The 54,335-nt window shown below is 71.2% G+C and carries 54 protein-coding genes, 3 tRNA genes and 1 pseudogene (1 of these 58 running past the window's edge); 26 read left to right on the top strand and 32 right to left on the bottom strand.

Annotated elements, in window-relative coordinates:
- Positions 1-488, top strand: partial view of a Bug family tripartite tricarboxylate transporter substrate binding protein gene (locus E5N76_RS11735; RefSeq protein ID WP_149537490.1) — the end only. Its footprint begins 502 nt before the window's first position; the window shows 488 of its 990 coding nt (coding positions 503-990); the start codon falls outside the window, past its left edge; the stop codon is at positions 486-488.
- Positions 489-509: 21 nt separating this feature from the next.
- Positions 510-1,592, top strand: coding sequence for a TauD/TfdA family dioxygenase (locus E5N76_RS11730; RefSeq protein ID WP_149537489.1), 1,083 nt, complete (start codon positions 510-512; stop codon positions 1,590-1,592).
- 91 nt (positions 1,593-1,683) lie between these two features.
- Here E5N76_RS11730 and E5N76_RS11725 read toward each other — a convergent pair whose 3' ends face one another.
- The 6 genes from E5N76_RS11725 to E5N76_RS11700 form a co-directional block, all read right to left on the bottom strand.
- Complete coding sequence (locus E5N76_RS11725) at positions 1,684-3,378, bottom strand: dihydroxyacetone kinase family protein (RefSeq protein WP_149537488.1); 1,695 nt, start codon at positions 3,376-3,378, stop codon at positions 1,684-1,686.
- A gap of 397 nt (positions 3,379-3,775) precedes the next feature.
- Positions 3,776-4,477 (bottom strand): phosphoribosyltransferase, encoded by a 702-nt coding sequence (locus E5N76_RS11720; protein WP_235907669.1) that lies wholly within the window; start codon positions 4,475-4,477, stop codon positions 3,776-3,778.
- 62 nt (positions 4,478-4,539) lie between these two features.
- Positions 4,540-4,986 (bottom strand): CBS domain-containing protein, encoded by a 447-nt coding sequence (locus E5N76_RS11715; protein ID WP_149537486.1) that lies wholly within the window; start codon positions 4,984-4,986, stop codon positions 4,540-4,542.
- Between the two features lie 122 nt (positions 4,987-5,108).
- Complete coding sequence (locus tag E5N76_RS11710) at positions 5,109-5,582, bottom strand: DUF2267 domain-containing protein (RefSeq protein WP_149537485.1); 474 nt, start codon at positions 5,580-5,582, stop codon at positions 5,109-5,111.
- Between the two features lie 351 nt (positions 5,583-5,933).
- Complete coding sequence (locus E5N76_RS11705; protein ID WP_149537484.1) at positions 5,934-6,713, bottom strand: SDR family NAD(P)-dependent oxidoreductase; 780 nt, start codon at positions 6,711-6,713, stop codon at positions 5,934-5,936.
- Positions 6,714-7,014: 301 nt separating this feature from the next.
- Positions 7,015-7,281 (bottom strand): hypothetical protein, encoded by a 267-nt coding sequence (locus E5N76_RS11700; RefSeq protein ID WP_149537483.1) that lies wholly within the window; start codon positions 7,279-7,281, stop codon positions 7,015-7,017.
- A gap of 161 nt (positions 7,282-7,442) precedes the next feature.
- On the opposite strand from E5N76_RS11700, the gene E5N76_RS11695 reads away from it, so the two are divergent.
- Positions 7,443-8,282, top strand: a complete 840-nt coding sequence (locus E5N76_RS11695; RefSeq protein WP_149537482.1) for an LLM class F420-dependent oxidoreductase — start codon at positions 7,443-7,445, stop codon at positions 8,280-8,282.
- Positions 8,283-8,865: 583 nt separating this feature from the next.
- Here E5N76_RS11695 and E5N76_RS11690 read toward each other — a convergent pair.
- Complete coding sequence (locus E5N76_RS11690; RefSeq protein ID WP_149537481.1) at positions 8,866-9,069, bottom strand: hypothetical protein; 204 nt, start codon at positions 9,067-9,069, stop codon at positions 8,866-8,868.
- Between the two features lie 110 nt (positions 9,070-9,179).
- Here E5N76_RS11690 and E5N76_RS11685 point away from each other — a divergent pair, with 110 nt between their 5' ends.
- Both E5N76_RS11685 and pdeM read left to right on the top strand, forming a co-directional pair.
- Entirely contained in the window at positions 9,180-11,759 is a 2,580-nt protein-coding gene (locus tag E5N76_RS11685) for a ligase-associated DNA damage response DEXH box helicase (protein ID WP_149537480.1), read from the top strand.
- A 115-nt stretch (positions 11,760-11,874) separates the two neighbouring features.
- Positions 11,875-12,570, top strand: a complete 696-nt coding sequence (gene pdeM / locus E5N76_RS11680; protein ID WP_149537479.1) for a ligase-associated DNA damage response endonuclease PdeM — start codon at positions 11,875-11,877, stop codon at positions 12,568-12,570.
- A 413-nt stretch (positions 12,571-12,983) separates the two neighbouring features.
- Here the strand turns inward: pdeM and E5N76_RS11675 are convergent, their stop codons facing one another.
- The 4 genes and pseudogenes from E5N76_RS11675 to E5N76_RS11660 form a co-directional block, all read right to left on the bottom strand.
- Positions 12,984-13,898 (bottom strand): methyltransferase domain-containing protein, encoded by a 915-nt coding sequence (locus E5N76_RS11675; protein ID WP_149537478.1) that lies wholly within the window; start codon positions 13,896-13,898, stop codon positions 12,984-12,986.
- A gap of 48 nt (positions 13,899-13,946) precedes the next feature.
- A complete protein-coding gene (locus E5N76_RS29495; RefSeq protein ID WP_207791953.1) occupies positions 13,947-14,609 on the bottom strand; it encodes a hypothetical protein in 663 nt (220 codons plus the stop codon).
- On the bottom strand, positions 14,606-15,292 hold the full coding sequence (locus E5N76_RS11665; protein WP_149537477.1) for a YjbE family putative metal transport protein: 687 nt from the start codon (positions 15,290-15,292) through the stop codon (positions 14,606-14,608). Before E5N76_RS11665 ends, E5N76_RS29495 begins: the two co-directional genes overlap by 4 nt.
- 442 nt (positions 15,293-15,734) lie before the next feature.
- A pseudogene (locus tag E5N76_RS11660) lies at positions 15,735-16,337 on the bottom strand (TerC family protein); the annotation flags it as partial.
- A 295-nt stretch (positions 16,338-16,632) separates the two neighbouring features.
- On the opposite strand from E5N76_RS11660, the gene purB reads away from it, so the two are divergent.
- A complete protein-coding gene (purB, locus tag E5N76_RS11655; RefSeq protein ID WP_149537475.1) occupies positions 16,633-17,970 on the top strand; it encodes an adenylosuccinate lyase in 1,338 nt (445 codons plus the stop codon).
- Positions 17,971-18,102: 132 nt separating this feature from the next.
- Positions 18,103-18,357, top strand: a complete 255-nt coding sequence (locus tag E5N76_RS11650) for a hypothetical protein (protein WP_187830119.1) — start codon at positions 18,103-18,105, stop codon at positions 18,355-18,357.
- A gap of 178 nt (positions 18,358-18,535) precedes the next feature.
- On the opposite strand, the gene E5N76_RS11645 is transcribed toward E5N76_RS11650, so the two are convergent.
- A complete protein-coding gene (locus E5N76_RS11645; RefSeq protein WP_149537474.1) occupies positions 18,536-19,285 on the bottom strand; it encodes an SDR family NAD(P)-dependent oxidoreductase in 750 nt (249 codons plus the stop codon).
- Positions 19,286-19,554: 269 nt separating this feature from the next.
- On the opposite strand from E5N76_RS11645, the gene E5N76_RS11640 reads away from it, so the two are divergent.
- The 9 genes from E5N76_RS11640 to grxD all read left to right on the top strand — a co-directional run bounded on the left by E5N76_RS11640 (position 19,555) and on the right by grxD (position 25,655).
- Complete coding sequence (locus E5N76_RS11640; RefSeq protein WP_149537473.1) at positions 19,555-20,298, top strand: NRDE family protein; 744 nt, start codon at positions 19,555-19,557, stop codon at positions 20,296-20,298.
- A gap of 235 nt (positions 20,299-20,533) precedes the next feature.
- Positions 20,534-21,298, top strand: a complete 765-nt coding sequence (purC, locus tag E5N76_RS11635; RefSeq protein WP_149537472.1) for a phosphoribosylaminoimidazolesuccinocarboxamide synthase — start codon at positions 20,534-20,536, stop codon at positions 21,296-21,298.
- Positions 21,299-21,383: 85 nt separating this feature from the next.
- Entirely contained in the window at positions 21,384-21,623 is a 240-nt protein-coding gene (gene purS, locus E5N76_RS11630) for a phosphoribosylformylglycinamidine synthase subunit PurS (RefSeq protein WP_149537471.1), read from the top strand.
- Positions 21,624-21,652: 29 nt separating this feature from the next.
- A complete protein-coding gene (locus E5N76_RS11625) occupies positions 21,653-21,886 on the top strand; it encodes a hypothetical protein (RefSeq protein WP_149537470.1) in 234 nt (77 codons plus the stop codon).
- Positions 21,887-22,075, top strand: a complete 189-nt coding sequence (locus tag E5N76_RS11620) for a hypothetical protein (RefSeq protein WP_149537469.1) — start codon at positions 21,887-21,889, stop codon at positions 22,073-22,075.
- A 13-nt stretch (positions 22,076-22,088) separates the two neighbouring features.
- A complete protein-coding gene (purQ, locus tag E5N76_RS11615) occupies positions 22,089-22,787 on the top strand; it encodes a phosphoribosylformylglycinamidine synthase subunit PurQ (protein WP_149537468.1) in 699 nt (232 codons plus the stop codon).
- A 7-nt stretch (positions 22,788-22,794) separates the two neighbouring features.
- Positions 22,795-25,023: a phosphoribosylformylglycinamidine synthase subunit PurL gene (gene purL / locus E5N76_RS11610; protein WP_149537467.1), complete on the top strand. Its 2,229-nt coding sequence runs from the start codon at positions 22,795-22,797 to the stop codon at positions 25,021-25,023.
- A 17-nt stretch (positions 25,024-25,040) separates the two neighbouring features.
- Complete coding sequence (locus E5N76_RS11605) at positions 25,041-25,274, top strand: BolA family protein (protein ID WP_149537466.1); 234 nt, start codon at positions 25,041-25,043, stop codon at positions 25,272-25,274.
- Between the two features lie 42 nt (positions 25,275-25,316).
- A complete protein-coding gene (gene grxD, locus E5N76_RS11600; RefSeq protein WP_149537465.1) occupies positions 25,317-25,655 on the top strand; it encodes a Grx4 family monothiol glutaredoxin in 339 nt (112 codons plus the stop codon).
- Positions 25,656-25,835: 180 nt separating this feature from the next.
- On the opposite strand, the gene E5N76_RS11595 is transcribed toward grxD, so the two are convergent.
- The 4 genes from E5N76_RS11595 to E5N76_RS29490 all read right to left on the bottom strand — a co-directional run bounded on the left by E5N76_RS11595 (position 25,836) and on the right by E5N76_RS29490 (position 28,928).
- Entirely contained in the window at positions 25,836-26,801 is a 966-nt protein-coding gene (locus E5N76_RS11595; protein WP_149537464.1) for a Bug family tripartite tricarboxylate transporter substrate binding protein, read from the bottom strand.
- A gap of 39 nt (positions 26,802-26,840) precedes the next feature.
- A complete protein-coding gene (locus E5N76_RS11590; RefSeq protein ID WP_149537463.1) occupies positions 26,841-27,590 on the bottom strand; it encodes an SDR family NAD(P)-dependent oxidoreductase in 750 nt (249 codons plus the stop codon).
- A gap of 370 nt (positions 27,591-27,960) precedes the next feature.
- Positions 27,961-28,377 (bottom strand): RNA polymerase-binding protein DksA, encoded by a 417-nt coding sequence (dksA, locus tag E5N76_RS11585; RefSeq protein WP_149537462.1) that lies wholly within the window; start codon positions 28,375-28,377, stop codon positions 27,961-27,963.
- A gap of 131 nt (positions 28,378-28,508) precedes the next feature.
- Positions 28,509-28,928 (bottom strand): flagellar assembly protein FliX, encoded by a 420-nt coding sequence (locus E5N76_RS29490; protein WP_187830118.1) that lies wholly within the window; start codon positions 28,926-28,928, stop codon positions 28,509-28,511.
- A gap of 214 nt (positions 28,929-29,142) precedes the next feature.
- Here E5N76_RS29490 and E5N76_RS11575 point away from each other — a divergent pair, with 214 nt between their 5' ends.
- The 3 genes from E5N76_RS11575 to E5N76_RS11565 are packed head-to-tail and all read left to right on the top strand — an operon-like array spanning position 29,143 to position 30,937.
- Complete coding sequence (locus tag E5N76_RS11575) at positions 29,143-30,228, top strand: flagellar basal body P-ring protein FlgI (protein ID WP_149537460.1); 1,086 nt, start codon at positions 29,143-29,145, stop codon at positions 30,226-30,228.
- Complete coding sequence (locus tag E5N76_RS11570) at positions 30,228-30,515, top strand: rod-binding protein (protein ID WP_149537459.1); 288 nt, start codon at positions 30,228-30,230, stop codon at positions 30,513-30,515. Before E5N76_RS11575 ends, E5N76_RS11570 begins: the two co-directional genes overlap by 1 nt.
- Positions 30,512-30,937: a hypothetical protein gene (locus E5N76_RS11565; RefSeq protein WP_149537458.1), complete on the top strand. Its 426-nt coding sequence runs from the start codon at positions 30,512-30,514 to the stop codon at positions 30,935-30,937. The genes E5N76_RS11570 and E5N76_RS11565 overlap by 4 nt, the downstream gene beginning before the upstream one ends.
- 103 nt (positions 30,938-31,040) lie before the next feature.
- On the opposite strand, the gene E5N76_RS11560 is transcribed toward E5N76_RS11565, so the two are convergent.
- Both E5N76_RS11560 and E5N76_RS11555 read right to left on the bottom strand, forming a co-directional pair.
- Complete coding sequence (locus E5N76_RS11560) at positions 31,041-31,469, bottom strand: phasin family protein (RefSeq protein ID WP_149537457.1); 429 nt, start codon at positions 31,467-31,469, stop codon at positions 31,041-31,043.
- A 243-nt stretch (positions 31,470-31,712) separates the two neighbouring features.
- Positions 31,713-31,786: transfer RNA gene (locus tag E5N76_RS11555), tRNA-Gln, on the bottom strand.
- 221 nt (positions 31,787-32,007) lie between these two features.
- On the opposite strand from E5N76_RS11555, the gene E5N76_RS11550 reads away from it, so the two are divergent.
- The gene (locus E5N76_RS11550; RefSeq protein WP_408021706.1) at positions 32,008-33,072 is read left to right on the top strand and encodes a Ppx/GppA phosphatase family protein; all 1,065 of its coding nucleotides are present in this window, start codon (positions 32,008-32,010) and stop codon (positions 33,070-33,072) included.
- 15 nt (positions 33,073-33,087) lie between these two features.
- Positions 33,088-33,759 carry an RlmE family RNA methyltransferase gene (locus tag E5N76_RS11545; RefSeq protein WP_149537455.1) on the top strand — a complete coding sequence of 224 codons (672 nt, stop codon included), beginning with the start codon at positions 33,088-33,090 and terminating at the stop codon, positions 33,757-33,759.
- Positions 33,760-33,914: 155 nt separating this feature from the next.
- Here E5N76_RS11545 and E5N76_RS11540 read toward each other — a convergent pair whose 3' ends face one another.
- The 4 genes from E5N76_RS11540 to E5N76_RS11525 form a co-directional block, all read right to left on the bottom strand.
- Positions 33,915-36,617 carry a valine--tRNA ligase gene (locus E5N76_RS11540; protein ID WP_149537664.1) on the bottom strand — a complete coding sequence of 901 codons (2,703 nt, stop codon included), beginning with the start codon at positions 36,615-36,617 and terminating at the stop codon, positions 33,915-33,917.
- Between the two features lie 160 nt (positions 36,618-36,777).
- Entirely contained in the window at positions 36,778-37,302 is a 525-nt protein-coding gene (locus tag E5N76_RS11535) for a DUF2497 domain-containing protein (RefSeq protein WP_149537454.1), read from the bottom strand.
- Positions 37,303-37,409: 107 nt separating this feature from the next.
- A complete protein-coding gene (locus E5N76_RS11530; RefSeq protein WP_149537453.1) occupies positions 37,410-38,813 on the bottom strand; it encodes a TolC family outer membrane protein in 1,404 nt (467 codons plus the stop codon).
- A 62-nt stretch (positions 38,814-38,875) separates the two neighbouring features.
- Positions 38,876-39,532, bottom strand: a complete 657-nt coding sequence (locus tag E5N76_RS11525) for a protein-L-isoaspartate O-methyltransferase family protein (protein ID WP_149537452.1) — start codon at positions 39,530-39,532, stop codon at positions 38,876-38,878.
- Between the two features lie 265 nt (positions 39,533-39,797).
- On the opposite strand from E5N76_RS11525, the gene E5N76_RS11520 reads away from it, so the two are divergent.
- From E5N76_RS11520 to E5N76_RS29485, 3 genes are all read left to right on the top strand, one after another.
- Positions 39,798-39,871: transfer RNA gene (locus E5N76_RS11520), tRNA-Cys, on the top strand.
- Positions 39,872-39,946: 75 nt separating this feature from the next.
- A tRNA-Asn gene (locus E5N76_RS11515) sits at positions 39,947-40,021 on the top strand.
- Between the two features lie 449 nt (positions 40,022-40,470).
- The gene (locus E5N76_RS29485; RefSeq protein ID WP_187830117.1) at positions 40,471-40,863 is read left to right on the top strand and encodes a hypothetical protein; all 393 of its coding nucleotides are present in this window, start codon (positions 40,471-40,473) and stop codon (positions 40,861-40,863) included.
- Between the two features lie 334 nt (positions 40,864-41,197).
- Here E5N76_RS29485 and E5N76_RS11505 read toward each other — a convergent pair whose 3' ends face one another.
- The 5 genes from E5N76_RS11505 to E5N76_RS11485 form a co-directional block, all read right to left on the bottom strand.
- Positions 41,198-42,832, bottom strand: coding sequence for a GMC family oxidoreductase (locus E5N76_RS11505; protein WP_207791952.1), 1,635 nt, complete (start codon positions 42,830-42,832; stop codon positions 41,198-41,200).
- Between the two features lie 210 nt (positions 42,833-43,042).
- Entirely contained in the window at positions 43,043-44,032 is a 990-nt protein-coding gene (locus E5N76_RS11500) for a Bug family tripartite tricarboxylate transporter substrate binding protein (protein ID WP_187830116.1), read from the bottom strand.
- A 129-nt stretch (positions 44,033-44,161) separates the two neighbouring features.
- Positions 44,162-44,986 carry a TauD/TfdA dioxygenase family protein gene (locus tag E5N76_RS11495; protein WP_149537448.1) on the bottom strand — a complete coding sequence of 275 codons (825 nt, stop codon included), beginning with the start codon at positions 44,984-44,986 and terminating at the stop codon, positions 44,162-44,164.
- A 22-nt stretch (positions 44,987-45,008) separates the two neighbouring features.
- Entirely contained in the window at positions 45,009-45,782 is a 774-nt protein-coding gene (locus E5N76_RS31260; protein WP_149537447.1) for a GntR family transcriptional regulator, read from the bottom strand.
- Positions 45,740-46,726: a Bug family tripartite tricarboxylate transporter substrate binding protein gene (locus tag E5N76_RS11485; protein ID WP_187830115.1), complete on the bottom strand. Its 987-nt coding sequence runs from the start codon at positions 46,724-46,726 to the stop codon at positions 45,740-45,742. Before E5N76_RS11485 ends, E5N76_RS31260 begins: the two co-directional genes overlap by 43 nt.
- Positions 46,727-47,896: 1,170 nt before the next feature.
- Here E5N76_RS11485 and E5N76_RS11470 point away from each other — a divergent pair.
- Entirely contained in the window at positions 47,897-48,622 is a 726-nt protein-coding gene (locus tag E5N76_RS11470; RefSeq protein ID WP_149537445.1) for a hypothetical protein, read from the top strand.
- 56 nt (positions 48,623-48,678) lie between these two features.
- Positions 48,679-49,293: a PAQR family membrane homeostasis protein TrhA gene (gene trhA / locus E5N76_RS11465; RefSeq protein ID WP_187830114.1), complete on the top strand. Its 615-nt coding sequence runs from the start codon at positions 48,679-48,681 to the stop codon at positions 49,291-49,293.
- A gap of 66 nt (positions 49,294-49,359) precedes the next feature.
- On the opposite strand, the gene E5N76_RS11460 is transcribed toward trhA, so the two are convergent.
- From E5N76_RS11460 to E5N76_RS11440, 5 genes are all read right to left on the bottom strand, one after another.
- Complete coding sequence (locus tag E5N76_RS11460) at positions 49,360-49,548, bottom strand: hypothetical protein (protein WP_207791951.1); 189 nt, start codon at positions 49,546-49,548, stop codon at positions 49,360-49,362.
- Between the two features lie 497 nt (positions 49,549-50,045).
- Positions 50,046-50,285, bottom strand: coding sequence for a hypothetical protein (locus tag E5N76_RS11455; protein ID WP_149537442.1), 240 nt, complete (start codon positions 50,283-50,285; stop codon positions 50,046-50,048).
- Between the two features lie 366 nt (positions 50,286-50,651).
- On the bottom strand, positions 50,652-50,858 hold the full coding sequence (locus E5N76_RS11450) for a cold-shock protein (protein WP_149537441.1): 207 nt from the start codon (positions 50,856-50,858) through the stop codon (positions 50,652-50,654).
- A gap of 444 nt (positions 50,859-51,302) precedes the next feature.
- Positions 51,303-52,919, bottom strand: coding sequence for an alkaline phosphatase (locus tag E5N76_RS11445; RefSeq protein WP_187830113.1), 1,617 nt, complete (start codon positions 52,917-52,919; stop codon positions 51,303-51,305).
- Positions 52,920-53,204: 285 nt separating this feature from the next.
- Complete coding sequence (locus E5N76_RS11440) at positions 53,205-54,101, bottom strand: LysR family transcriptional regulator (RefSeq protein ID WP_149537439.1); 897 nt, start codon at positions 54,099-54,101, stop codon at positions 53,205-53,207.
- Positions 54,102-54,335 lie beyond the last annotated feature (234 nt).

Below are 54,335 nucleotides of genomic sequence, written 5' to 3'. Positions count from 1 at the left end.
ATGCCAGCGCCCTCATCATGTCCAGCATGCTGGGCCAGATGGCCGGCATCCGGATGACGCCCGTCCCCTATCGCGGCGGCGCCGAAGCCCTGGCCGATGTCGCGGCCGGTCGCATCGACTTCACCATGGCGGATTTCGGCCCGGGCACCGCGCAGCAGCGCGGCGGCCGCGTCCGCATCCTGGGCCAGAGCCTCGGCCGGCCCTTCCCGGTGGCGCCGGACATCCCACCGATCGCCACCGTGCTGCCGGGCTTCGACGTGAATGTCTGGTGGGGCATCGCCGCGCCCGCGGCAACGCCGCCGGAGATCGTGCAGCGCGCTAACCAGGCGCTGAACGCGGCCCTGGCCGATGCCACGGTACTCGAACGGCTGGGCCAGATCGGCGATCTGCCGCTGGCGATGCGCCCCGACGAATTCACCCGCTATGTCGAACGCCAGCAGGTCGTCTGGGGCGAGCGCGTCCGGCTGGCCGGAATCGAGCCGCAATAGCCGCAGTTGGAAACGGACGGAATGACCCCGATCGACGCAAACCCACGCACCGCATGGACCGTCGCCGCGCTGCGGGACAGGCCGGACTGGATTTTCGCGCTGGACGATCGCGGCCGCCGCGACCTGGCTGCCGCGGTGCGCCGGGCTCGGGATCCGGCGAAGACACCCTTCGACTACCGGCGGGCGGATTTCGACCTCGGCGCCGCCGGGCCGGTCATCGCCCGAGCCTTCGCCGAAGCCCAGCACGGCGGCGGCATTGCACTGCTGCGCGGCCTGCCGCGAGCGGAGCTGGAGGAGGCGGAGTTCGAGCTGCTGACCTGGGCCATCGGCCTGCATGCCGGCGTCGCCCGGCCGCAGGGCAAGGCCAGCCATTACCTCTCCCGGGTCAGCGATGCCGGCACGGTCTATCGCAGCGCCGGCGGTCGCGGCTATTCCTCGAATGCCGAGCTCGACTTCCACACCGATGGCGCCGACCTCGTCGCGCTCACCTGCTTCAACGCCGCGCAATCGGGCGGCATGAGCATGGTCACCAGCTCCGTCACCGCGTACCAGCACCTGGCCGCGGAGCGCCCTGAGCTTGCCGAGGTCCTGCACCACGCCGTCCCCTTCAGCCGCCAGGCGGAACAGGCGCCGGACGAGACGCCCTGGTACCTGAACCCGATCTACGATGTGGCGGAGGGACGGCTGCACAGCCGGTGGAACCGCAACCGCGTCACCTCGGCGCAGCGGCTCGAGGGCGCGCCGCCGCTGAATGCACTGCAGCGCGAGGCGATGGATGTGCTGGACGCCATCCTGCGGCGGCCGGAGCTGATGCTCAGCATGTATCTCGAACCCGGCGACATGCAGATCCTGAACAACCATGTGACGCTGCATTCGCGCACCGAATTCGAAGATCACCCCGAGCCGTCGCGCCGCCGGCTGCTGTTCCGCCTGTGGCTGGCCCCGCCCGATTCTGGCCGGTTGCCGGAAAGCTGGCGCGCCGCCTATCGCGCCATCGAGCCGGGGGTGGTGCGGGGCGGCATCGTCGGCCAGCAGCAGGACGCGGCCCGCCGGGCCTTCGAAGCATCGCAGGCGCAGGATCTCGGCATGCGGCTGGCCTCCTGACCCCGGGCCGGGGAGGACCGGGCTCCTCCCCTCTCCCGTCCCAGGCCGCCGCCTCTCCCGGCCCGCGCCGCGCCGTCACCGGCCAGGGCCGTCAGGGCTCACCGGGTCCCGCCAAGGCCCGCAGCCAGATCGCCGCGGCAGCCGCGCCGGCATCGGGCACGCCGACCGCCCGGGCCCCGAGATAGCTCGCCCTGCCCAGCCGCGGGAGCATGTCGGCGGTCGCCGCCACGCCCGCCTCCGCCGCCTGTGCCGCAGCCTGGATGGCCTTCGGCAACCCCTCTCCAGCCTCGAGGGACCGCGCGAAGGCGTTCGCCGCCGGGGCCAGGGCATCCAGCATGGTACGGTCGCCCGGCCTTGCCCCGCCCAGGGCGCCGATCGCCGCGACAGCCTCCTCGAAGGCCACAGCCCAGTCCCGAGCCTGCGGCAGGGGTGGCAGGCTCCGCGCCGCGCGCATCAGCGCCGTTGCGTAGAACGGGCCGGAGCTGCCGCCGATGGCGCGACGCACGGCATCGGCCATCGCGGCCAGGGCCGTTGGCGGATCGACCAGGGCACCCGCCTCCGGCAGGGCCCGCAGCGCGGCCGCGGCCCGCCGCATGCTCAGCCCGAGATCGCCATCCCCGGCCCGGCTGTCGAGCTCGGTGAGCCGGCCCTCGGCAGCCTCGAGCGCCGCAGCGACACGCTGCAGGGCCTGGCCGAGGGCAGGCGTCAGCGGCCCTGTCGCGGCCGGCTTCGCCACGGCTGGGGCAGGTTCCGCCGCCACGATCCGCCTGGCGGGCGCGATCCGCCCCGGGCCCGGCCAAGCCGGCGCCTCCGCCGGGGCATCCAGCAACGCCAGGCGCGAGTCATCGAGCCGCAGCACCGACAGCGAGATGCCCGGCATCTCCAGCGCGGTCAGGAATTCTCCGGCCCAGGCACGTTCGACAGCCAGCCCGCCTTCCCGCAGCACCGCGATCGCCCGGCGGGCGACAATCGCCAGCTCCATCGGCGGCGTGCCGCCCAGGCCATTGACCAGCAGCGCAACCCGTTCCCCCGGCCGGAAGCCGCGATCCGTCAGGATCACCTCCAGCATCCGCTCCACCAATTGGTCGGCGGGGGCCAGCGCCGCCCGCTCGACCCCCTGCTCGCCATGGATGCCGAGGCCCAGCTCGATTTCCGCCGGCCCGAGCGCGAAGCCGGGGCGGCCGGCAGCCGGCACGGTGCAGGCATCCAGCGCCACGCCCATGCTGCCGAGCTCCGCCGCGGCGGCGCGGGCCAGGGCCGCGATCGCCTCCAGCCCCTGGCCGGCGGCCGCGGCGGCCCCCGCCAGCTTGTGGATCAGGACGGTGCCGGCGATGCCGCGGCGCCGTTCGGGCGGCACGGTGGCATGCAGCGCCACATCGTCCGCCACCACGACCAGTTCGACCGGGATCCCTTCGGCGCGGGCCAGCTCGGCGGCCAGGCCGAAATTCAGCCGGTCGCCGGTATAATTCTTCACGACCAGGATCGCGCCGGCCGGGCCTGAGGCGGCGCGGATGCCGGCCAGCACCGCGTCGACGCTGGGCGAGGTGAAGACATCGCCGGCGATGGCCCCGGCCAGCAGCCCGGGCCCGACATAGCCGGCATGGGCCGGCTCATGCCCGGCACCGCCGCCCGAGAGAACCGCGACCGGACGCTCCGCCGCTGGCGGAAGCTCGGCACGAACCACGACGTCCTCGGCCTGCAGCAGCGCCAGGCCGGGGTGCAGATCGCAGAGGCCCTCCAGCATTTCGCGGACCACGCGCTGCGGATCGTTGATCAGCTTCTTCACGGGCGCCCTCCCGAAGCATTGACGATCCTTGTAGGCGGAATGCCGGGTCGGAGAAAGCAGCCCGCCCTCGCGGCCGGGGCCATCGGCGCGGGCGCCGGGCGGATCGGCCCCATGGAGCAAGACGGGCAATTGCACCTCCTCCATGGCCCAGCTCGTCGGCACTGGCATGACGCCTGGCGAGGGTGCTGTTCACCATCTCGATGCAACGGGGAATGCAGAGCTCGGAGAGCCGGGCGGCCCGGCTTCTCCGGCAGCAGCTCGGCCGTCACCGAACCGACGACGCGGAATTGTTCCGCGCGGCTGCTACCACCTGCCTTGATTGCGCGCGGCCTTCGTCTTCCCGGGGGCGCCTGTCGCCGATTGCGGAGGCCGAGCGGCCAGGGGCGGCGCCGGGCGTTCAGGCGCCGCTGCGCCCGGAGGGCAAGGCCCGGCGGATCGGCCCCGTCAGCGCTTCCTGCCCGCCGCGTTCCGTCGCGCCGGCGAGCAGCGCGGCGACCTCCCCGTCCTCGATCTCGCGGAAATCCTCGTAGAAGGCGCCGACCGAGCCGAAGAGCGAGGGCGTGGCCAGGAACACCGCCTCGTCGCAATCCCGCCGCAGCGCCTCGGCGACCTCGGGCGGCGCGACGGGCACGGCGAGGACACGGCGCGCGGCCCCGGCGCGCCCGAGCGCCAGCAGGGCGGCCCGCACGGTCGCGCCGGTGGCGACCCCGTCATCGACCAGGATGGCGGTGCGGCCATAGGGCGGGACCGGCACGCGGCCCCTGAGCCAGAGCCGCCGCCGGCGCTCCAGCTCCGCGAGCTGCTCCGCCGCCTGCCCGGAGACAAGGTCGGCGGGGATGTCGAGCATCTCGACGACGTCCTCATTCACCACCGTCTGCGGCGGCTCCCCCTCCACCACGGCACCGAGCGCCAGCTCAGGCTGCCCCGGCGCGCCGATCTTGCGCACCAGCAGAAGGTCGAGCGGCGCGCCGAGCGCCGCCGCGACCGGCACAGCCACCGGCAGGCCGCCGCGCGGCAGGGCGTAGACGACCGGGTCGGCGTCCTTCAGGTGCAGCAGGCGCGCCGCCAGGCGGCGCCCCGCCTCGCCGCGGTCGGACAACCGCCTGGCGGAGCCCGCACCCGGCCGGGGCGGACGGCGAGCCGGGCGCGCCATGGCCGGCCTCAGGCCCTCGGGCCGCCCGTCTGCGAATGCGCCCCGCCCGGCCGGGACGCGCCGGCCAGCGCATCGCCCGCCGGCCACGGCCCCTCGCCCATCGCCACATCGCCGAGCGACAGGATGCCGACGAGCCGCTTGTCGCGGTTCACCACCGGCAGGCGCCGCACCTGCTGCTCGCCCATGTTGCGCGCGACGTGATCGAGATCCTCATCCTCGAAGCAGTACTTCACATCCGTGGTCATCACCTCGTGCACCCTGGTGTCGAGCCCCTTGCCCTGGGCGATGCCGCGCACCGCGATGTCGCGATCCGTCACCATGCCGACGAGCCGGTCGCCCCGCCCCACCGGCAGCGCGCCGGTATCGCATTCGGCCATGCAGCGCGCCGCCTGCTGGATGCTGTCATCCGGGCTGGCCAGACGCACATCGCGCGTCATCTTGTCGCTGACCTTCATCGTCTTTCTCCTTCACTCGCCAGAGCGGGATCGGTTGAGCTGCGCTCACCCGCCCCGCTCTAGCTCGTTGTTCGGTCGCGTGATTCACGGTTTCGGTCGATTCGACCTCAACCGATCACGCTCTAGCCGGCCCGGCGGGCCGGCGCCGTCGCCGCATCATTCGCGACGAGGGTGCCTCGCCAGAGCGCCCGCACCTCCTCCGGCAAGGCGTCGATGACCTTCCTGGTCTGGCCAGGATCGAGGTGGCAAGTGAGCGTGCGGAACACCGCCTGCGCGGCGTCGCGCGCATTCACCGGACGGATGCCGCGCAGCCCGTCGCCGACCCGGCCCAGGAATTCATCGAGCGTCCGCGCACGCTCCGGCTGCCCGGCGGGTTGCCACTGGTCGTAGTACAGGCCACGCACCAGCAGCGGCAGCTGCGCGCCGAGATGGGCGGCAAGGTCGAGCGGCACGCGATCTCGCAGCGTGCGGAGCACGGCGCCGAGCGCATGCCACGCCACCTGCCGGTCCGGGCCGAGATCGGCCATGATCTCGTCCAGCCAGATATTCGTGGTCTGCAGCGTCTTGTCGAAGACATCGAGCCCGGCAGATGCCATTCGTCCCTCCTCTTCCTGACCGGGAACGCCGGACGCCGGCACGGGAGCGCCGCGGCGTCTTCACCTGAATCGAGGGGTCGGAGGGCGAACGCGGACCGGCCGGGACCAGTTCGCGGCGGCGGCGCAAAAAATATGCGCCGCCGCACTTCGGCGAGCGCCGCCGCCTGCACAGCGGCGACGGTGAGCGAAGCTCGACCGATCACGCTCCGGCATCACGCTCCGGCAGAGCAGTCGCAGCGTCAGGCACGGCCGCCGCTACGGCATCGGACGGGAACCAGGGAAGGAAGGCGGACCGGATGCCGCGCCCGGCTGCCCGCCGCTGCCCCTGTGCCGCTGCCGCTGCCGCTGCCGCTACAGCGCTGCCCATCCGCCATCCACCGGCAAATCCACGCCGGTGATCTGCCGCGCGACGTCGGAGGCGAGGAAGAGGCAGGCATTCGCCACATCCACGTCGCGGGTCACCCGGCGCAGCGCGTATTCCGCCGCATGGCGCTCCGCCGCCTCGGCCTCGGAAATGCCCAGCCGCGCCGCCATCTCGCGGCACACCTTCTCACGGAAGCGCGGCCCGTCCACCATGCCGGGGGCCACGCAATTCACGTTGATGTTGTGGGGCCCAAGCTCCAGCGCGAAGCTCTTGGTGATGCCGCGCAGCCCCCATTTGCTGGCGGAATAGGCCAGGCGCAGCGCCCGCCCGCGCATGCCGAAGGTGCCGCCGACATTCACCACCTTGCCGCTGCGCTGCGCCATCATCGCCGGCGCCACGGCGCGGATGGTGTTGAAGCAGCCGCGCATGTTGAGATCGGTGATCGCCTGGAATTCCGCGCTGCTGGTCTCGACCCCGGTCTTGCCGATGGGGCCGGCGCCGCCGGCGATGTTCACCAGGATGTCGATGCGGCCATGCGCGGCGAGCGTCGCCCGGGCGGCCGCCTCGCAGGCATCGGCGTCGGTCAGGTCGCAGGGCAGCACCAGCGCGCCGCCCACCTCCTCCGCCAGCGGGGCGATGGCGGCGGTGTCACGGCCCAGCAGGGCGAGCTTGCAGCCCTCCGCCGCAAAGGCGCGGGTGATGGCGGCGCCCATGCCCTTGGCCGGGCCGGTGATGACGGCGATCTTGCCCCAGAGATCCAGCTCCATCCGCACCTCCCCGCTCTCGCGTCAGGGGTGCGGGGTTTCCCTGCCGGGGGCAAGTCCGGAATCGGTCGCACCGCTTGCGCCGCCCGGTGGGGGTGCCGGCGCTTCCGGCCCCGAGCCGCGCCGGTGCCGACCCAGGCACAGGCCATCCGGCACCTTTGGCCAAACCGGGCCGCCTGCCGCCCGTCGCGACTTTGCCGCGATGGGCCTGCGTGGGGCGCCGATCGTCCGGCGCCTCCGGCCCCGTCCCCGAAGCCGCGCCAGTGGCTTCGGGGGCGGCCTTGCGCAGCAGCGTCGTGGCGAACTACCGATACCAGGATTGCCGCCGGGCCCAGGCCTCGCGCTCCCGCGCCTCCTCCCAGCTTTCCTTCCGCCACCGGCGGTGCCGCCGGCGCGCCTCGCGCTCCCGCCGCCGCCACTCGGCGGCGCGCCAGCGCTCATAGTCGCGGCGATGGTGCGGATCCTCCCACCACCAGCCCGGCGGGGGCGGCTGGGCCACGGCCGCGCCGAACGGCGCGGCGCCCAGCAGGGCCAGCAAGGCGAAACGGCGGGTCAGCCTGGATAGGGCCATGGCAATCTCCGATCTTGCGGCGCCGGAACGCTGCCGCAAGCGGCAGGTTGCCACGCTCCCCTTGACGGCCCCCCGCCGGCCCACCGCTCGACAACCGCCCGCCGCCCCGCCCACTCTCTGCCTCCCGGGCGTGCCTCACGCCCCAGGCGCAGGAGAGCGAGATGCGCGTCGGCGTTTTCCATTTCCCCACCGATTACGGCATCGCCCCGGCCGAGCTGGCCGCGGCGCTGGAGGAGCGGGGTTTCGAATCCCTCTTCGTCTGCGAGCACACCCATATCCCCACCAGCCGCCTCTCGCCCTTCCCGGGCGGCGGGGAGCTGCCGAAGCGCTATTCCCACACCCATGACCCCTTCGTGGCGCTCGCCTTCGCCGCCGCCGTGACGCAGCGGCTGCGCCTCGGCACCGGCATCTGCCTGGTGCCGCAGCACGACCCGATCGTGACGGCGAAGGCGGTGGCGAGCCTCGACATGCTCTCCGGCGGGCGGTTCGAATTCGGCATCGGCGGTGGCTGGAACAAGGAGGAGATGGCGCAGCACGGCGCCAGCTACGAGACGCGCTTCAAGCTGATGCGGGAGCGGGTGCTGGCGATGAAGGCGCTGTGGACGCAGGAGGTGGCGAGCTTCAGCGGCGAATTCGTGAAGCTCGAGCCGAGCTGGTCCTACCCGAAGCCGGTGCAGAAGCCGCACCCGCCCATCCTGCTGGGCGGCGAGAGCGACCTGACGCTGAAGCGCGTCGCCGCCTATTGCGATGGCTGGATCCCGCGCGGCGGCGCCGGGTTCGACCCGGCGGAGGCGAAGGTCCGGCTGGCGAAGGCGGCGGTGGCGGCAGGGCGCGATCCCGCCAGCCTGTCCATGACCGTCTTCCGCGCCCCGGCGGAGGCGAAGGCGCTGGAGGCCTATCGCGCCGCCGGGGTGGAGCGGGTGTTGCTGGAAGTGCCGGATCTGCCGAGGGAGGAGGTGCTGAAGCTGCTGGACCGGCTGGCGCCGCTGGCGGCGGGCTGACGGGGCGACACGGCGCCGCGGCGGGGGTGGCCGGGGCGCACGCCCCGAGGGCGCGGCGGGCGGCCGGATCCGCAGCAGCCGCCTGCAGGCCGTCCCGCCCCTGCTGCCGTGCCCGGGACGCTGTCGCCTCCGGAACGCATCCCCGCGTGCCCGGCCATGGCCGGGCTTTCGTCCTGGAGCGGGATCGGCTGCGCTTCGCTCATCCGTCCCGCTCCAGCGCATTGTCCGGTCGCGTGATCCACGGTCCCGGTCGATTCGCCCTCGACCGATCACGCTCCAGGGGACGCCGCCGCGCAAAGCATGGTGCCGCTTCGCGGCATCTTTGCGGTGAACGTCGGATCATGGCCCGCGCAAATGGCTGGCCTGGATGCGTAAGGGACCCCGGACGGCACGGCCCTGGCCCGGTCCCGGCTCGGAGCCTGTCCAGAGGGGAGCGGTGCCGGGCCCTGCGGTCCGGCCAGGACGTGGGCACCGCCGATGCCAGTGGCATCGCAAGCCGGCGGGCGCCATGCGAACGGCGCGCCGGCGCCTGACGCCAGGGCGGCAAGGACCCGCCGAGCCGCAGCCCTTGGGGGACAGGGTCTCAGCCGCCGAAGAGCAGGATCACCGACAGGGCGAGGAGCAAGCCGGCCGTCGCCACGGCGCCCTCCTCCACCCAGGCCTGCAGCGAGGCCGGGCCCGCCTCCGGATCCAGCGGCGAGACGGTCAGGCCAAGGGCCATGGCCACCGAGACGAGTTCGGCGGCATTCCACTCCTCGGCCAGGCTGGCGGCGGCGGGACGGTGCATGGCGGACCCTCCTGGTCTGACGGGCCCTGGCATAGCGGCACGCCTTGTCCGGAAGGTTAACGCACAGCCCCTTCCCAAACCGCCCTCGCCCCGGCACATAGTGGCGCCGGATGGGAACATTGCCGGAACCCTTTGCCGCCTGGTTCGCCGGGCGCGGCTGGACGCCCCGGCCGCACCAGCTCGCCCTGTGGCGCGCGGCGGCGGCGGGGGAGAGCACGCTGCTGATCGCCCCCACCGGCGGCGGCAAGACCCTGGCCGGCTTCCTGCCCAGCCTGATCGAGCTGGCGGCGGCGCCGCGGCCCGCGGGGGAAGGGGCGCTGCACACGCTGTACGTCTCGCCGCTGAAGGCGCTGGCGGTCGATATCGCCCGCAATCTGATGGCGCCGGTCGAGGAAATGGGGCTGGCCATCTCCATCGAGACCCGCACCGGCGACACGCCGCAGAACCGCCGTGCCCGGCAGCGGGAGGCGCCGCCCAACATCCTGCTGACCACGCCGGAAAGCCTGGTGCTGCTGCTCGCCTCGCCGGAGGCGGGGAGCGTGTTCGCCGGCCTCGGCGCCGTGGTGGTGGATGAGATCCATGCGCTGGCCGGCACCAAGCGGGGTGACCAGCTCGCCCTTGGCCTGGCCCGGCTGGCGAAGCTGGCGCCAGGGGCGCGGCGCATGGGGCTTTCCGCCACGGTCGCGCATCCGGACCCGCTGCGCGCCTTCCTCTCGCCCACCGGCCGGCCCGATCCGGTCCGGCTGGTGGAGGTGAAGGGCGGCGCGGCGCCGGAGCTGGAGGTGATGCTGCCGGAAGGGCACCTGCCCTGGGGCGGTCATATGGGGCTGGCCTCGGCGCCGGAGATCTATCGGCGGCTGCGCGGGGCGAAGGTGACGATCGTCTTCGTCAACACCCGCGCCCAGGCGGAGCTGATCTTCCAGGCGCTGTGGCGGCTGAACGACGACAACATGGCCATCGCCCTGCACCATGGCAGCCTGACGGTGGAGCAGCGCCGCAAGGTGGAGGCGGCGATGGCGGCGGGAAAGCTGCGCGCCGTGGTGGCGACGGCCTCGCTCGATCTCGGGATCGACTGGGGCGATGTGGACCAGGTGATCCAGGTCGGCGCGCCCAAGGGCGTGGCGCGGCTGCTGCAGCGCGTCGGCCGCGCCAACCACCGGATGGATGAGCCGAGCCGCGCCATCCTGGTTCCCGCCAACCGCTTCGAGGTGGTGGAATGCGCCGCGGCGCTGGAAGCGGTGCGGCACCAGGAGCTGGATGGCGACCCGCCGCGGCCCGGCGGCCTGGACGTGCTGGCGCAGCATGTGCTGGCCATGGCCTGCGCCGGGCCTTTCCACCCGGACGAGCTGTACGAGGAAGTGCGGTGCGCCGCGCCCTATGCCGCGCTGACGCGGCGGGATTTCGACGATGTCGTACGCTTCGTGGAAGACGGCGGCTATGCGCTGCGGGTCTATGAGCGATTCAGAAAGCTGTTCCGCGATGCCGAGGGCATGGTCCATGTCCGGGACCAGCGGGTGGCGCGGCAGCTCCGGATGAATCTCGGCACCATCGTGGAAAGCCCGCTGGTGAAGGTGCGGCTGCGCGGCGGGCCAGGGGGAGGACAAGTGCTGGGGGAGGTGGAGGAGTGGTTCATCTCCACCCTGCTGCCGGGCGACAGCTTCATCTTCGCCGGCCAGACGCTGCGCTTCGAGGCGCTGGACGCCGTCAGCGCCATCGTCTCCCGCGGCGGGGAGGGCGATCCGCGCGTGCCTGCCTATGCCGGCGCCCGCATGCCGCTGACCACCTGGCTGGCGGCGCGCGTCCGCGAGATTCTGCACGAGCCGCGCAAATGGCGGCTACTGCCGGAGCCAGTGCGGGAATGGCTGCGGCTGCAGCGCGCCCGCTCCGCTTTGCCGGAGAAGGACGGGCTGCTGGTGGAAGTCTTCCCCCGCGGCGGGCCCAGGGGAGAAAAATGGTTCCTCGTCGCCTATTGCTTCGAGGGCAGGCTGGCGCATCAGACGCTGGGGATGCTGGTGACCAAGCGCATGGAAAGGCTGGGCTACGGGCCGCTCGGCTACCTCGCCACGGATTACGTGCTGGCGGCCTGGAGCGCCTTCGAGCCCACCGATGTCGCGCCGCTCTTCGACGAGGACATCCTCGGCGAGGATCTGGAGGAGTGGATGGCGGAAAGCTCCGTGCTGCGGCGCAGCTTCCGCCACATCGCCACCATCGCCGGGCTGATCGAGAAGAACCATCCGGGGCATGAGCAGCGGCCGCGGCAGATGACCATGAATGCCGACCTGATCTATGACGTGCTGCGCAAGCACGAGCCTGACCACATCCTGTTGCGGGCGACGCGGCAGGAGGCGGCGGGCGGGCTGACGGATGTGGCGCGCATCGGGTTGCTGCTGGCGCGGGCCAGGGGGCGCATCCGGCATCTGCGGCTGGACCGGGTCTCGCCCCTGGCCGTGCCGGCGCTGATCGAGGAAGGACGGGAATGGGTGGCCGGCGGCGCCGAGGACGCGCTGCTGGCCGAGGCGGAGGCGCTGGTGGCGGAGGCCACCGATGGGGCGGAGATCTTCAACGAAGTGCTGGCCGAGGTGACCGAGGGAATCCGGGTGCGGCCCGGGATGGTGGATAAGCCGAAGCATCGGGTGCGGCCACGGAAGGCACGGTTCATCCGGAGCATGAAGACGGCGGGGGAGGCGTGAGGAAGGCCGGCTTCTCTCTCCCCCGCGGGAGCGGGGAAGGGTCGGGGTGGGGGTTTGAGCGGCAGCCCTCCTTCCCCCACCTCCCTCCCCCGCAAGCGGGAGAGGGGGGTGGGGCATGACCCCCGCACCGATCCATATCGCCGGGGAAAGGCTGATGCTGGACCCGGCCGGCGTGCTGGTCTGGCCGGCGCGGAAGCTGCTGGTGGTGGCGGATCTGCACCTGGAAAAGGGCAGCGCCTTCGCCGCCGGCGGACGCATGTTGCCGCCCTATGATTCGCGAGAGACGCTGCAACGCCTGGCGCTGGTGCTCCGGCGCTGGCGGCCGGCGCGTGTCGTGGCGCTGGGCGACAGTTTCCATGATGCCGGCGGCGCATCGCGGCTGCCGCCGGTGGAAGCCGCCGCGCTGGCACGGATGCTGGGCGGGGCGGAGCTGGTCTGGGTGCTGGGCAATCACGACCCCGTGGCGCCGGATGGCCTGCCGGGCGAGGCGGTAGAGGAGCTTGCCGAAGCGCCCTTCGTGTTCCGCCACGAGGCCCGCCCGGGCCGCGTGCCGCCCGGCGAGATTTCCGGCCATTTCCACCCCCGGGCGACCATGCCGACGCGCTGCGGCGGGGTGACCCGGCCCTGCTTCCTCGCCGATGCCTGGCGGGTGATGCTGCCCGCCTTCGGCGCCTATACGGGCGGGCTGGACGTCGCCGACCCCGCCGTGGCCGGGCTGTTCCCACGTGGTGCCCGGGCTTTCCTGCTCGGCCAGGAGCGGCTGTTCAGCCTTGCCCTCGCCCCCAGCCGCGCCCGGCTGCCGGTGGCTTAGAGCGGGATCGGTTGAGCTGCGCTCACCCGCCCCGCTCTAGCTCATTGTTCGGTCGCGTGATTCACGGTTTCGGTCGATTCGACCTCAACCGATCACGCTCTAGAGCAGATCGCCGGAGGACGGCATCGCTCGGAGGCGTGAATCTGCTCTACGATCCATAAGTTAGAGCGGTTTCGCGCTGCACAGTCAGCGTGAAACCGCTCTAGCGCGAGGTTCCAACCGGCAAATTCAGGTTCAGGGCAAGGTCCGGGGGGACGCTTTCCCGCCGGCGGGGTCCAGGGGCCGCGCCCCTGGCGGGAGTTCGGGGGCGAAGCCCCCGCCTTGCCGCCGCCATGGAAGCTCCGCAAGGGCAGGCCGGCCCGGCTTGCCGTTGGAGCCGCTGCATCCTGGCGCCGGCGGGACGCAGCCTCCCGTCAGCGCCCCGCCTTCTCCCCCGCGCTCCGCTCCTCCACCCCCAGCGCCTCCGCCAGGCGGTGCGTCGCGCTGCCCGGACGTGCCGGGCGGCCCTGGCTCTCATGCGGTGCCCAGCCGGTCATGGTCAGCAGCCGCAATTCCACCGGAATGGCGCCCCCCTCCTCCGGCAGCCGGCTGGCCGCCAGCGGCAGCAGCGCCCGGGGCGGAATCCGCCCGTCCCGCGCCAGCACCGCATTCCCCTCCCCCGCTGCCCGCAAATCGGCGAACAGCGCCATCGGGCTGCGATAGGACAGGTGCAGCGTCTCCGCATCCGCCACCGGCATGGCGAAACCGGCGCGCTGCAGCAGCCCGGCCAGGTCGCGCAGATCGGGGAAGGGCGAAACCCGCGGCGAGATGCCGCCGCGCAGCTCCGTCTCCGCCCCTGCCAGCGCCTCCCGCAACGCCTGCAGCGTGCCGAGGCCGGGCAGCGCGGCCAGGAACAGCCCATCCGGCTTCAGCGCCCGGCGGATCTGCACCAGCGCCCCCGGCAGGTCGTTCACCCAGTGCAGGGAGAGGCTGGCCACCACCAGGTCGAAGCTTTCCGGGGCGAAGGGCAGCCATTCCTCATCCCCCGCCAACGCCAGCCCCCCTGCCATCTCCCGCCCCTTGGCTGCCATGCGGGCCGAGAGATCCATGGAGACGATGAAGGGAATGCCCCGTGCCCGCAGCAGCGGCGCCACCACCCCTCGCCCGCCCAGATCCAGCGCCCGGGTGAAGCGGTGGGTGGTGTCGTCCAGCCGGTCCAGCAGCAATTCCGCCGCGGCCTCCAGCACCGGCGCCACGCCCTGCACCGTGGCCGCGGCCCGGTCCCGCCGCAACCGCAGCAGCCGCCGGTCGAAGACCCGCATCGGGTCCGGGGGGGGGAGTGCGTTCATCCGCCGCAGGTGGGAAGGCGCCAGGCGGATTGCATCAGGCGGCTGGCATCAGGCGCCGCGCAGCGCCGCCAGGATGGCGGTGGCGAAGGCGCGGGCGTCGCCAGGGGGCGGGTCCTGGTCCGGCATCAGCACGCGCAGCCGCAGCAGCGCGCCCTGGGCGGCGCCGACGCAGACCAGCCCGGCCACCCTCTCCCGCCCATAGGTGCCGGCGGTCTCGGCGCAGGCCAGGCCCGGCGGGGCGCCGCGTTCCGGCCGCGGATCCGGGATGGAAAGGTGGGATTGCGCGCTGAGGCTGCGGGCCGGGGCGGGCTGCGTCGCCTCCCGCACCAGCTCGGCCAGGGCCCGGTCCAGCCCGCCGGCGTCCAGCGCCAGGCCCGGGCGATGCACCTCCACCGTCGCGCCGGCGGCGGTGAGGCCGGTGGTGCGGTAGCCCACCTCCTGCCCGCCGCCGCGCAGCGCGGTCAGGTTGCCGCGATGGAAGCCGGCGGCCTCGGCGGGCAGGCGGCGGGCGATGGCCAGGGCATTGGGAACGGGGGCGTTGGCCGCCGGCCGCGCCGGGGCGGTCGGCGCCTCCGCCACCGGGGCAGCCGCGGCGGCCGGCGCCTCGGCGGGGTCGGCAGCGGGCGGCACCGCCTGGCAGCCCAGCAGCAGGGGCAGCAGCAGCCCCGCCGGCGCCAGCCCGGCCCCGCCGGCCCGCATGATACCGCTCAACCGCCGAGCAGCGGCAGGGCAGCCGCCTTGGCCAGCGCCGGGGCCGCCTTGTGCCACATGGCATGGTGCGGGCCGAAGCGCTCCCACAACCGGTGGAGGTCCTCGTAGATCATCTTCACGCCGATGTAGACGATCAGCGCGACGCCGACATAGGCGATCCAGCGATAGCGCTCCAGCAGCTTCGAGATCAGCGTCGCGGCGACGCCCATCAGCAGGATGGAGATCAGCAGGCCGAGGATCAGCATCGGCATGTTGCCGCCGGCGGCACCCGCGACGGCGAGCACGTTGTCGAGGCTCATGGAGACGTCGGCGATGACGATCTGGCGGAGCGCGGTGCCGAGGGTCTTCTCCTCATGCTCCGCATGGCGGCCGGATTCCTCCTCCTTGTCCTCGGAGCGCAGCTCCTGGAAGAAGCCCCAGGCGATCCAGAGCAGCAGCGCGCCGCCGAGCAGCAGCAGGCCGGGGATCGCGAGGAGCTGCACCGCCGCGACGCTGAGGATGACGCGCAGCACCACGGCGAGCACCATGCCGAACATGATGGCCTTGGCGCGCTTATCCGCCGGCAGCCCGGCGGCGGCGAGGGCGATGAGGACGGCGTTGTCGCCCGAGAGGACGATGTTGACGCCGAGGATTTGCGACAGGATCAGCCAGTCCCAGCTACCGGCGATCGCGGAGAGATCCATGCTTGGCGGCTCCGGCCCTGCCGTTTGGGCCGGCGGGCATTCCAGGGTGTGTCCACCGGCCAGGGCCGGCGGCGCGCACCCTAGGCGAGCGTGACGGCGGTGTGAAGCCGCCCTCGCCCGCGCCCGCCGCGGCGCTGCGCGGCGGGCGCCGGAGCGTGCCGCGTTCGCCTTCGCTCCCGCACCCCGCTCCGGCGCCTTGTCGGTCGCGCGATTCGCGGTTTCGGTCGAGGCGACCTCAACCGATCACGCTCTAATGCCCCCCGGCGGAGCCGTTGCCGGAGGCCCGCCGCACCAACCCGACGGTGATGGTCGCCAGCGCGGCGAAGACCATCACCTGCCCGGCCGTCGCCGCGGCCCAGATCCAGGCCGGGAAGACGCCCGGCAGGGCTAGGTAGCCGAGCGGCAGCATGAGATAGGCATAGGCGCCCGGCACCTGGCCGGCGACCTGGTGGGTGCCTTCCCAAATCATGTCGAGCGCCACGTAGAGGATGACGAGCAGCCCGACCCAGGCGATCCAGCGATGCTTGCTGAGCAGGTTGGCGATCAGCGTCGCCGCGACGCCCATCAGCACGACGGAGATGGCAAGGCCGGCGACCAGCACCCAGCCATGGTCCTTCGCCGCGCCGGCGACCGCCAGCACGTTGTCGAGGCTCATGGAGACGTCGGCGATCAGGATCTGCAGGATCGCCTGGGGCAGGGTCTTGCGCGGCGCGCTGGCCTCGGCCGCCGCCAGCTTGGCGGAGACGTCGCCCTCCCCGGCCTCGGCCTGGCCATGCTCCCGCAGCTCCCGGAACATCTTCCAGCAGACCCAGAGCAGCAGCACGCCGCCGGCCAGGGTGATGCCGACGATGGCGAGGAGCTGCGCGGTGACGGCGGCGAAGCCGATGCGCATGACGGTGGCGGCGATGATGCCGAAGAAGATCGCCTTGCGGCGCTGTTCCACCGGCAGGCCGGCGGCGGCCATGCCGACGACGATGGCGTTGTCGCCGGCCAGGACGATGTCGATGAACAGCACCTGGGCGAGCGGGACCAACCATTCGGGCATCGGCGTGGGGTTCCTGGCGGGTGAGCGGGGGGCAGCTACAGCGGCGGCAGATAAATATTCGCTAATCTTTGCGCAACCCCGTACAGCAACATTCCTCGCGATCAGGGTCTGGCGGGCCTGGGTGCCGCCGCCCGTGCCCCCTTCGACCCGCTCCTTGGCCCAACGCGCCTGATCCAGCCCGGACCCATCCCCGATCCTCCCCGGACCGGCTCCCCGGACTGGCTCCAGGCTTGCCAAGGCCCGGCCCCGCGGTCCAAACCGCCCCCTGCCCCGAACATGCCGCCGAGGCCCCCCTATGGTCCCCCGCTACACCCGCCCCCAGATGGATGCGATCTTCTCCCCGGCGGAACGCTTCCGCATCTGGTTCGAGATCGAGGCGCTGGCAGCCGAGGCCATGGCCGCCCTCGGCACCATCCCGGCCGAGGCCGCGAAGGTGATTCGGGAAAAGGGCGCCCCCCGCGCCGCCGGCATCGGCCCGGCCGAGGTCGAGGCGATCGACGCCATCGAGCGGGTGACGCGGCATGACGTCATCGCCTTCCTCACCTGGATGCAGGAGGGGATCGGGCCGGAGGCGCGCTTCATGCACCAGGGGCTCACCAGCTCCGACGTGCTGGATACCTGCCTCGCGGTGCAGCTTTCCCGCGCCGCGGACCTGCTGATCGCGGGGGTGGAGGCGGTGATGGCGGCGCTGGCCCGCCGCGCCGAGGAGTTCAAATACACCCCGACCATCGGCCGCAGCCACGGCATCCATGCCGAGCCCACCACCTTCGGGCTGAAGCTGGCCGGGCATTACGCCGAATTCCGCCGCAACCGGGACCGGCTGAAGGCGGCGAAGGCGGAGATCGCCACCTGCGCCATCTCCGGCCCGGTCGGCACCTTCGCGAGCGTCGATCCGCGGGTGGAGGCCTATGTCGCCGAGAAGCTCGGCCTCGCCGCCGAGCCGCAATCCACCCAGGTCATCCCGCGCGACCGCCACGCCGCCTTCTTCGCCACCCTCGGCGTGGTGGCGAGCGGGGTCGAGCGGCTGGCGACCGAGGTGCGCCACCTGCAGCGCAGCGAGGTGCGCGAGGCGGAGGAGTATTTCCACGCCGGCCAGAAAGGCTCCTCCGCCATGCCGCACAAGCGGAACCCGGTGCTGAGCGAGAACCTCACCGGCCTGGCCCGGCTGGTGCGCGGCTATGTGACGCCGGCGCTGGAGAATGTCGCGCTGTGGCATGAGCGCGACATCAGCCATTCCAGCGTGGAGCGGGTGATCGCCCCGGACGCCTGCATCGCCCTGGATTTCGCGCTGGCGAGGCTGGCCGGGATGATGGAGAAGCTGACCGTCTACCCGGAGCGGATGCGGGAAAACCTGGAAAGCCTGGGCGGCGTCGTCCACAGCCAGAAGGTGCTGCTGGCGCTGACCCAGGCCGGCATCAGCCGGGAGGAGGCCTATGCCGCGGTGCAGGAAGCCGCCATGGCCACCTGGACCGCGCTGGGCCGCCCCGGCGCCCGCGGCTTCGCCGAGAACCTGCTGGACAACCCGGCGGTGGCGGCGCGGTTCGACGCCGGGTCCCTCGCTCGGGTGATGGACCCGGCGCGGGATTTCGCTCAGGTCGACACCATCTTCGCCCGGGTTTTCGCGGGAAGGTGAAACCGGGCGCGGGGCTGCCCCGCCACCGCCCGGCGGCCGCCGTGTTTCCGCCCCAGACACGGGGTTAGCCTTCCGCGGCGTTAACCTTCCAGGGACCTCGAAGGGGTCCCGCGGCTCAGGAGAAGCAGTGTCATGCTGAGGCTTCGCAGCGCCCTCATCGCCTTCGGCGCCCTTGGGCTCGCCGCCCTGGCGGTGCCGGGCGACGCACAGGCCCATGGCGGGTACTATTACCGGCCGCCGCCCCCGCCTGCCTATTACCGCCGGCCGCCGCCCCCGCCGCCGGCCTATTGGCGGCGGCCGCACTGGCGGCCCTATGGCTACTACGCCCCGCCGCCGCCCCCGCCGCGGTACTGGGGGCCGCGGCCTTACTATTACGGCTGGCGCTGACGGGGGCTCCGCCCCCGCACCTCCAGCAGGAGGTCGCCGCGGGCAGTGCCCGCGACCCTGCACCTCCGCCGGGTCCGTGTCCCGAAATCCGTCGGTCCGCCGCCTTCGTGTTCGACGGCCTGCCTGTCCGCGCCCCTCGCCGGCAGGTGGCGGATGTCGCGGGCAGGTCAGGTGCGGCTTACGCCATGTGGCTGCCGCCATTGATGTGATAGACCTGCCCGGTGACGTAGCTGGCCGCCGGCGAGGCCAGGAACACGGCGAGATTCGCGATATCCTCCGGCTGGCCCATGCGGCCGAGCGGCACGGTCTTCGCCATCGCCGCCAGCTCCGCCTCGTCATGGCCGTAGCGCGGCTGCGCCGTGTCGGTCAGGCCGGGGGCGATGGCGTTCACCCGGATGCCGTGCGGCGCGAGGGCCAGCGCCATGGAGCGCGTCAGCCCGACCACGCCGTTCTTCGTCGCCGAGTAGTGGATGCCGAGATGGTGGCCGCGCACCGATTGCGAGGAGAGGTTGATGACGGCGCCCGGCCTGCCCGCCGCCACCATCGCCTTCGCCGCCGCCTGGGCGGCGAAGGCGCTGCCCTTCAGGTTGATGTCGACGACGAAATCCCAATCCGCCTCGGTCATTTCGAGGAAGGGGACGCGCGGAAAGACCCCGGCATTGTTGACCAGCACGTCGAGCCCGCCGAGACCCTCGACGGTGGCCGCGACCATGGCGGCGATGTCGTCCAGCTTGCCGACATCGCCGCGGATCAGCAGGGCGCGGCGGCCGAGGCCGCGCACCCCCGCCGCCACCGCTTCGGCCGCGGCGGCATCGTCCAGCCAGTTGATGGCGATGTCGGCGCCGGCGGCGGCGAAGCCCAGCGCCATGGCGCGGCCGATCCCCTGCTGCGCGCCGGTCACCAGGACGGTCTTACCCGCAAAGCTCATACGGCAATTCCTCGCTCCGGCGGCCAGCAGGCCATGGAAGTGGCGGCGCAGCAATGCCGATACGAGGATATTCTAATACAGAGTGCCCAATTGATGCCCCGCCAGCAGGCAGTTTTCCGGCCAAATCCGGCGCCTCTGCCTAAGCAACGGAGGGCAGCGCGAAATCATGCCTTCGTTTCGTGCAGACCAGCCCAGCAAGCCGCGGGCGGCGTTCCGGCGGCGGCGGCGGCCCTATCGGGAGCGGTGCGGTGGCTTATAGTCGGCCCCGAATGTGTACCGTCATCCTGCTGCGCCGGCCGGGCCATGCCTGGCCGGTGCTGATCGCCGCCAACCGGGACGAGATGCTGGACCGGGCGGCGGACCCGCCCGGCCCCTGGTGGCCGGACCGCCCCGGCGTGGTGGGCGGCCGGGACCGCAGCGGCGGCGGGAGCTGGATGGCGGTGAACCGCGCCGGGGTGGTGGCCACGGTGCTGAACCGCCCGGGCAGCCTCGGCCCCGCCCCCGGCAAGCGCTCCCGCGGGGAGCTGCCGCTGCTGGCCCTGGCGGCGCCGGATGCCGCCGCCGCGGCCGCCGCCATCGCCGCCCTGCCGGCGGGGGACTGGCGCAGCTTCAACATGGTCATCGCCGACCGCGACTCGGCCTTCTTCCTGCGCGGCCTGGGCGAGGGCCGGGCGGAGGCCCTGCCCCTGCCGCCGGGGGTAAGCATGGTGACGGCGCATGACCCGAACGACCTGGCCAGCCCCCGCACCGCCCGGCATCTGCCACGCTTCCAGGCGGCCCCGCCGCCGGACCCGGTGGCCGGGGAGTGGACCGCCTGGGCCGCCCTGCTGGCCGACCGCGACACCAGCGGCGACCCCAGCCTGCCCCGCGGCGCCGCGCTGAACGTGCCGCCGCTGGGCGGGTTCGGCACCGTATCCTCCAGCCTGCTGGCCCTGGGCGCGGATGGCGCGGTGCAATGGCTGTTCGCCGCCGGCCCGCCGGACCGCGCCCCCTTCCGGCCGGTCCCGCTATAGCTTTCCTCTAACCCGCGGTTTCCAAAGATCTTTGGACCCGAGGGGCGTCCCGTGACAAGGCCGCGGGCCTCCCCCCGGCCGGGCGGGCTCGGGCGCGGCGGCACCCCTTCTCGTCCCCCGCAAGTGGCGGCAGGCGGCCACGCTTGCTATATCGCCGCCGCAGAGACGGGCCGGCCGCGCCGGGCGCCCCACAGGCGCCGCGCGGCTTCAGGGCCCAGAGAAGGATTCATTCCACATGGCGCGACGCCGTCAGCTCTATGAGGGCAAAGCCAAGATCCTGTTCGAAGGCCCGGAGCCCGGCACCCTGGTGCAGTACTTCAAGGATGACGCGCACGCCTTCAACAACCAGAAGCGGGGCACCATCACCGGCAAGGGCGTGCTGAACAACCGGATCAGCGAATACCTGATGAGCCGGCTGATGGAGATTGGCATCCCCACCCATTTCATCCGCCGGCTGAACATGCGGGAGCAGTTGATCCGGGAGGTGGAGATCATTCCGCTTTCCGTAGTGGTGCGCAACGTCGCGGCCGGCAGCCTTTCGACGCGCCTCGGCATCGCCGAGGGCACGCGGCTGCCGCGCTCCATCATCGAATACTACTACAAGAACGCGGCGCTGAACGACCCGATGGTGTGCGAGGAGCACATCACCGCCTTCGGCTGGGCCGCCACCCAGGACCTGGACGACATGGTCCAGCTTGCGCTCCGGGTGAACGACTTCCTCACCGGGCTCCTGCTCGGCGTCGGCATCACGCTGGTGGATTTCAAGCTGGAATTCGGCCGGCTCTACGAGAATGACGAGATGCGCATCGTCCTGGCCGACGAGATCAGCCCGGATAATTGCCGGCTCTGGGACGCCAAGACCGGCGAGAAGATGGACAAGGACCGCTTCCGCCGCGATCTCGGCAAGGTCGAGGAGGGCTACCAGGAAGTAGCGCGCCGCCTCGGCATCCTGCCGGAGGCCGGCGTCAGGGACATGAAGGGGCCGGAGACGCTGCAATGACCGCCTTCGGTCGCCGGGTGCCGCGGGCGGCGCCGAGCACCGGCGGCGCGAATCGGTGCGGCCTCCATGGGAGAAGGGTTGAGGCATGAAGGCGTTCGTGACGGTGATGCCGAAGGCCGGCGTGCTGGACCCGCAGGGCAAGGCGATCGGCCATGCCCTCACCGGCCTCGGCTTCGCCGGCATCGGCGAGGTGCGGGCGGGCAAGGTGATCGAGCTGGAGCTGGCCGAGACCGATCCGGTGAAGGCCAAGGCGGCGGCGGAGGAGATGGCGCGCAAGCTGCTGGCCAATACGGTGATCGAAAGCTTCTCGGTCACGGTCGGCTGAGACCGTGATGTCCTGCGGCAGGCGCGCCCATGATTAAGGCCTCGCTCCTCATCATGGCGGTGCTGACGGTGCTGATCAGCATCGGGCTGCGCTGGCGGGAGGAGCGGATGGCGGCGCTGCGGCCGGTGGCGAAGCCGCCCGGCGGCTGGGTGGCGGCGCAGAAGCGCAAGCTGAACCGCTGGCTGACGGCGGCGACGCTGGCGGTGGTGGTGACGCTCGCGGTGCTCGGCGGGCTGCACTGGCTGCGGGTGCTGCAGGGCTGAATGGACAGCCTCGCCACCCTGCTCGGCGGGTTCGGCGCGGCGGTGATGCTGGTGGTGACGCTGGCGGCGGTGCTGCTCTTCGGCTGGCGGCGGGTGTTCTTCTCGCGGCTTGGCGTGGCGGTGGATCTGGCGGGCTATCTGCTTTGCGCCCTGCTGCTGGCCGGCGTGGCGTTGTGGCTGTTGGGGTGAAGGACCAGGCGAGATGAAGGCGGCGATCATCCTCTTCCCCGGCACCAACCGGGAACGCGACATGGCGCTGGCCCTGCAGCGCGCGACCGGCCATAGGCCGCCGCTACTCTGGCACCGGGATACGGAGCTGCCCGCGGGGCTCGACCTGGTGGTGCTGCCGGGTGGCTTCTCCTATGGCGACTATCTCCGTTGCGGCGCCATGGCGGCGCAGAGCCCGATCATGCGCGCGGTGAAGGAATTCGCGGCGCGTGGCGGGCATGTGCTCGGCGTCTGCAACGGCTTCCAGATGCTGGCGGAGGCCGGCCTGCTGCCGGGGGCGCTGCTGCGCAACGCCTCCCTGCGCTTCCTCTCCATGGATTGCCACATGCGGGTGGAGCGGGCGGATACGCCCTTCACCGGGCGCTTCCAGCGCGGCCAGGTCTTCCGCGCCACCATGGCGCATGGCGACGGCAATTACTTCGCGGATGCCGCAACGCTCGACCGGCTAGAGGGCGAGGGGCTGGTGGCGCTGCGCTACGCCACGCCACAGGGCGAGGTGACGGCAGCCGCCAACCGCAATGGCAGCGCGCGCAATATCGCCGGGCTGCTTTCCCCCAATCTCCGCGTGCTCGGGTTGATGCCGCATCCGGAGAACCAGGTGGATCCGGAGATCGACGGCACGGATGGCTTGCCGCTCTTCGAGAGCCTGGCCGAGAGCTTCGCCGCGGCCTGAGGAACGCATGACCCAGCCCCCCGCCCCCCTCCCCCCGGAACGCGCCGCCCAGCTCGCCGCCGAATTCGGCCTGAAGCCGGATGAGTATGAGCGGGTGCTGGCCATCCTCGGCCGCGCCCCCTCGCTGACCGAGCTCGGCGTCTTCAGCGTCATGTGGTCGGAGCATTGCTCCTACAAATCCAGCCGGGTCTGGCTGCGCGGCCTGCCGACCAAGGCGCCCTGGGTGATCCATGGCCCGGGGGAGAATGCCGGCGTCATCGATATCGGCGACGGGCTGGCCGCCATCTTCAAGATGGAGAGCCACAACCACCCGAGCTTCATCGAGCCCTATCAGGGCGCGGCGACGGGGGTGGGCGGCATCCTGCGGGATGTCTTCACCATGGGCGCCCGGCCCATCGCCAACCTCAACGCGCTGCGCTTCGGCCTGCCGGAGGCGCCACGGATGAAGCGCGTCATCGACGGCGTCGTGCGCGGCATCGGCGGCTACGGCAATTGCGTCGGCGTCCCGACCGTGGGCGGCGAGGTGAATTTCCATCCCGCCTACAACGGCAACCCACTGGTCAATGCGATGACCGTCGGCATTGCGCCGAAGGACCGCATTTTTCTCAGCGCGGCGGCCGGCATCGGCAACCCGGTCGTCTACGTGGGCTCCAAGACCGGTCGCGACGGCATCCATGGTGCCACCATGGCCAGCGCCGAATTCTCCGCGGATTCCGAGGAGAAGCGGCCGACCGTCCAGATCGGCGACCCCTTCGTCGAGAAGCTGCTGATCGAGGCCTGCCTGGAGCTGATGGCCACCGACGCCATCGTCGCCATCCAGGACATGGGTGCAGCCGGCCTGACCAGCTCCTCGGTGGAGATGGCCGGCAAGGGCGACGTCGGGATCGAGCTGGTGCTGGACGATGTCCCGCAGCGCGAGGCGGGCATGTCCGCCTATGAGATGATGCTCTCCGAAAGCCAGGAGCGCATGCTGATGATCCTGAAGCCCGGCCGCGAGGCCGAGGCGGCGGCGATCTTCCACAAATGGGAGCTGGATTTCGCCGTCATCGGCCACCTGACGGACACCGGCCGCATCGTCATCCGGCACCGCGGCCAGGTGGAGGCGGATATCCCCCTTGCCCCGCTGGAATCCGAGGCACCGCTCTACCGGCGCCCGACGGCCGAGACGCCGAAGCTGCCGGTGCTGGATGCCGCCAGCATCCCCGACCCGGTTGGGCCGGAGGCGGCCCTCGGCAAGCTCGTCGGCAGCCTAGACCTTTGCTCCCGCCGCTGGATCTGGGACCAGTATGACAGCATGGTCGGCGGCCAGACCGCCCGCCGCCCCGGCGCCGCCGATGCCGCGGTGGTCCGGGTGGAGGAGAGCCTGGAGAAGGGCGGCGCCCGGGCGCTCGCCATGACCACGGATTGCACCCCGCGCTACTGCGCCGCGGACCCGGAGGAAGGCGGCAAGCAGGCGGTGGCGGAGGCGTGGCGGAACCTGACCGCGGTCGGCGCCCGCCCGCTCGCCATCACCGACAACATGAATTTCGGCAACCCGGAAAAGCCCGAGATCATGGGGCAGTTCGCCGCCGCCATCCGCGGCATGGCGGCCGCCTGCACCGCGCTCGACTTCCCGGTCGTGAGCGGCAATGTCTCCCTCTACAACGAGACCGAGGGGCGGGCGATCCTGCCCACCCCCGCCATCGGCGGCGTCGGCGTGCTGGAGAAGGTGGGCCAGGCGGTCGGGCTGTCCCTCGCGCCGGGGCTCGACCTGGTGGTGATCGGGGAAACGAAGGGCTGGCTCGGCCAGTCCCTCTGGCTGCGGGAGATCGCGGGGCGGGAGGATGGCGCGCCGCCGCCGGTGGACCTCGCGGCCGAGCGCCGCAACGGCGATTTCGTCCGCGCCCGCATCCTGACCGGGGAGGTACGGGCCTGCCACGACCTTTCGGATGGCGGGCTGCTGGTTGGGTTGGCGGAAATGGCCATGGCCGGGGGGTGCGGCGCCAGCCTTGCCCCCGCCCTGGCCGGCATCCCCGCCCACGCCTTCTGGTTCGGCGAGGACCAGGGCCGCTATGTCCTGGCGGTGGCGGATGCGGCGGCGCTGCTGGCGGCCGCCGCGGCTGCGGGCGTCCCGGCGATGAAGCTCGGCCGCAGCGGCGGGGAGGCCTTGGCTCTGGCCGAGGGCCCCTCCATATCCGTGGCAAGCCTCAGGGTGGCGCATGAGGCCACCCTGCCGGCGCTGATGGCCGAGAGCTGAAGGGGGAGCGGACCGCGATGGCGATGCAGCCGGGAGAGATCGAGGCGCTGATCAAGGCGGCGCTGCCCGACGCGCAGGTCACCATCGAGGATCTGGCCGGCGATGGCGACCATTACGCCGCCACCGTGATTTCCGAGGCCTTCCGCGGCAAGAGCCGGGTGCAGCAGCACCAGATCGTTTATGCCGCGTTGCGCGGGCGCATGGGCGGGGAGCTGCACGCCCTTGCGTTGCAGACTTCCGCCCCGACATAGTCCTGTCATGGCGCCGGTGCCGGCGCGAGAAAGGAACGGCAGATGACCAACCCGGTCTTCGAGCGGATCGAGAGCGAGATCAAGGCCCAGCCCGTGGTGCTCTTCATGAAGGGCACGCCGGTCTTCCCGCAATGCGGCTTTTCCGCCCGCGTGGTGCAGATCCTCAGCCACCTGGGGGTGCCCTTCAAGGGCATCAACGTGCTGGAGGACATGGAAATCCGCGAGGGGATCAAGGCCTACACCAACTGGCCGACCATCCCGCAGCTGTATGTCGATGGCGAGTTCGTCGGCGGCTGCGACATCATCATGGAAATGTTCCAGGCGGGCGAGTTGCAGAGCCTGCTGAAGGAAAAAGGCGTGCCGGTTTCCGCGGAGGCTTGAGTTGAGGGGGACTTTGTCCCCCTCAAACTCCCCCTACCAAAGGCCGAAGGGCCTTTGGAAACCTTGAGTTTGGGCCCGTCGGTCGAAGCGCAAAACTCAAGGGTTCAAAGGGCCCTCCGGCCCTTTGCGGGATCGGACGCACTGCGTCCGATGCGAGAGAGGGGGCAGAGCCCTCCTCGACTATTCCAGCCTGAGCCCGGCAGCCTGCACCAGTTCCCGCCACTGCGTCCCGTCCATGGCGATCGCCTCCCGCATCGCCGCCGGCGAGGCGCAGACCGGCACCGTCCCCAGCCTTTCCAGCGCCGCCCGGAAGCCGGCATCCCCGCAGGCCGTGTTCAGGGTGCCCGCCAGCTTCTCCAGCACCGGCGCCGGCGTCCCGGCCGGGGCGACGATGCCGTTCCAGGTCTCCGCGACGAAGCCCGGCACCCCCGCTTCGGCGATGGTCGGCACCTCGGGCAGCGCCGCCATCCGCGCCCGCCCCGCCACGCCCAGCACCCGGATCGCCCCACCTCCCGCATGGGGGATGATGTCCGAGGGGTTGCCGAAATAGGCCGCCACATCGCCCGCCAGCAGCGCCTGCATCGCCGGCGCCCCGCCGCGATAGGGCACATGCACGGCGCGCAGCCCGGTCCGGTGCAGCAGCAGCGCCATGGCCAGGTGGTTGGAGGAACCGTTGCCGCCGGAGGAATAGCTCAGCCCCTCCGGCGCTGCCCGCAGCTTCGCCAGGAATTCTGTCAGGGTGGTCACCCCCAGCTTCGCCGAGACCGCCAGCACCTGCGGATTGGCGCCGAGGATGGAAACGGGCGCGAAATCCCGCGCCGCATCATAGGAAACCCGCGTCAGCGCCGGCAGCATCACCATCTGGGAGGCGCTGGCGGTGAGCAGCGTGTAGCCGTCGGCGGGGCTGCGCAGCGCCGCCTCCACCGCGATCACGCCATTGCCGCCGGTGCGGTTCTCCACCACCACGTTCTGGCCCAGCCTGGCGCCCAGCCATTCGGCCCCCAGCCGGCCGATGCTGTCCGTCACCCCGCCCGGGGCGAAGGGCACCAGCAGGCGCAGCGGCCGTTCCGGCCAGTTTTGGGCCTCGGCCGGGGCGACAAGGGCCAGGCCCAGCAGGGCCATGGCGCAAAGGCGCAGTGTTCTCATGCGGGTCCCGGCTCCGTCCTGCGCCGGGGGGCCGGCGCTTCAGTGAAAGACGCTGCCGCCATCCACGGTATAGGCGGCGCCGGTAACATAACTCGCTTCGTCGCTGGCGAGGAACAATACCACCCGCGCCACCTCCTCCGCCTGGCCGAAGCGGCCCAGGGCGTAGCGCGCCAGGAACACCGCCTCCGCCGCGGCGCGGTCCGGCGCGGCCTCGAGCGCCTCCGTCACCATCGGCGTCAGGATGGCGCCGGGGCAGACGGCGTTCACGCGGATGCCCTCCTTCGCCAGGTCCAAGGCCAGGGTGCGGGTGAACATCACCAGCGCGCCCTTGGAGGAACCATAGGCGGTGTAATTCGGCCGCGGCATCAGCCCGGCGGCGGAAGCCAGGTTCACCACCGCGGCCGGCCGCCCGGCAGCCCGGAGATGCGGCAAGGCGGCGCGGCAGACATGGAACGGCCCGTCCAGGTTCACCGCCATCACCTGGCGCCAGAGCTCCGGCGTCGTGTCCTCGAAATGCGCCCAGCGGCTGATGCCGGCGGCATTCACCACCAGATCCAGGCCGGAGAGCAGCCCGGCGGCGCCATCCACTGCCGCCGCCACCGTGGCGGGATCGGCGACATCCAGGGTGAAGCCGGCGCAGCCCAGCTCGGCGGTGGCGGCGGCCAGCGCCGCCTCATTCCGGTCCAGCAGCGCCACCTGTGCGCCTTCCGCCAGGAACAGCCGCGCCGAGGCCAGGCCGATGCCCGAGGCCCCGCCGGTGATGATCGCCCGCCTGTCCTGAAGACGCATGGCACCCCCTCCCCTGCTTCCGGGAGAAGGCTAATCGCGGAACGCCCGTAGTGGAACCGGACCGCCCGTTGCCCTGGCGCAGCTTTGCCGCGACAGGCTGTGCTAGACCTCGCTCGACAAGCGCCCTCGGGGGCGCCCCATGGCGTCGCGCCAGCGATGCCGTAGGGCCAGCGACATCATGGGGATAGACCCCCGCGGAGCCGCGCGGCAGCTTCGTGGGGAACAGGCGAGAGGCCGGCCCTGCCTGCGGAATGTGGAAACCGGACCGCTCGCTGCCCTGGCGCGGCTTTGCCGCGACAGGCTGTGCGAGGTATCGCTCATCGAGCGCCCTCGGGGCCCCCAAGAAGCCGCGCAGCGGCTTACTGGGGGTCTAATCGTCCCGGTGCACCTTCTCCATCCGCTCATGGCGCTCCTGCGCCTCGATGGAGAGGGTGGCGATCGGCCGGGCCTCGAGGCGGCGCAGGCCGATCGGCTCGCCGGTCTCCTCGCAATAGCCGTAGGTGCCGTTGTCGATCCGCTCCAGCGCCTGGTCGATCTTGGAGATCAGCTTGCGGGCGCGGTCGCGGGTGCGGAGTTCCAGCGCCCGGTCGGTCTCGACGCTGGCGCGGTCGGTGAGATCGGCCTCAGTGATGCCGCCGGCGGACAGGCTGGCCAGGGTATCCCCGGCCTCCCGCAGCAGCTCCTGACGCCAGCGCAGCAGCTTCTGGCGGAAATACGCCTGCTGCTGGGGGTTCATGAACTCTTCGTCGTCGCTTGGCTTATAGTCCGGCGGCAGCGTGATGAGCATGGTCTGGACGGCCCCAAGCCCCTGGAGGCAGGGCCCGTCGCGCCGACCCCCGAGGCGGGCGGACCATACAGGCGCCAGCCCCTTTCCGCCAAGGGGTTGCGTCCTCGCAAATTCCTGATACTCCGCGTTTTTCACGAGTCGTTCAGGCTATCTTCCCAGCCCCGCCGGGCCAGCTCGATGCGGCTGCGCAGCAGGATGCCCTCCAGCGCCTCCTGCAACGCCGGGTCTTCCGCCGCGTCCCCTTGCTGCAGCGCTGCCAGGCGGCGGAGCCGTTCCGGGTCCGGGCGGCCGTCCAGCAGCTCCCGCTGCAGCCCGTTCAGCTCCTCCAGCAGGGAGGTCGCCCGGCGCCGCGCCGCGGCATCCCGCCGGCGCTCCGCCCCCTGCTCCTGCAAGGCCAGCAGGCCGAGCGGCGCGGCGGCGGCAGCCGCCTCGGCGCGGGCGCTGGCCGCCGCCCCGCCGGCCGGCACCGCGAAGCCGCTGGCGCCCGCCCGCCCGGGCCCGCGCTTGCCGCTGACCGGCCCCGGCCCGCCCACCCCGCCCACACCGCGCATTTCCTGCCTCCTGCACCCGGCCCGCCCGGCAATCCGGTCCTGCCCCGGGCAATCCTTGCCGCCTGAACCCCGGCGAAACCCTGGCACGGGGGTTGCCACCTGCCCCCGCAGAGCAGGGGCGGCCAGGGTGGCCGTCCCTGAAATCCACAGGACGGAGAGCAGCGTGGCCAAAATTGCTTTCGCAAGGGCGAAAATCGCCTTGGCGGCGGCGGCCATGACGGCGCTGCTCTCCACGCTTGCCCTCCCCGCACCTGCCCAGGCCCAGCCGGTGCGGATCAAGGACATCGCGGATGTCGAGGGCGTCCGGGACAACCAGCTCGTCGGCTACGGCCTGGTGGTCGGGTTGAACGGCACGGGGGACCGGCTCCGCACCTCCATCTTCACCCGCCAGACCCTGATCGGCATGCTGGAACGCCTCGGCATCAACACCAGGGACAACGAGACCCGGCTGGACACCCGGAACGTCGCGGCGGTGATGGTGACGGCCAACCTGCCCGCCTTCGCCCGGCCGGGCAGCCGCATCGACGTCGCCGTCTCCGCCCTGGGCGATGCCACCAACCTCCAGGGCGGCACCCTGGTCGTCACCCCGCTGCTGGGTGCGGATGGGGAGGTCTATGCCGTCTCCCAGGGGGCGGTCGCGACCGGCGCCATCGCCGCCCGCGGGGCCGGGGCCAGCGTGCAGCGCGGTGTGCCGACCGCGGCGCGCATCGCCAACGGCGCCATCGTGGAGCGGGAAGTGCCTTTCTCCCTCGCCGGCCGCAACACGCTGCGCCTGGCGCTGCGCAATCCGGACCTGACCACGGCCCGCCGCATCGCCGTCGCCATCAACCGCGCCGCCCCGGGGGCGGCGACGGCGCAGGACCCGCGGACGGTGACGCTGAACCTCGTCGGCCGCGACGCCATGGGCTTCCTCGCCGGCATCGAGCAGCTCCGGGTGGAACCGGACCAGATCGCCCGGGTGGTCATCGAGGAATCCTCCGGCACCATCGTCATGGGCAGCAATGTGCGGGTTTCCACCGTAGCGATCGCCCAGGGGAACCTGACCATCCGGGTGACCGAGACGCCGCAGGTGAGCCAGCCCAACCCGCTGGCCAATGGCGAGACGGTGGTAGTGCCGCGCACCAATATCGAGGTGGACGACCAGGCCGACCGCCGCGTCGGCGTGCTCGCCGGCGGCATTTCCCTGCAGGATCTGGTGCGGGGGCTGAACTCCCTCGGCGTCGGTCCGCGCGATCTGATCAGCATCCTGCAGGCCATCAAGGCCGCCGGCGCGCTGCAGGCCGACCTGGAGTTGCGCTGATGCCGGGCCTGACCCCCGCCCAGCTTGCCGCCATCCCCCCCCGGCTGCGCGAGGCGGCCCGGGCCTTCGAGGCCCAGGCCTTCGCGGCCCTGTTGAAACCGGCCTTCGCGACCGCCGACCAGAGCCGCGGCTTCTTCGGTGGCGGGGCGGCGGAGGCAAGCTGGCAGCCCATGCTGGTGGACGCCATCGCCGAGCGGGCGGTGCGCGGCGGCCAGGGGCTCGGCCTGGGCGACGCCATCCTGCGGGAAATGCTGCGGCGCCAGGGCATGGAGATCCCCCCACGATGAAGGAGAGGCCGGAGATGATGATGCTGGATGCCCTGCTGCTCGCCGGCCAGCGCCTGGCGGAGGCGCTGCGGGCGGAGAACGAGGCGCTGGTCTCGCTGGACATGCCGCGCGCGGCGGGGCTGGCCTCGGCCAAATTGCAGGCCTCGGACGCCTTCGCCGCGGCCTATGCGGCAGCGACGAAGACCGGCAGCCGGGCGGATGGGAAGATGCGGCAATCGGCGGAGGAGATGGCCAGCCGGCTGCAGCGCCTGGGCGAGGAAAACCGCGCCCTGCTGGAACGCGCCATCGCCATCCAGGCGAAGGTGATCGAAACCATCGCGACGGCGGCGCTGCCGAAGAATACGGCGCCGGGCTACAGCGCGCTGGGGCGGCCGGGGGCGGCGCGGCAGCCGCCGCCGCTGGCGATGGCGACGAAGGCTTGAGGGGGACTTTGTCCCCCTCAAACTCCCCCTACCAAAGGCCGAAAGGCCTTTGGAAACCTTGAGTCTGGCAGCGGGGCCGACGCACCCGGCAGCGGGCTTGGGATCAGCCCTGCTTGGCCATGAGTTGCTTCACTTCGTCCATCGCCTCGGTGAAGCGCTTGTTCAGCAGGGCGAGCGCTTCGGCGTTCGACTTCTGGATGAGATCGGCCACCTCGCGCATGTTGGCGACGGCCTTCTCATAGGTGGCCTTCAGCAGCTCCGCCTGGCGGGCGGCCTTGGCCTGGGGCGTTTCCTGGGCGGTCAACCCGCTCATCGCCTCGGTCATGTCGGCCATGGCGGATTGCAGGATTTCCATATGCCGCCGCGCCACCGCCTGGGCGCCCTCCAGCGCCACCCGGTTGGCGGCGGAAAGGGCTTCCAGATTGCGCCGCTGCGCGGCTGCAAGGGTGTCGAGATCCGGCATCCTGGGCAGGCGGAATTCCGCCAGCATGCGCGTGAGGTCCTGATCGGGCCGGAAGCCGTTGTCTGCCATCTCTCTCCCCTCCGCCCATGCTGCGGGTCGTGCCTCACCATATCAGGGGCGGAGCGGGCTGGGCAGCGGGCGGAGTGTTACGGTCCGGGGGCGGCACGAGCAGGGAGCGCCGCCCTGAAGCGGCCGGCGATCTCTGCGCAGGCGCCGGCCCCGCTTCCGGATGGGCGCAGCGCCACGCGCGCACGGCACCGCGCTACCGGGCAGGGTTCCTTCCCTGCGATGTCGGAAAGGTTCTACGCGGCATGGCTGGGGGACCTGGATTCGAACCAAGACTGCCCGAGTCAGAGTCGGGAGTTCTACCGTTAAACTATCCCCCACCGGGACCGCCCGGGGACCGCCGCAGGGCCTTCCGGCCGGCGCGGAGCGGGGTGCTACCACTTCATTCGGGGCTCCGCAACTGCCCGAAGGATGAAAGCGCTTGCCCGGGGCACTACATCACCGGATCATGGAGGGAGGCGGCCTGACCGCACCCGCAACCCTTGGCCCAACCATGCCCGATGACGCCATTCCCATCGGTCTCCCGGCAGCGGGGGGCCCCGTGCATCCCGCCCCGGCGACGGCGCGGGAATGCCTGCCCCAGGCCCCGGCGCTGCTGCGCCATGGGGGCGCGCCGGCCTATGCCGCGCTCGATCTCGGCACCAATAACTGCCGGCTGCTGGTCGGCGCCCCTTGCGGCAACGGCTTCCGGGTGCTGGACAGTTTCAGCCGCATCGTCCGGCTGGGTGAGGGCCTGGCCACCACCGGCCAGCTTGCCGAAGCCGCCATGGACCGCGCCCTGGGCGCCTTGGCCGCCTGCGCGGAGAAGCTGCACCGCCGCCCGGTGCGCGCCCTGCAGGCGGTGGCGACGGAAGCCTGCCGCCGCGCCGGCAACGGCCCCGCCTTCCTCGCCCGCGTCGAGGCCGCCACCGGCCTCCGCCCCCGCATCATCTCCGCCCGGGAAGAGGCGGAGCTGGCGATGGAAAGCTGCACCCCGCTGCTGGAAGAAGGCGACCGCCGCGCCCTGCTCTTCGACATCGGCGGCGGCAGCACGGAAATCGCCTGGATCCGCGTCCGCGCCGGCCATGGCCCTTCCAGCGCGGAGCTGATCGGCTACATCTCCCTCCCCCTCGGCGTCGTCACCCTGGCGGAGCGCGCCGGCTCCTCCTGCTTCACCGAAAGCGGCTTCTCCGCGGTGGTGGAAGAGGTGGCAGCGCAGCTCGAGGCCTTCGACCGTGTCCATTGCATCGGGCAGGAGATCCGCGCCGGCGGCGTCCGTCTCATCGGCACCAGCGGCACCGTCACCACCCTGGCCGGCGTCGCCCTCGCCCTGCCCCGCTACCGCCGCCCCCTGGTGGATGGCTGCCGGCTGGACCGCGCGGTGGCGGACCAGGCGCTGGGCGACCTCTTCGCCCTCGGCCGCGCCGGCCTCGCTGCCCACCCCTGCGTCGGGCCGGAACGGGTGGAATTCGTCCTGCCCGGCTGCGCCATCTATGCCGCCATCCGCCAGCTCTGGCCGGTGCCGGTGCTGACCGTCGCCGACCGGGGCCTGCGCGAGGGCATGCTGATGCGTATGATCCGCGCCGACCGGGCGGGCCGCCAGGCCGGGTATCGCCGCGGCTGCTGAAGGAATCCCGTTCGCATGCCTTCGCCACCGCCCGGCGGGCGCGGCCTGACCACGCGGCTGCGCACCGCCAAGGGCCGCACCACCGCCAGCCAGAAATGGCTGGAGCGCCAGCTCAACGACCCCTATGTGCGCGCCGCCCAGGCGCAAGGCTTCCGCAGCCGCGCCGCCTTCAAGCTGATCGAGCTGGATGAGCGCTTCCACCTGCTGAAGAAGGGGCAGCGGGTGGTCGATCTCGGCGCCGCGCCGGGGGGCTGGACCCAGGTGGCGGTGCAGCGCGGCGCCGGCCGCGTGGTGGCGCTGGATTTGCTGCACATGGACCCGATCGCCGGCGCCACCCTGCTGCAGGGGGATTTCGAGGACCCGGCGGCGGAGGCGGCGGTGCTCGCGGCGCTGGACGGGCCGGCCGACCTCGTCCTCTCGGACATGGCGCCGAACACCACGGGGCATAACGCGACAGACCATCTGCGCATCATCGGCCTGGTGGAGCTGGCGCTGGATTTCACGCTGAAGGTGCTGGCGCCGGGCGGCGGCTTCGTCGCCAAGGTGTTCCAGGGCGGCACGGAGAAGGCGCTGCTGGAAACCCTGAAGCGCCGCTTCGCCACGGTGCGCCATGCCAAGCCGCCGGCCAGCCGGAAGGACAGCGCGGAGCTCTACGTGGTGGCGACCGGCTTCAGGCCGGGTGATTGAAGGCGGCGCGTTGCCGCCGCGCCGCCAGCCCGGAGCGCGATGCGTTCGCCTTCGCTCGCGCCTGACGCTCCGGCGCCTTGTTGGATCGCGTGCTTCCCGTTCGGCGAACCCGCCTCAGGCGATCACGCTCCGAACTCGCCCGCCGGCCCCCTGGCTCAGCCGGCGATCCGCGCCAGCGCTGCGTCCAGCCGGGCGATCTCGGCCTCGGCCGCCGCCAGGCGCTCGCGATTCTCCTCCACCACCTCCTCCGGCGCGCGGGCGACGAAATCGGCATTGCCGAGCTTGGCAGCGATCTTCCTCGTCTCGCCCTCCGCCGAGCCGCGCGCCTTCAGCAGCCGGGCACGCTCGGCGCCGAGGTCGATGACGCCGGCAAGCGGCAGCATCACCGTCGCCTCGCCCACCACCACCTGCGCCACGCCCTTCGGCGCCTCGCCGGAAAGCGGCGTGATCTCCGTCACCCGACCCAGCCGGCGGATCGCCTCGATCCAGCGCGCCGCGCGCGCCAGGCTCTCCGGCGCCGCATCCTTCACCAGCAGGGGCGTGGTGACGGAGGGCGGCACATTCACCTCGGCCCGTGCGGCCCGCACCTCGGTGACCAGCGCCACCACCCAGTCCAGCTCGGCCCGCGCCGCCTCGGCCTCCCGCACCGCCACCGCCTGCGGCCAGGGGGCGCGGATCAGGCTGCATTCCGGGCCGTAGCCGAAGCGGTCCCACAGCTCCTCGGTCACGAAGGGCATCACCGGATGCAGCAGCCGCAGGATCACCCCCAGCACATGCTGCGCCGCGCCCTTGATCTCCGCCTTCTCCGCGCCTTCCGACCCGTTCAGCACCGGCTTGGCGAATTCGATGAACCAGTCGCAGAACCCGCCCCAGACAAAGCGGTAGCAGGCGGCGGCATATTCGTCGAAGCGATAGGCTTCCAGCGCCGCATCCGCCTCCGCCACCGCGCGGTTCGCCGCATCCAGCACCCAGCGGGCGAGCGGCGTCTCGGCCTGCGCCGGGTCCCAGGCCGCCTCCGGCGCGATGCCGTTCATCTCCAGGAAGCGCGCCGCATTCCACAGCTTGGTGGCGAAGCTGCGATGATCCTCCACGCGCTTGCGGCCGAGCTTCACGTCGCGCCCCGGCCCGGTCAGGGCGCAGATGGTGAAGCGCAGCGCATCCGCGCCATAGGCGTCGATCAGCTCCAGGGGGTCCATGACGTTCCCCTTGGACTTCGACATCTTCTGGCCCTTCTCGTCGCGGACCAGGCCGTGGATGTAGATGTCGCGGAACGGTACCTCGCCGCCCATGAAGTGCTGCCCCATCATCATCATCCGGGCGACCCAGAAGAAGATGATGTCGAAGCCTGTCACCAGCACGTCGCCGGGGTAGTAGCGGGCGACTTCCTTGGTCCGCTCCGGCCAGCCCAGCGTGGAGAAGGGCCAGAGGGCGGAGCTGAACCAGGTATCCAGCACATCCGGGTCGCGCTCCAGCGGCACATCCTGGCCGAAGTGCTTGCGCGCCGCTTCCTGTGCCTCGGCCTCGGTCTTCTCGACGAAGATCGTGCCTTCCGGCCCGTACCAGGCGGGGATCTGGTGCCCCCACCAGAGCTGGCGGGAGACGCACCAGGGCTGGATGTCGCGCATCCAGGCGAAGAAGGTGTTCTCCCACTGCTTCGGCACGAAGCGCATGCGGCCGGTCTCGACCGCCTCCACGCAGGGTTTTGCGAGTGTCCCGGCATCGCAATACCACTGCCAGGTCAGGCGGGGCTCGATCGGCACGCCGCCGCGGTCGCCATGCGGCACCTGATGGGTGTGGGGCTCGATCGTCTCGATCAGCCCCAGCTCCTCCAGCTTCGCCACGATCGCCTTGCGCGCCGCGAAGCGGTCCTTGCCGTCCAGCCCCTGGACGAAAGCCGGGTCCGCCACGCCCTCCACCGCGCGCAGCTCGGCCGCGATCTCGGCCAGCATCACCCGCGCCTCGGCATCCAGCACGCTCGGCATGGGCAGGCCATGGCGGCGGCCCACCTCGAAATCGTTGAAATCATGCGCGGGGGTGATCTTCACCGCGCCGCTGCCCTTCTCCGGGTCGGAATACTCATCCGCCACCACCGGGATGCTGCGCCCGACCAGCGGCAGGACCAGCTTCTTGCCGATGAGGTCGGCGAAGCGCGCATCCGCAGGATGCACGGCCACCGCGGTATCGCCCAGCATGGTCTCCGGCCGCGTCGTCGCCACCACCAGGAAACGGCCCGGCTCGCCTTCGACCGGGTAGCGGAGGTGCCAGAGGCTGCCCTTCACCTCGCGGCTCTCCACCTCCAGGTCGGAGATGGCGGTCAGCAGCTTCGGGTCCCAATTCACCAGGCGCCGGTCGCGGTAGATCAGCCCCTGCTTGTGCAGGGTGACGAAGACCTCCCGCACCGCGGCGGAAAGCCCCTCATCCATGGTGAAGCGCTCGCGCGGCCAGTCCAGGCTGGCCCCCAGCCGGCGAAGCTGCTTCGTGATGGTCCCGCCGCTCTCCGCCTTCCATTGCCAGACGCGCTCGAGAAAGGCCTCGCGGCCCATGCTGCGGCGGTCCTGGTTGCCCTCGGCGGCCAGCAGCCTCTCCACCACCATCTGGGTGGCGATGCCGGCATGGTCCGTGCCGGGCTGCCACAGCGCATCCCGCCCCTGCATCCGCCGCCAGCGGATCAGCGTGTCCTGGATGGTGAAGGTCAGGGCATGGCCCATATGCAGGCTGCCAGTGACGTTCGGCGGCGGAATCATGATGGTGAAGGGCTGCGCCGCCGAATTCGGATCCGCAGCGAAGGCGCCCGAACGCTCCCACCCCTCATAGAGGCGGGTCTCGAAGCTGCTCGGGGTCAGGGTCTTGTCCAGCATGGCGGAGAGGTCCATCGCCGCCCCGCCCGCGTCAAGGGGTCTCGCCGCCCGGCCGGCGCCCAGGGGCGCACCGGCAGCCCTCCTTCAGCGCCAGGGAGGCCAGCGCCCATCCGCGCCCTGCCGCGGCGCCGAAGCCAGGCGCGGGCGGGGCGGGGAAGCTTCAGCCGCCGATGGCCCGCCCCACCACCCGCTCGATCTCCGCCCGCACCAGCCGCTCCACCAGCGGCGGCAGATGGGTGTCCAGCCATGCCTTCAACAGGGGGCGCAATTCCTCCCGCACCACATCCTCGATGGAGGGGCCGCCGCGAAAGACCGGGGCGGCGCGCTCCTGCGCCACCGCCCGCAGCAAGCCGCTCACGGAGGCGACGGCGGCGGCGGCGGCGGCCGGGGCGAGCAGGGTCCCGGGGTCCTCGGCCGGCGGCGGGGCCACCGGCTGGACGGGGGGCGGCGGCTCCACCGGCTCCGGCGGCAGGGCCGTGACCGGTGACGGGGGGGGCGGCGCCCCCGGCGGGGGCGCGGGTGCCGGGGGCGGCTCCACCAGCATCGCCTCGGTCAGGGCCAGGGCCTCCGGCTCCTCCTCGGCAGGCTGCGCCGAGGCGGCCGGCTTCACCCCGGCCGGCTCCGTGCCCTGGCCGGGTTCCTCCTCATTCAGAATGCGGCGGATGGAGGCGAGGATGTCCTCCATGCTGGGGTCGCCCTGCAGTGACCCTTGGACCGGCCCCTGGGTGGGGCCCTGGGTCGGCCCTTGGGGCGGCTGGGCGCCGCCGGGCGGCGATGCGGCGCCCCCGGACATCAGCGGCGTTCCGCGACGCTGCTGTAGTCGCCGATGCCCAGCCAGCGGTTGCGCACCGCATTGTAATAGGCCTGGGCGTCGTAAGGCTCCACCGCCAGGCCGAGATCGAGGGCGGTCAGCCGGCCGATCGCCGCCGCCAGGACGTAGGATTGCGAGACCACCGTCGCCAGCGCCTGCACCAGGCTGGTGCGGGCGCTCAGCAGCTCCTGCTCGGCATTCAGCACGTCGAGGGTGGTGCGGCTGCCGACGATCGCCTCGCGCTGCACGCCGTCCAGCGCGATCTCGGCGGCGCGGATCTGCGCCCGCACCGCATCGACCTGGGCCCTCGAGCTCTGGAGCTGCTCGAAGGCCTGGGTGGCGGCCTGCACCGCGGTGCGGCGCTGGTCATCCACCACCTGGCGGGCCTGCTGCGCCGACTGCCGGGCCTGGCGCACCGCCGCATGCTCCGCGCCGCCCTGATAGATGGGCACGGTCAGGTTGGCGGTGACCTGGCTGTAGGTGGAACGGGTCTGGTCCACCGTGCTGGCTACGGTGTTGTCGTTCCGCTGCGCCGTGCCCTGCACGCTGATCTGCGGCAGGAGCTGGGAGATCTGGATGTCGATATTGTCGCGCGCCCCCGCCTCATCGAACAGCGCGGCGACCACGGTGGGGTTGTTGGTGGCGGCCGCCTGGGCGGCGTCCTGCGCCGTGCTCACCGGCTGGCGCAGCGGCTGCGGTGCGGTCAGGCGCTGCGGCATGGCGCCGACCAGGCGCTGGAAGGTGGCGCGGCTGATCTGCAGATTGCCTTCCGCCTGGGAGCGGGAGGAGCGGGCGCCGGCCAGGCGGCTTTCCGCCTGGGCCACGTCGGTGCGGGTGATCTCGCCCACCCGGAAGCGCTCATTCGTCGCCCGGAGCTGCTCGGACAGCACCTGCTCGTTGTTGATGTTGAGCCGCAGCAGCTCCTGGTCCCGGATCACGCCGACATAGGCGGTGACGGTGTCCTGCATCACCTGCTGCTCGGTGGCCAGCAGCCGGGCGCGCTGGGCGAGCACCTGGTTCTCCGCCCGGCGGGTGGAGGAGACGGTGCGGCCGCCGCGGAAGACCGGCTGGGTGATGGTGATGCCGTTGGAGTAGATGCCCCGCTCGAAATGGCTGTGGGCGATGTCGGCATTGTTGCGAGAACGGAAATGAATATCGGCGGCACCGGCCGAGCTGTTGATGGTGACGGTCGGGCGCCAGCCGGCCAGGGCCTGCGGCACATTCTCATCCACCGCCCGCAGATTGGCGCGCGCCGCGAGCAGAGAGGGGTTGTTGGCATAGGCCAGGGCCAGGGCTTCGGCGAGGGTCTGCGCGCGGGCCGTCTGGGCGACGGCAACCGGCGCGAGCAACGCGGCCAGGACCAGGGCGGGGCGGGAAAAAGTCATCTTGTCCCTATCCTTGCATCGCAGCCTTGCCGCCAGGTGAAGACGCCGGGCGGCAGGCGCGGTCAGAACACGAAGCTGGGAGCGGGCTGGAACTCCGGCAAGGCGGGGGCGGCACAATCGAAGGCCGGCACCAGGCTGACCGTGCCGCCGATGCGCCGGCCGAGCACCGCCCGGCCCTGCCGCCGCCCCTCCCCCAGCACTGCCGCCAGGCGGCCGCCCTCGGCGAGCTGGTCGGCGAGCGCGGCGGGTATTTCCGGCACCTCGCCCTCGATGAGGATGAGATCATAGGGCGCGCCGGCCGGGTGGCCGGCGGTGGGGCTGCCGGCTTCCAGCCGCACCATGCCGGCGGGCAGGGTCGCCGCCCAGGCGGCGCGGGCCAGGCCGGCCAGCCCCGAATCGGCCTCCATCGCCACCACCCGTACCCCGGCATGGCCGAGGCAGGCGGCGCCATAGCCGGTGCCGGTGCAAAGGACGAGGCCGCGATCCCCCGGCCGCGGTTCCAGCAATTGCAGCAGCCGGGCGATGGCCATGGGCTTCAGCAAGGCCCGGCCGCCGGGCAGCGGCACATCCTCATCGGCATAGGCGCGGCTTTGCAGCGGCGGCGGCAGGAAGGCCTCCCGCGGCAGCGTCCGCATCGCCTCCAACACGCGCGGGTCAGTCACCCGGCTCGGGCGCAACTGCCCATCCACCATGCGGCGTCGCGCATCGGCGTAGTCCATGCGGCAGGAACCTCCTTGGCCAGCGCCCGCCGGGGCCGCCAGGCCCCGATCGCTGGCGCGACATAAAGAGGGCCGCCGCACCCGGATTGCACCGCCGGGGTGCAATTCGGGCAGGCGGAGACCCGTGCGGCGGTTATAGGGGCCGGCCGGGGCGAACGCCAAGCGCCCGCGTGTTGCGGCGCAGCTTGACCTGCCCGGCTTGACCTGTCCCCCTGGCGGCCCGATAGAGGCCGCGCCGCCGGGCCCGCCCGGCAGCATCTGCGATGGTCCGGTGGCCGAGTGGTCAGGCACAGGTCTGCAAAACCTGCTACGGCGGTTCAATTCCGCCCCGGACCTCCAATCGCACGGTGTTCCCGCCCGGCGGGGGCTTCCTTCCCCGGCGCCGCCCTGGTATAGGCGCCGCCCACTGGCTGATCCGGCGTGGCGCAGCGGTAGCGCAGCGGACTGTTAATCCGTTGGTCGTTGGTTCGAATCCAACCGCCGGAGCCACGGCTCCCCTAGCACACCGATATTCGAGCGTTTTTCCTCCCAGCCAAGCCGCCGGAGGCTGCGCTTGCGTGCCGTGTTCCCACAATGCTCCCACATCACGCGAAAGAGAGGTATCTTCCATACCGGCGGCGCCTCCCTCGGGAGGCTCGGGGCGAGGTGACTGTCAGCCTCCGCACCCGGCACTTTCGGGAGGCGGAGCACCGGGCGGGATTGGTGGACAGAGCATTCGATGACGCATTGGCGCAGGCACGGGCAGCAGTGAGCAGTGGCTCCCTCAAGACCTCAGCCCGATCCTGCGGGACTACCTGCGGGCAGCCCTTGAGCGCGACCTGGAGAACAGACTGGACCGCCCTCCAGGCCAGCCGGTCTATGCCCATTGGTGGGAACCTGGCGACCCAGGCGCGGCCACCGAGGCGGACCTCAAAGCCATCCGGGAAGCGCGGGCGAGCATGGCCCGGGACCTTACCGAAGGAAGGCTCGGCATGGAGGAGGAGGCGGAGCAGATCATGCGCCGCCACGGGCTGCCGGAGGAGGTGCGGCGCCGGCTGGCGGTGGGCCTGGCCGAGGCTGCCATCCGCGCTCGGGAGGTGGCGGAGCGGCGCACCTTGGGCACCGAGCCCCTGGTGATGGATGTCCTTGGAACGGAGCCACCCTCCCCTCCTCCGCCAGCAGCGCCAGAGACGCCGCCTCCTGCACCACCGCCGCCTCCGCCCAAGCCGTCCCTGTCCTCCCTCGTCGAGCCCTTCTTTGAGCACCGGGCGAAGCGGGACAAAGCGACCTTCAAGCAGATCGCCATGGAGCGCACGACGCTGCGGCTGTTCCTGGAGGTAGCCGGCACCTAACCCCCACCCCCACCGGGGGTAATCGCGCCGCGCCGTTCCGGGGGTGCCCTCAGACATTTTTGCAACTGATTTTCAGGGGGCTAGGCTGGTTGGCCAAACCGGCAGTTTGTAGTCGCAGCGCCAGGATATGGCTGGTTGGCGAAGGCGCCACGATATGGGCTCTTAGGGCGGCGCTCTGCCCCGGTAGCGACGTGAAGGTGGTTTTGCCCGGCCGGCTCGGGCGCGTGATCCAACACGTCGGCCACACGGGATGCAAAGCGATCGACAGGGCAATGCCGGGCTTGCAGTCACGGGAAGCGAGGGGAGATCGGACCGCCATGGGCTGGAGAAGGGTTCAGTCTGCTTCCGAGATCATGTCTGCGGCTTTCTCCGCAGCGGCGATTGTCGGGATATTGGTGTTGGAGGACGGGATGGTCGGGAAGATCGATGCATCCACCACCCGCAGGCCCGTCAGGCCGTGCACGCGCAATTGGGGATCGACGACGGCCATGCGGTCGTTCCCCATGCGGCATGTGCCGACCATGTGCCAGCTCGTTGATACGCTCGACTTGATGTAGTCGATGATCTCCGCCTCGCTTTCGATGCTTGGTCCGGGACGCGTTTCGCGCACGATCAATTGCCTGAGCGCCGGTCGCGACGCCACATGGCGGGCGATGCGGATGCCCTTCTCATACATGCGCAGGTCTTCTTCGGCACTCAGATAGCGTGGATCCATCGCAGCCTGCTCTCGCGGATCGGCAGACCTTACATGCAGCCACCCCACCGAGCGCGGATTCAGGATGCCGATGGACATCGTGAAGCCCGGGAACATGTCCATGCCCAGTTTGGGCGTGCGCGCATAGCGGTCCCGACCCGAGAAGGGCTGCAGGCGTAGCAGCAAGTCGGCCCGGTTGCTCTCCGGGCTGGCGCGCAGGTTGGTCTGCGCCGTCGAGGACGAGATCGTCAGCAACCCCTCGCGCCGGACGAGAAAGCGGATGCCTTCCCTGAGCTTGAGCCAGGGACTGCGCGCGATGTCGTTGATGGTGACGGGCCGATTGCACTCGAATGTGAGCCGCGTGGCCGTGTGGTCGCGCAGGTTCTCCCCGACCCCGGGCAGATGGTGCGTCACGGCGATGCCGCGTTCCCGCAGGATGTCCGCATTGCCGACGCCCGAGAGCTCGAGCAGCTTGGGCGTGTGCAGAGTACCCGCTGACAGGATCACCTCCTTTCTGGCGAGAGAGCGGCGCGTCTGCCCGCCCACGAGGTATTCGACCCCACATGCGCGCAGGCCATCGAAGAGGACGCGCGTCGCCAGTGCTCTGGTGACCACGGCCAGGTTGGCGCGCTTCATCGCGGGCCGGAGGTAGGCGACGGCGGCACTGCTGCGCAAGCCGCGGCGCGTGGAATACTGGCTGTAGAAGGTGCCCTCGTAGCTGCGGCCATCATTGTAGTCGGCGACGCGCGGCGAGCCCGCTTCTTCGCACGCCCGCAGGAAGGCGTCGGAAAGAGGATCGAAATCACGAAGTTGCGTGCAGCCGATAGGCCCGCCGCGCCCGCGCACGCGCTCGTTTCCCGAAGGAAAGTCTTCGAGCCTCATGAAGTAGGGCAGCAGGTCCTCGTAGCTCCAGCCGATGCAGCCCTGCGCAGCCCAACTGTCGTACTCGATGGGGTCACCGCGAACATAGAGATTGCCGTTTATGGAGCTGGAGCCGCCGAGCACCTTGCCCTGCACCCACCGCTGTGCCTGCCCCTTCTGGGAGGTCTGCGGCTCGGTCGTCAGCTGCCATGTGAAACGCTCGTCCTGCAGGATCTTCGCGACCAGGATCGGGATGCGAAGGCTGACACTGGCATCGCTGCCTCCGGCTTCCAGCAGGAGCACGGAGTTCCGGCCGTTCTCGCTGAGACGGTTGGCGAGAACGCAGCCGGCCGAACCGGCGCCGACGATCACATACTCGAAGCTCGCATCTGCGGAAATTTCCGGGGAGGACACGGGCCTCATGCGGCCCGCTCGCGCGACTGTTCGGGCCGGACGCCGCCCGGTGCGTGCGTGGCCTTCGCGGCTGCGCCGCACGGGGGGTGGCTCATGCGATCCGGTTCCTTCATGCCGCGCCGCCCTCGTGCAACCGGGCAAGGGCGTCGGCCGCATGGATCGAGGACGGGTGACGCACCTGCGCAGCAGGGCGGGAGACGATTGCGCTGATCAATCAAGGCGAGCGCCAGTCGTCTTCATGACGTCGCGCCAGCGCGCAAGCTCGTCACGCACGAACCTGTCGAACCGTTCTGCCGGGGCAGGATCCGGGTATGCACCCAGCGCAATCAGCGCGTCTCTTGTCGCCGGGCGCTCGAGCGACTTCACAAGGGCATCATTCAGAACCTTCACGACCTCATCGGGCGTGGCAGACGGCACCTCCAGGCCGAACCAGTTCGTGCCGGTGAGCTGCGGAAAGCCGGACTCGGCCACGGTGAGCACGTCAGGCAGCAGCGGAGAGCGCTCCTGCGTGCTTACGGCCAAGGCCCTGATCTTGGCTTCGCGCACGTGCTCGATCAGCACGGGCACCTCCGTAAAGAGGAAATGGATACGGCCGGCGATGAGATCGGTCGTTGCGGGCCCCGTGCCCCGATAGGGAACATGCGTCATCTCAATGCCAGCGATGATCTTGAACCATTCGCCGATCAGGTGAGGCGTTCCCCCCACCCCGGACGAGCCATAGCTGAGCTTGCCGGGATTGGCCTTCGCATGGGCGACGAACTCCTGGAGGGTCTTCGGGGGGATGCTGTTGCTGGTGACCACCAGTTGCGGCAGCAAGGCCATGTTGCCCACGGCGCGAAAGTCCCTGAGCAGATCGTAGGACAGGTTCTCGCGGCCGGCCGTGTTGAGCACCGATCCGCCCTGCGAGAACATGACCAGCGTGTATCCGTCGCCCGGCTGCCGCGCCACGTACTCCATCCCGATGCGCCCATTGGCGCCGGCCTTGTTCTCGACGATCACCGGCCGGCCGAGAAATGAGGACATCCCCTCGGCGACCATGCGCGTGACGACGTCGCTCGGTCCCCCCGCAGCGTAGGGGACCACGATGCGGACCGGGCGATCAGGGAAGCCGCCGGCCGCCGTCTGTGCCTTGGCTCCGGCATGCAGGCCCGTCGCACCGGTAGCCAGCGAACCCCCGATGAAGGTCCGGCGTGTGGCCATGTTGTTTTCCTCCCCCATTTGGCTGGTCTTAAGAAGAGATCACGCTGCGGACGGCCTCTGCAGCCTGCCGCCGCAAGCTCCGCCCAGGGGCGGCTGTTCCGTCCGCGCCGCCCCCCCGGGGAGGCAACCTCACTCCAGCATGGTCGCACGCCAATGGATGCGGCGCTCATGAACCGGGTAGCCGCCGGCGGCGGCGTGGATCGAACTCCGGTTGTCCCAGATCACGTAGTCGTGGGTCTGCCATTTGTGGTGGTACTCGGCGTCCGGGCGGATCATGTGCTCCTTCAGCTCTTCGAACAGCGCGCCGCCCGCGGCCTCGTCCATGCCCACGAAGCGCAGGAAGTGGTGAGGGTTGAAGTAAAGCGATTTGCGCCCCGTCTCGGGATGGGTCCGAAGGATGGGCCAGCGCACCGGCGGCGCGTCCCTGTCGTCGGGTGCGAGGAGATCGATGCCGCTCTTGTTGCGGCCGCCATAGACGTATTCCGCCTCGACGCCCTCGAGCCGGCGCTTCAGCTCCTCAGGCAGCGCCTCGTAGCTCTCGTACATATTCGCGAACCAGGTGTCGCCGCCGACGCTCGGCAGCTCCAGCCCGTAGAGCTGGGTCGCCTTGGCGACGCCGCGGACTTCCCAGGGGCCGTCGGTATGCCAGCCCTGGCCGCGCGCGAAGACGGCCTGATCCACCTTGCCGTCGGACTTCTTCGTGTTCACCCCCATCTGAGTGAGGGCGGGGTATTCGGGATGGCGCGTGCGCTGGACGCGATGCGGCACCAGGCGCCCGAAGCGTTCGGCGACCGCGAGGAATTGCGGGATGGTGAAATCCTGCTCGCGCACCACGAGCACCAGGCGGTCGAGGAAGGTCTGGTAGAGCTCGCGCCACTCCCCCTCCGTCGCCTTGTTCAGATCGATGCCCGTGACGATGGCGCCGAGCTTCGGTGTAGCTGGTTCGATGTTCATGCCTGTCTCCTCCTGTCCCTGGTCAGCGCAGCCGCGCGTGATAGCGGAACCGGTCGGCCCGGCCGGTGGCGCGACGAAACTCGATTGGCCGATCCTCGAAGCTGCGGGCGTCGCGTTCGATCCGGATCACCGGGTCCTTCTCGGCAATGCCGAGCAGCCCGGCCTCCTCCTCGGTCGCCAGCCCGGCGCGCAGGAACTCCTCGGCTCCCACGACGAACTGGCCGTAGACGTTCTTGAAGAGGTTGTAGAGCGGGTGATGGGTGAAGTCGGCGTCGCGGACCACGCCCCAGACGCCCATCGGGAAGAAGCTGTCGACAAGGAGAAACGGCTCGCTGCCGTTGCATCTGAGCCGCCGCACCCAGGCGACCTCAGTCCCAACCGCCACGCCGAAGCACGCCGCGACGTCGGCGTCGGCCGGCATGATCGCCTGGTCCAGCACGCGATTGATCGGCGCCAGGGGCGGTGCGCCGGCCAGGGATTCGTAGCGGAAGAAGCGCTCCAGGCTCTCGAAGCTCGGACCGAGGACGAAGGTGCCGCGGCCGGCCTGGCGGAGCAGCCAGCCCTGACGGACCAGCTCGCCGATCGCCTGGCGGATGGTGCCGCGGCTCGCGCCGAAGCGGTGCTCGAGTTCCGGCTCGGTCGGGATCCGCTCGCCCGCCTTCCAGACGCCTTCATGCAGTGCGCGCTCCAGCGCGGCGGCGACATCCCGGTAGAGAGGTGCTGCGGTGCGGCGCAGGCGAAGGGCTTCGGGCATCAGTTCACCGGAATGCCCGCACGGCGGATCGTCTCGCTCCACAGCGCCACCTGCGCCGCGAGATGCTCGCGCAGCGCCGTCGGCGTCGCCTGCGGGGGATCGAAGGGGAGCGTGTCGAGCTGGGCGAGCCTTGCGATCATCTCCGGATCGCGGACCGACTCCTGGAGTGCGGCGGCAAGGCGCCCGATGATCGGCTGCGGCGTCCCCGCCGGCGCGTAGAGACCATACCAGGCACTGACGCCCATCTGTGGAACGCCGAGCTCCTCGGTCGTCGGCACCTGCGGCAGGGAGTCGATCCGGCGCCTGCCCGAGAGGACGAAGGGCTTCACCGACCCAGAGCGGATGTGCGGCGCGATGCCGGCGGTCACGTCGCAGAGCAGGTTGACGCGCCCTGCCTGCAGGTCAGCCAGCGCCGGCGCGGCGCCGCGGTACTGGACCATGGTCACGTTCCGCCCCGCGACCTGCTGGAAGTTGATCGCGCAGAGATGCGTCGCACTTCCCTGGCCGGAGGAGGCGAACGTCACGCCCTCGCCGAGCTCCCGCAGATGGACGATCAGCTCGGCCATGGTGTTGGGCGGAAGGTCGCGGTTGCCGACAATCGCCATCGGCGTGTCGGCGAAAAGCCCGATCGGCTCGAAGCTGGTGACCGGATCGAAGCCCGGGTCCTGGAACAGCGCCGGTGCCGTCGCCATGCCGATGTGGTGCGAGAGCAGCGTGTAGCCGTCGGCCTGGGCGCGGGCGACGGTCTGGGCGCCGATATTGCCTCCGCCCCCGCTGACATTGCGGACCGCGACGGTCTGGCCGAGATAGCGCCGCAGCGTGTCCGCGAGCACCCGGGTGACGATGTCGCTGCCGCCGCCAGGCGCATAGGGCGTCACCAGCGTCACGGTCCGGTTGGGATAGGCAGCCTCCTGGGCTTGGCCAGGGCCCGGCCAGAACGTGCAGGCCAGGAGGCCGATCGCAGCCCCCACGACACTCCGTCGCATCGCTTCCTCCTCGCCCGGTCTTCCGGTGCGGTACGTCGGCCTCTTGGCGGGCCGCATTGATGTAAACATATGGATGTTTGGCTGCAAAGAGGCTTTGTCGCGGCCCTGGCCACGGGTTGACCGCTGTTGTTTCGCTTCCGCCAGCCTGCCGGCATCGTCCTGCAGGGCACGCACCGACGCCCACGCCACGTCTTCTGGAGCCAGAGGTCGTAGGCAGCGGCGCCCCCAGCGAGGAGGAGCAGCGCGAGCTGGAGGAGCTCAATACCTGGCTGGGGGCACAGAAGGTCTTGCCCGTGGGACAATCGCGTTCGACGTCGCCAATCCCGCGACTGGGGAGTAGCGGGCGGTGTTCGACATCGCATGGCGGCGCCGACATAGGTCCCGCGCGCCGTGCCGAGGACGTCGGGAATGCCATAGGCGCTTCGCCCGGCCTGCCGTGCCTCACCGGGGGCCGGCAAACCATGCGCGCCGGCCGGGTTGGGTGCGAACCAGGTGCCGGAGCAATCGATGACCGCGCGCCCCGGAACAGCCTCGATGCCGCAGCAGGTCTCGACATGCAGCATAAAGGGCGCGGCCTCGCGGCCGGTGCCGTCATGCAGGGCCGGCGCCGACGACGGCGACGGGCAGGCAGGCTCTATGCATCGATGATTGAGGTATAAGGCCGCAAGAACGGAGGTGCCGGCGGGCCATCAGCAGCATCCCGGCCGGGGTGAGCGGCGCTCCGCGGCAAGGGCGCGGCCGGTGTCCTGAAGCGCCGCGGTCGCATCCAGCGCCACGCGGAAGGCGGCCGGGCCAGCTTCGGTCAGCGCGTAGACCCACCGTTGGCGGTAAGATATATTGGTGTTCAACTAAGTTGGCCGGACACCTCCTCCGTCACCGAAACGACATAGGCGAGCGGCCCGTTCGTGCCTTTTGCCGTTCGGGTTGGGTCATCCCCACAATCCTCCCCGCACTTCCGGCTTGTGCGGGAGTAGTCGTGCGGCCCCGTGAGCGGCCTGGCCCTGGCAGCGTCGGCATGGCGCTATGGTCCGCATGCGCGGCATTTCGGATGGTAGCCTCCGGACTGGTCCCGCGTTCCCGATCCGGGACCGTCGGCCTGGAAGGCTGGCGCTATCCCGTATCGCCGATCCCGCTTCGGACAAGCGAGCACAGCGTGCCGAGGACCAACCGATGCCGACCCTGATGAGCCGCACCAGCTTCGAGAGACTGGCGCAGGTGCGCAGCCAGCTCCTCGATCAAGGCTTGCCCCTCGCGACGCCGGATCGCCCGGGTGTCGCCGGCCTGTTCCTGCCCTGGGCCGGCCGGCGCCTGGCCGAGGCGGGCGGCATCTACTGGGTCGGCGCCGCCACCGAGGATGATTACGGCGCGGAGCGCGAGCAGAGCTTCGAAGCCTGCCACGAGAGGGCCGCCAGGCTCTGCGACCGAGGCCCGCATGCCCGCGCCCACACGCCCCTGTGGCTGTTCTTCGACGGGCTGACGCGGGGATTGCTCGGCGGGGCCTATGACGCCACGACGGAGCGCTGGGGCTGGTCCAACCTGCTCAAGATCGGCTGGAGTTCCGGCGCGACCGAAAGCTGGCCGGCGGAGCTCGTCGAGCGCCAGCAATCGGCCTGCGCCGCGGCGCTGCGGGAGGAATTCGCAGCGCTGCGGCAGAGCCTCGTCTTCGTGGGGTCGCAGGATGATTTCGGCATCCTCGGCGAGGCGCTCGGGGGCAGGCCGGACTGGCATGGCGAGCAGGACGAGGCTGCCGGCATCTGGTGGTTCCGCCACGAGGCTTCGGGCAACCTGATCGTCCATGGCTGCCATCCCAGCGTCGCACGCCGGGGGCATTTTTCCGAAGCGGCGCTCGAGCGCACGCTGCTGCTGGCCCGCAACCTGCTGCCCGGCCTCGCATGACGGAGCGGCGCAGGAGGCCGGCCGTGTCTTCCGCCGCGCCATATGGCCGCGGTGAGGTGATCGCGGACATGGTCGTCCATGCCGGCGGCCTCTCGGTGGCGCTCGTGGCCTGCGCCGCCCTGGCGATGACGGAACCGTGGAGCGCGGGAGCCGGCCCGGCGATTTCGCTCGGCATCTATGCGGCCGGGCTGCTGGCCATGCTGGGCTGCTCGGCGCTCTATCACTTCGCCGGCGAGGCAGGGCGGCGGGCCTTGCTGCGCCGGCTGGACCATTCGGCGATCTTCGCGATGATCGCCGGCACCTACACCCCGGTCATGGGCATCGGCATGGGCGGCGCCTGGGGCTGGGGGCTGCTCGGTGCCGTCTGGACCGGCGCCGCGGGCGGGGCGGCGCTGAAGCTGCTGGCCCCGGCGCGGTTCGAGCGTGCCTCCATCCTCGCCTATCTCGCCCTGGGCTGGGCGGGAATCGTGGCGCTCGACCCGCTGCTCGCCGCGCTGCCGGCGCGTGACCTGCTGCTGCTCGGCGGGGGAGGGTTGCTCTATAGCCTGGGCGTGGTCGCCCATCTCGCCACGCGGCTGCGCTACCACAATGCCCTCTGGCATGTGTGCGTCGTCGCCGCGGCGGCGTGCCACTACCTGGTCGTGCTTCACCTGGCCCAGACGGTCGGATGACCGGCGGCCGAGGCTGCCCGCTCCAGCAAGCCCGGGAGCGGCCTGCGCCGCCCCACAGCTCCGGCTTCAGCGGCGCGCCATGCCCTTGCGGATCTCGCGCTCGACCGCCGAGCGCTCGCTCGTGCCAATGCGGCGGATGATCTCCCGCACGATGGCCGGCGACACGCGGTGCCGCTTCGAGAGATAGGCCACCTCCTCCTCGACCTGCGCCGCGACGGACGGGTCAGCAGCTTCGGTCTTCGTCTTGCTCTGCACCACGATGCATTCCTGCTGCTGGACCTCGTCCGGGCCGAGGTGGTTGCTGCGTCACTGGAGCGGTCTTCATGCCGGCCGGACCGGCCGCCATGAGGGTCTTGCCGCGGAATACCACATCCGGCACCGCCTATCTCCCCCGGGCCTGGAACGATGTCGCCCCGGCCGGGCTGCGGCTGCGCCATCGGCCGGGCGCCGAAGCGGCGCCGGCCCGGGAAGCGTCGGACGCGATCACGGTCCCGGCCGCCGACCCGGCCATGCCGGCCGGCGCGACGCCCGGCCGGAGCGGATCGGTTGAGCTTCGCTCACCCGTCCCGCTCCAGCTCATTGTTGGCTGCGTGACTCACGGTTTCGGCCGACCCAGCCTCAACCGACCATGCCCTGGTGTCCTGCCCGCGACATTCGCTGGATTTCCAGCGAATGTCGCGGACAAGCAGGCCACTGAAAACAAAAGCTGGGTGGTCCGAGAACGAAGTCCGCAGGACTTCGGCATCGGGACACTAGCCGTTCGCCGGCATGCCGCCTGGGCCGAAGGGCGAGGCCGGGCCGGGCCGGAGCTGGCTCTCGCGCACGACGCGCTCATGGCCGTCATGGCGGCTCTTCACGCGGTACTCGCGGTCCTCGGCATCGTTCGGCAACAGGCGCAGCACCGTGTAGGCGCCGCGCGGAACGTTGCCGTCATAGCGGCCGGGGTTGAGTTCGACGGTCTGGCCGACCGAGTAACCATGGGGATGCTGCATGGCTGGTCCTCGCGGGACGGGTGAGGCCCCGGCAGGGACCAGGCGGCAGGGCGGCCCGCGCGCCCCGCTGGCCTCCGTCAGCCGATCAGCTCGAGAATGATCTGACGGATCTCGTCCTGCGTCAGGCCCGAGGGCTCGGGCAGGCGCGATGCTTCCGTGGAATGGGCCGTCCTGGCCGATCCAGGCGTGGGATCGGGCCGCATGGCGGCCCGGGGTAGCGTTCTTATCATCTTGTCCTTTCGCGGCGGCGTCGCATGCGAAGCCGCCTGCCCGGGCGCCCCTGCAGGGAAACGCCCGCATGCTTGCCCCGGTCCTTGCCGGACGGGCGGGGCGGGGCGGCCGTTGCGGCCACCCCGCCCAAAGCCTTCAGACCCGCTTCAGGTTGCCGGCCGAGGTCTTGCCCTGCTGGCCGCGCTGCAGCTCGTATTCGAGCTTGTCGCCCTCGCGCGGCTCCTGGATGCCCGCGCGCTGAACGTCAGCGATGTGCAGGAAAACATCCTTCGAGCCATCATCCGGCTGGATGAAGCCGTAGCCTTTGGTGGCGTTGAACCATTTGACGGTGCCGATTGACATGGCGGTGCTCCGCTTACGGGAAGGTGCCGCCCCGCGACATCGCCGGGCGGATCGAACTCGCGGGAGACGGACACCGGGCTCGGCGCTCGATCATGAGCATGGAGAGCAGGCCGAACCAAACGAGGCTGACAGAGGCAAGATGGGGTGTGGATGCGTGGGCTGCAACCCAAAAGAGCGAGGGTAACCCGACCGGGACATCATGGCATCCGGGAGATCGCCTTCTCTCCACCGTGCAGCCCGCCGGAGAACAGGACCCGCAGCGCCAGGCGTGATCGCTGCGGAAGCCCCGCCCCCGAAGGGGCCGGGCGAGCGTGGCGGCCGTGCAAGCCCTCGGCTGCACCGGCCGTCGTCAGCCGGCATATCGCCAGCATCGCCGCCCGCCCCGGAGCCGCGAAAACCCCGCCGGTCGCCCGGCGGGGTCTCCTCCAGCGGCAGCCGCCTGCTTCAGGCGATCGGGCTGAACTCGGCCTCGGAGACCGGCAGTTCCAGCAGCGCCTCCTGGTGCGCCGGCAGCTCGGAGATGCGCAGCAGCGCATCGCCGCGGTCGCCGCCGACGCCCGCCAGGAAGCCGCTCCAATAGGCCAGCTCCATGGCCTCCGGCGCAGCGTCCAGCGTGTTCTCCAGCACGGCGGAGAGGAAATCGGCATCGTCCAGCCCGCTCCAGACGCTGGCGAGGCGGTCGGCGAGGCCGTCGATCCCATCTTCCGGCAGTTGCGCCACCAGGTTGCGCACCACGCTCACCGTGGGGATGCTGCCGAAGGCGCTGTCGAACAGGCTGGTCACCGCGAAGCGGTCGGCGCCCTCATCCTGCTGGTCGGCCGGCAGGGAAAGGCCCATCGCATCGGCCAGATGCTGGCCGACGGCGGCATTCTCCTGCACGCCCATGAACAGCTCGGCGCCCGGGCCGACGGCATAGATCGGCACATCCACCGCCGTATGGCCGGTGGTGGTGAACTGCACGCCGCCCTTGGCGCTGAGCAGCTCGGCCAGGGCGAGCGCGGTGTCCTCGCTGCCCTGCAGCGCCGTGATCTCCGCCTCGCTCAGCGTCAGCCCGGTGTGTTCGGCGACGGTGTCGCGGATGGAGCCGGCATCGGCCAGGTCGAACTGCGCGGCCATCTCCCCGGCCGTCGCGGTGAAGTCGCGGAACACCGCCGGCGTGCCGTCCGCGCTCGGCTCCACCGTCATGCCGCCGGTGTCGTGGTCGGCCACCATCACTACCAGCGTGTCCGGGTTCTCCGCCTGGAACTCCAGCACCTTCTGCATGCTGGCCTCGAAGGAGGACAGGGCGTGCATGGTGGTGGCCGCGTCATTCTCATGGCCGAAGGTGTCGGTGTTCTCCTCCTCGAGGAACAGCACGAAGCCATCCTCGTCCTTGGCGAGCGTCTCGAGCGCCACCTCGGTCATCTGCTCGAGCGTCGGCTCCTCCGCCGGGCGGGGGCCGATCGCGTCGAGGTAGTCCTCGTTGTTGAACAGGCCGAGCACGCGCTCGCCATCGAACGCCGCCAGCTCCGCGGCGCTGGCGACATAGGTCATGCCCTGCGCCTCGGCGAGGCCGAACAGGTCGGTGCCGTCGGGCTGGGTGCCGCCCTCGCTCTCGGTGGTGAACTGGTTGCGGCCGGCGCCCAGGATCACGTCCAGCTCGTTGTCGCCGATATATTGCTGGGCGATATCCGCCTGGTTGCCGCGCTGCGGATTGCTGGCGGCGAAGGCCGCCGGCGAGGCGTCGGTGATGGCAGCGGTGGAGACGATGCCCGTCGCCTTGCCGGCCTCCGAGGCGAGGTCCATCACCGAGGTCAGCTCATTGCCGAAGAAATCGACGCCGACGGAGCCGTTGCGGGTCTTCACGCCCGTCGCATAGGCGTTGGCGCTGGCGGCGGAATCGGTGATCGGGTCGCTGAAGGAATCAGTCTGGATCATGCCCTTCAGCAGGGGCTCCCAGACGGGGGCTTCCGGGCCTTCCTTGAAATAGCGGTAATTCGCCATGTAGGAGGCGGAAGCGCCGTCCGGCAGCAGGAAGATGATGTTCTTCGCCGTGGCGGGGGTTTGGTCCTCGGTGGCCATAGGCTGGTCTCTCCCGGTCAATAGTATATTGCCAACAATCGGGAGCGTGCCGGAGGAACATGTCACCCCTACGAAGCCATGATGACACTTCCGCGCGGATTTACTCTGCATAGCGCAATATAACCGTAGAACAAATATCCACGTTATAGTATATCATTCGACGTCGGGTCGGATATTCTGACAGGCGTACGGTTCCATCACGCCGATGTTCTTTACGCCACGGCAGCAACAAGCCGGAATGACGCTGCCCGGCGCCAGGGGCGCTACCGCCGATGCTGCGGTCCCCTACCCCGCCTCCGCCGAGGCGATCCGCCGCGCCGTCGCCATCAGCAGCCGCGCCGCCCGCGACAGGGTGCGCCCGCGCTGCGCGATCGCGGCCGCTCCCACCGCGACCCGGGGGCAGAGCTGCAGCAGCACCAGGTCGGGCGGCGTGCCGCTCATCGCCACATAGGGGTCGATGATCGCCACCCCCGCCCCGGCGCGCACCAGCGACAGCGCCACCGAGGTCTGCGTCACCTCGATGGCGATGCGGCGCTGCAGCCCCTCGGCGCGGAACGCATCATCCACCAGATCGCCGAGCGGCAGGCCCCGTCCGACGCCGATCAGCGGCCAGGACAGCAGGTCCCGCACCTGCACGCTGCCCTGCCCCGCCAGCGGATGCGCCGCGGGCACGGCGCAGACCAGTGCGGTCTCGTCCAGCATCAGCACCTGCACATCCCCCACCAGCAGCGGCGAGAGCACGAAGCCGAGATCCACGCGCTCCCGCGCCACGGCGTCGATCGCGGCGATGTTGTCCATGGTCTGCACCGCCACCTGGATGCCGGGGCGGGAGCGGCGGAAGGCGGCGATGGCGCGCGGCAGCAGATGGTCCGCCAGCGTCGGCGTCGCCGCCACCAGCACAGAGCCGACCGCCATGTCGCGGATGCCGTCCACCAGCCGGCCGATCCGCGCCACGCCCTGGAAGACGCGCTCCACCTCCGGGAGGATGACGCTGAGCTCCACCGTCGGGTGCAGCCGGCCCCGGCGGCGGCTGAACAGCGGGAAGCCGACCGCTGCCTGGCTTTCGCGCAGCATCATGCTGACCGCGGGCTGGGAGATGCCGAGCGCCTCCGCCGCCGCGGTGACGGTGCCGTGCCGGGCGGTGGCATGGATGACTTCGATCTGGCGATAGGTCAGGCGCATCAGCCCAGCTTATATTCGCATAAGCCCCGAGGGGTTGAGCTTATTCCCGGCGGCGCGCAGGATGCCCGCCGCAATGCCCGACAGCGCCCCGCCGACAGGGGAACGGGCTCAGGAATCCCCTCATTTTTCGTTGCGTGGTCTATAGGCGCGATTCGTCTGGGCTTGGTAGCCGTTCCAATGTGATGCGGGTTGGAGTTGTTCGGTGGGCGAGGCGGATCGGGGTCAGGCGAGGCT

The sequence above is a fragment of the Siccirubricoccus phaeus genome, assembly GCF_008360935.1.
Classification (GTDB): Bacteria; Pseudomonadota; Alphaproteobacteria; order Acetobacterales; family Acetobacteraceae; genus Siccirubricoccus; species Siccirubricoccus phaeus.
The sequence above is the reverse complement of the archived record's forward strand: the minus strand, read 5'-3'. Positions and strand labels throughout refer to the sequence as shown.

Coding starts and splice junctions, on each gene's coding strand:
- dksA (WP_149537462.1), bottom strand. CDS start 28,377: ATGCTCATCACGCTGCCGCCGGACTATAAGCCAAGCGACGACGAAGAG.
- grxD (WP_149537465.1), top strand. CDS start 25,317: ATGACCAACCCGGTCTTCGAGCGGATCGAGAGCGAGATCAAGGCCCAG.
- E5N76_RS11525 (WP_149537452.1), bottom strand. CDS start 39,532: ATGGACTACGCCGATGCGCGACGCCGCATGGTGGATGGGCAGTTGCGC.
- E5N76_RS11470 (WP_149537445.1), top strand. CDS start 47,897: ATGCCGACCCTGATGAGCCGCACCAGCTTCGAGAGACTGGCGCAGGTG.
- E5N76_RS11565 (WP_149537458.1), top strand. CDS start 30,512: ATGAAGGAGAGGCCGGAGATGATGATGCTGGATGCCCTGCTGCTCGCC.
- pdeM (WP_149537479.1), top strand. CDS start 11,875: ATGACCCCCGCACCGATCCATATCGCCGGGGAAAGGCTGATGCTGGAC.
- E5N76_RS11450 (WP_149537441.1), bottom strand. CDS start 50,858: ATGTCAATCGGCACCGTCAAATGGTTCAACGCCACCAAAGGCTACGGC.
- purQ (WP_149537468.1), top strand. CDS start 22,089: ATGAAGGCGGCGATCATCCTCTTCCCCGGCACCAACCGGGAACGCGAC.
- E5N76_RS11560 (WP_149537457.1), bottom strand. CDS start 31,469: ATGGCAGACAACGGCTTCCGGCCCGATCAGGACCTCACGCGCATGCTG.
- E5N76_RS11710 (WP_149537485.1), bottom strand. CDS start 5,582: ATGGCATCTGCCGGGCTCGATGTCTTCGACAAGACGCTGCAGACCACG.
- E5N76_RS11730 (WP_149537489.1), top strand. CDS start 510: ATGACCCCGATCGACGCAAACCCACGCACCGCATGGACCGTCGCCGCG.
- E5N76_RS11455 (WP_149537442.1), bottom strand. CDS start 50,285: ATGCAGCATCCCCATGGTTACTCGGTCGGCCAGACCGTCGAACTCAAC.
- E5N76_RS11575 (WP_149537460.1), top strand. CDS start 29,143: ATGACGGCGCTGCTCTCCACGCTTGCCCTCCCCGCACCTGCCCAGGCC.
- purC (WP_149537472.1), top strand. CDS start 20,534: ATGGCGCGACGCCGTCAGCTCTATGAGGGCAAAGCCAAGATCCTGTTC.
- E5N76_RS11495 (WP_149537448.1), bottom strand. CDS start 44,986: ATGAACATCGAACCAGCTACACCGAAGCTCGGCGCCATCGTCACGGGC.
- E5N76_RS11485 (WP_187830115.1), bottom strand. CDS start 46,726: ATGCGACGGAGTGTCGTGGGGGCTGCGATCGGCCTCCTGGCCTGCACG.
- E5N76_RS11605 (WP_149537466.1), top strand. CDS start 25,041: ATGGCGATGCAGCCGGGAGAGATCGAGGCGCTGATCAAGGCGGCGCTG.
- E5N76_RS11570 (WP_149537459.1), top strand. CDS start 30,228: ATGCCGGGCCTGACCCCCGCCCAGCTTGCCGCCATCCCCCCCCGGCTG.
- E5N76_RS11695 (WP_149537482.1), top strand. CDS start 7,443: ATGCGCGTCGGCGTTTTCCATTTCCCCACCGATTACGGCATCGCCCCG.
- E5N76_RS11700 (WP_149537483.1), bottom strand. CDS start 7,281: ATGGCCCTATCCAGGCTGACCCGCCGTTTCGCCTTGCTGGCCCTGCTG.
- E5N76_RS11650 (WP_187830119.1), top strand. CDS start 18,103: ATGCTGAGGCTTCGCAGCGCCCTCATCGCCTTCGGCGCCCTTGGGCTC.
- purS (WP_149537471.1), top strand. CDS start 21,384: ATGAAGGCGTTCGTGACGGTGATGCCGAAGGCCGGCGTGCTGGACCCG.
- purB (WP_149537475.1), top strand. CDS start 16,633: ATGGTCCCCCGCTACACCCGCCCCCAGATGGATGCGATCTTCTCCCCG.
- E5N76_RS29485 (WP_187830117.1), top strand. CDS start 40,471: ATGGCCCGGGACCTTACCGAAGGAAGGCTCGGCATGGAGGAGGAGGCG.
- E5N76_RS11685 (WP_149537480.1), top strand. CDS start 9,180: ATGGGAACATTGCCGGAACCCTTTGCCGCCTGGTTCGCCGGGCGCGGC.
- E5N76_RS11595 (WP_149537464.1), bottom strand. CDS start 26,801: ATGAGAACACTGCGCCTTTGCGCCATGGCCCTGCTGGGCCTGGCCCTT.
- E5N76_RS11530 (WP_149537453.1), bottom strand. CDS start 38,813: ATGACTTTTTCCCGCCCCGCCCTGGTCCTGGCCGCGTTGCTCGCGCCG.
- E5N76_RS11665 (WP_149537477.1), bottom strand. CDS start 15,292: ATGGATCTCTCCGCGATCGCCGGTAGCTGGGACTGGCTGATCCTGTCG.
- purL (WP_149537467.1), top strand. CDS start 22,795: ATGACCCAGCCCCCCGCCCCCCTCCCCCCGGAACGCGCCGCCCAGCTC.
- E5N76_RS11500 (WP_187830116.1), bottom strand. CDS start 44,032: ATGGCCACACGCCGGACCTTCATCGGGGGTTCGCTGGCTACCGGTGCG.
- E5N76_RS11645 (WP_149537474.1), bottom strand. CDS start 19,285: ATGAGCTTTGCGGGTAAGACCGTCCTGGTGACCGGCGCGCAGCAGGGG.
- E5N76_RS11620 (WP_149537469.1), top strand. CDS start 21,887: ATGGACAGCCTCGCCACCCTGCTCGGCGGGTTCGGCGCGGCGGTGATG.
- E5N76_RS11625 (WP_149537470.1), top strand. CDS start 21,653: ATGATTAAGGCCTCGCTCCTCATCATGGCGGTGCTGACGGTGCTGATC.
- E5N76_RS11640 (WP_149537473.1), top strand. CDS start 19,555: ATGTGTACCGTCATCCTGCTGCGCCGGCCGGGCCATGCCTGGCCGGTG.
- E5N76_RS11715 (WP_149537486.1), bottom strand. CDS start 4,986: ATGAAGGTCAGCGACAAGATGACGCGCGATGTGCGTCTGGCCAGCCCG.
- E5N76_RS11675 (WP_149537478.1), bottom strand. CDS start 13,898: ATGAACGCACTCCCCCCCCCGGACCCGATGCGGGTCTTCGACCGGCGG.
- E5N76_RS11690 (WP_149537481.1), bottom strand. CDS start 9,069: ATGCACCGTCCCGCCGCCGCCAGCCTGGCCGAGGAGTGGAATGCCGCC.
- E5N76_RS29490 (WP_187830118.1), bottom strand. CDS start 28,928: ATGCGCGGTGTGGGCGGGGTGGGCGGGCCGGGGCCGGTCAGCGGCAAG.
- E5N76_RS11705 (WP_149537484.1), bottom strand. CDS start 6,713: ATGGAGCTGGATCTCTGGGGCAAGATCGCCGTCATCACCGGCCCGGCC.
- E5N76_RS11440 (WP_149537439.1), bottom strand. CDS start 54,101: ATGCGCCTGACCTATCGCCAGATCGAAGTCATCCATGCCACCGCCCGG.
- E5N76_RS11545 (WP_149537455.1), top strand. CDS start 33,088: ATGCCTTCGCCACCGCCCGGCGGGCGCGGCCTGACCACGCGGCTGCGC.
- E5N76_RS11540 (WP_149537664.1), bottom strand. CDS start 36,617: ATGCTGGACAAGACCCTGACCCCGAGCAGCTTCGAGACCCGCCTCTAT.
- E5N76_RS11590 (WP_149537463.1), bottom strand. CDS start 27,590: ATGCGTCTTCAGGACAGGCGGGCGATCATCACCGGCGGGGCCTCGGGC.
- E5N76_RS11445 (WP_187830113.1), bottom strand. CDS start 52,919: ATGGCCACCGAGGACCAAACCCCCGCCACGGCGAAGAACATCATCTTC.
- E5N76_RS11535 (WP_149537454.1), bottom strand. CDS start 37,302: ATGGAGGACATCCTCGCCTCCATCCGCCGCATTCTGAATGAGGAGGAA.